The sequence below is a fragment of the Streptomyces sp. NPDC046881 genome, from assembly GCF_040645015.1.
In the GTDB taxonomy this organism is placed as follows: Bacteria; Actinomycetota; Actinomycetes; order Streptomycetales; family Streptomycetaceae; genus Streptomyces.
On sequence record NZ_JBEYXJ010000032.1, the window covers coordinates 1 to 53,843 of the forward strand.

The 53,843-nt window shown below is 74.3% G+C and carries 58 protein-coding genes (1 of these 58 running past the window's edge); 31 read left to right on the plus strand and 27 right to left on the minus strand.

The genetic code is table 11. The features are described 5' to 3' along the window. Positions 1-140 precede the first annotated feature (140 nt). From ABZ923_RS17655 to ABZ923_RS17670, 4 genes are all read right to left on the minus strand, one after another. The gene (locus tag ABZ923_RS17655) at positions 141-590 is read right to left on the minus strand and encodes a peptidoglycan-binding protein (RefSeq protein WP_361472040.1); all 450 of its coding nucleotides are present in this window, start codon (positions 588-590) and stop codon (positions 141-143) included. Positions 591-756: 166 nt separating this feature from the next. Next, positions 757-1,359, minus strand: coding sequence for a hypothetical protein (locus tag ABZ923_RS17660; RefSeq protein WP_361472043.1), 603 nt, complete (start codon positions 1,357-1,359; stop codon positions 757-759). 186 nt (positions 1,360-1,545) lie between these two features. Continuing rightward, on the minus strand, positions 1,546-2,283 hold the full coding sequence (locus tag ABZ923_RS17665) for a TIGR03943 family protein (RefSeq protein WP_361472046.1): 738 nt from the start codon (positions 2,281-2,283) through the stop codon (positions 1,546-1,548). Then, positions 2,280-3,305, minus strand: a complete 1,026-nt coding sequence (locus ABZ923_RS17670) for a permease (protein ID WP_361472049.1) — start codon at positions 3,303-3,305, stop codon at positions 2,280-2,282. The genes ABZ923_RS17665 and ABZ923_RS17670 overlap by 4 nt, the downstream gene beginning before the upstream one ends. 195 nt (positions 3,306-3,500) lie before the next feature. On the opposite strand from ABZ923_RS17670, the gene ABZ923_RS17675 reads away from it, so the two are divergent. From ABZ923_RS17675 to ABZ923_RS17690, 4 genes are all read left to right on the plus strand, one after another. Beyond that, positions 3,501-4,316 (plus strand): serine hydrolase, encoded by an 816-nt coding sequence (locus tag ABZ923_RS17675; RefSeq protein WP_361472052.1) that lies wholly within the window; start codon positions 3,501-3,503, stop codon positions 4,314-4,316. A gap of 179 nt (positions 4,317-4,495) precedes the next feature. After that, positions 4,496-4,726: a helix-turn-helix transcriptional regulator gene (locus ABZ923_RS17680; protein ID WP_361472055.1), complete on the plus strand. Its 231-nt coding sequence runs from the start codon at positions 4,496-4,498 to the stop codon at positions 4,724-4,726. Between the two features lie 76 nt (positions 4,727-4,802). Beyond that, on the plus strand, positions 4,803-5,216 hold the full coding sequence (locus tag ABZ923_RS17685; protein ID WP_361472058.1) for an SRPBCC family protein: 414 nt from the start codon (positions 4,803-4,805) through the stop codon (positions 5,214-5,216). A 1-nt stretch (position 5,217) separates the two neighbouring features. Next, positions 5,218-6,348 (plus strand): class I mannose-6-phosphate isomerase, encoded by a 1,131-nt coding sequence (locus ABZ923_RS17690; RefSeq protein WP_361472061.1) that lies wholly within the window; start codon positions 5,218-5,220, stop codon positions 6,346-6,348. Between the two features lie 34 nt (positions 6,349-6,382). Here the strand turns inward: ABZ923_RS17690 and ABZ923_RS17695 are convergent, their stop codons facing one another. Next, a complete protein-coding gene (locus tag ABZ923_RS17695) occupies positions 6,383-7,921 on the minus strand; it encodes a hypothetical protein (protein ID WP_361472231.1) in 1,539 nt (512 codons plus the stop codon). A gap of 261 nt (positions 7,922-8,182) precedes the next feature. Between ABZ923_RS17695 and ABZ923_RS17700 the strand changes: the two genes are divergently transcribed. The 11 genes from ABZ923_RS17700 to hypA all read left to right on the plus strand — a co-directional run bounded on the left by ABZ923_RS17700 (position 8,183) and on the right by hypA (position 17,719). Continuing rightward, positions 8,183-9,292 (plus strand): FUSC family protein, encoded by a 1,110-nt coding sequence (locus ABZ923_RS17700; RefSeq protein WP_361472064.1) that lies wholly within the window; start codon positions 8,183-8,185, stop codon positions 9,290-9,292. After that, positions 9,289-10,518, plus strand: a complete 1,230-nt coding sequence (locus ABZ923_RS17705) for a PP2C family protein-serine/threonine phosphatase (RefSeq protein WP_361472067.1) — start codon at positions 9,289-9,291, stop codon at positions 10,516-10,518. Before ABZ923_RS17700 ends, ABZ923_RS17705 begins: the two co-directional genes overlap by 4 nt. Positions 10,519-10,617: 99 nt before the next feature. Then, positions 10,618-11,196: a hypothetical protein gene (locus ABZ923_RS17710; protein WP_361472070.1), complete on the plus strand. Its 579-nt coding sequence runs from the start codon at positions 10,618-10,620 to the stop codon at positions 11,194-11,196. Positions 11,197-11,370: 174 nt separating this feature from the next. Continuing rightward, positions 11,371-12,837: a hypothetical protein gene (locus ABZ923_RS17715; RefSeq protein ID WP_361472073.1), complete on the plus strand. Its 1,467-nt coding sequence runs from the start codon at positions 11,371-11,373 to the stop codon at positions 12,835-12,837. Next, positions 12,834-13,922, plus strand: coding sequence for a hydrogenase expression protein HypE (locus ABZ923_RS17720; RefSeq protein WP_361472075.1), 1,089 nt, complete (start codon positions 12,834-12,836; stop codon positions 13,920-13,922). Before ABZ923_RS17715 ends, ABZ923_RS17720 begins: the two co-directional genes overlap by 4 nt. 63 nt (positions 13,923-13,985) lie before the next feature. Then, on the plus strand, positions 13,986-15,779 hold the full coding sequence (locus ABZ923_RS17725) for a nickel-dependent hydrogenase large subunit (RefSeq protein ID WP_361472077.1): 1,794 nt from the start codon (positions 13,986-13,988) through the stop codon (positions 15,777-15,779). Beyond that, positions 15,772-16,323 (plus strand): NifU family protein, encoded by a 552-nt coding sequence (locus tag ABZ923_RS17730; RefSeq protein ID WP_361472080.1) that lies wholly within the window; start codon positions 15,772-15,774, stop codon positions 16,321-16,323. Before ABZ923_RS17725 ends, ABZ923_RS17730 begins: the two co-directional genes overlap by 8 nt. Then, positions 16,320-16,916, plus strand: a complete 597-nt coding sequence (locus ABZ923_RS17735; RefSeq protein WP_361472083.1) for a DUF5947 family protein — start codon at positions 16,320-16,322, stop codon at positions 16,914-16,916. Before ABZ923_RS17730 ends, ABZ923_RS17735 begins: the two co-directional genes overlap by 4 nt. 20 nt (positions 16,917-16,936) lie before the next feature. Next, entirely contained in the window at positions 16,937-17,143 is a 207-nt protein-coding gene (locus tag ABZ923_RS17740) for a hypothetical protein (RefSeq protein WP_361472086.1), read from the plus strand. Positions 17,144-17,163: 20 nt separating this feature from the next. After that, positions 17,164-17,355 (plus strand): hypothetical protein, encoded by a 192-nt coding sequence (locus ABZ923_RS17745; RefSeq protein WP_361472233.1) that lies wholly within the window; start codon positions 17,164-17,166, stop codon positions 17,353-17,355. A 7-nt stretch (positions 17,356-17,362) separates the two neighbouring features. Next, positions 17,363-17,719, plus strand: coding sequence for a hydrogenase maturation nickel metallochaperone HypA (gene hypA, locus ABZ923_RS17750; protein WP_361472088.1), 357 nt, complete (start codon positions 17,363-17,365; stop codon positions 17,717-17,719). A 20-nt stretch (positions 17,720-17,739) separates the two neighbouring features. Here hypA and hypE read toward each other — a convergent pair whose 3' ends face one another. The 10 genes from hypE to ABZ923_RS17800 all read right to left on the minus strand — a co-directional run bounded on the left by hypE (position 17,740) and on the right by ABZ923_RS17800 (position 28,200). Beyond that, positions 17,740-18,822 carry a hydrogenase expression/formation protein HypE gene (gene hypE / locus ABZ923_RS17755; protein WP_361472091.1) on the minus strand — a complete coding sequence of 361 codons (1,083 nt, stop codon included), beginning with the start codon at positions 18,820-18,822 and terminating at the stop codon, positions 17,740-17,742. Continuing rightward, positions 18,815-19,960: a hydrogenase formation protein HypD gene (gene hypD, locus ABZ923_RS17760; protein WP_361472093.1), complete on the minus strand. Its 1,146-nt coding sequence runs from the start codon at positions 19,958-19,960 to the stop codon at positions 18,815-18,817. The genes hypE and hypD overlap by 8 nt, the downstream gene beginning before the upstream one ends. Then, positions 19,957-20,247, minus strand: coding sequence for a HypC/HybG/HupF family hydrogenase formation chaperone (locus tag ABZ923_RS17765; RefSeq protein WP_361472096.1), 291 nt, complete (start codon positions 20,245-20,247; stop codon positions 19,957-19,959). The genes hypD and ABZ923_RS17765 overlap by 4 nt, the downstream gene beginning before the upstream one ends. Before the next feature lie 3 nt (positions 20,248-20,250). After that, a complete protein-coding gene (gene hypF, locus ABZ923_RS17770) occupies positions 20,251-22,608 on the minus strand; it encodes a carbamoyltransferase HypF (RefSeq protein ID WP_361472099.1) in 2,358 nt (785 codons plus the stop codon). Beyond that, positions 22,605-23,330 carry a hydrogenase nickel incorporation protein HypB gene (gene hypB / locus ABZ923_RS17775; RefSeq protein WP_361472102.1) on the minus strand — a complete coding sequence of 242 codons (726 nt, stop codon included), beginning with the start codon at positions 23,328-23,330 and terminating at the stop codon, positions 22,605-22,607. The genes hypF and hypB overlap by 4 nt, the downstream gene beginning before the upstream one ends. 61 nt (positions 23,331-23,391) lie before the next feature. Then, positions 23,392-23,970, minus strand: a complete 579-nt coding sequence (locus ABZ923_RS17780) for a hydrogenase maturation protease (protein ID WP_361472105.1) — start codon at positions 23,968-23,970, stop codon at positions 23,392-23,394. Then, positions 23,967-25,676: a hydrogenase maturation protein gene (locus ABZ923_RS17785; protein WP_361472108.1), complete on the minus strand. Its 1,710-nt coding sequence runs from the start codon at positions 25,674-25,676 to the stop codon at positions 23,967-23,969. Before ABZ923_RS17785 ends, ABZ923_RS17780 begins: the two co-directional genes overlap by 4 nt. 66 nt (positions 25,677-25,742) lie before the next feature. Further along, positions 25,743-26,111, minus strand: a complete 369-nt coding sequence (locus tag ABZ923_RS17790; RefSeq protein ID WP_361472112.1) for a low affinity iron permease family protein — start codon at positions 26,109-26,111, stop codon at positions 25,743-25,745. A 149-nt stretch (positions 26,112-26,260) separates the two neighbouring features. After that, on the minus strand, positions 26,261-26,785 hold the full coding sequence (locus ABZ923_RS17795; RefSeq protein WP_361472115.1) for a hypothetical protein: 525 nt from the start codon (positions 26,783-26,785) through the stop codon (positions 26,261-26,263). An 89-nt stretch (positions 26,786-26,874) separates the two neighbouring features. Further along, positions 26,875-28,200: an FAD-dependent oxidoreductase gene (locus tag ABZ923_RS17800; RefSeq protein ID WP_361472118.1), complete on the minus strand. Its 1,326-nt coding sequence runs from the start codon at positions 28,198-28,200 to the stop codon at positions 26,875-26,877. A gap of 160 nt (positions 28,201-28,360) precedes the next feature. Here ABZ923_RS17800 and ABZ923_RS17805 point away from each other — a divergent pair, with 160 nt between their 5' ends. The 4 genes from ABZ923_RS17805 to ABZ923_RS17820 all read left to right on the plus strand — a co-directional run bounded on the left by ABZ923_RS17805 (position 28,361) and on the right by ABZ923_RS17820 (position 31,244). Then, on the plus strand, positions 28,361-28,852 hold the full coding sequence (locus ABZ923_RS17805) for a DUF1360 domain-containing protein (protein ID WP_361472121.1): 492 nt from the start codon (positions 28,361-28,363) through the stop codon (positions 28,850-28,852). Between the two features lie 103 nt (positions 28,853-28,955). Beyond that, positions 28,956-29,390: a DUF2267 domain-containing protein gene (locus ABZ923_RS17810; RefSeq protein ID WP_361472124.1), complete on the plus strand. Its 435-nt coding sequence runs from the start codon at positions 28,956-28,958 to the stop codon at positions 29,388-29,390. Positions 29,391-29,533: 143 nt separating this feature from the next. Continuing rightward, positions 29,534-29,920 (plus strand): ANTAR domain-containing protein, encoded by a 387-nt coding sequence (locus ABZ923_RS17815; RefSeq protein ID WP_361472127.1) that lies wholly within the window; start codon positions 29,534-29,536, stop codon positions 29,918-29,920. 151 nt (positions 29,921-30,071) lie between these two features. Continuing rightward, entirely contained in the window at positions 30,072-31,244 is a 1,173-nt protein-coding gene (locus tag ABZ923_RS17820; RefSeq protein ID WP_361472130.1) for an AI-2E family transporter, read from the plus strand. 27 nt (positions 31,245-31,271) lie between these two features. Here the strand turns inward: ABZ923_RS17820 and ABZ923_RS17825 are convergent, their stop codons facing one another. Beyond that, positions 31,272-31,829, minus strand: coding sequence for a TetR family transcriptional regulator C-terminal domain-containing protein (locus ABZ923_RS17825; protein WP_361472133.1), 558 nt, complete (start codon positions 31,827-31,829; stop codon positions 31,272-31,274). Between the two features lie 96 nt (positions 31,830-31,925). Here ABZ923_RS17825 and ABZ923_RS17830 point away from each other — a divergent pair, with 96 nt between their 5' ends. Continuing rightward, a complete protein-coding gene (locus ABZ923_RS17830; RefSeq protein WP_361472136.1) occupies positions 31,926-33,083 on the plus strand; it encodes an FAD-dependent monooxygenase in 1,158 nt (385 codons plus the stop codon). Positions 33,084-33,117: 34 nt separating this feature from the next. Here the strand turns inward: ABZ923_RS17830 and ABZ923_RS17835 are convergent, their stop codons facing one another. After that, entirely contained in the window at positions 33,118-33,510 is a 393-nt protein-coding gene (locus tag ABZ923_RS17835) for a metalloregulator ArsR/SmtB family transcription factor (protein WP_361472139.1), read from the minus strand. A 169-nt stretch (positions 33,511-33,679) separates the two neighbouring features. Here ABZ923_RS17835 and ABZ923_RS17840 point away from each other — a divergent pair, with 169 nt between their 5' ends. Further along, positions 33,680-34,786, plus strand: a complete 1,107-nt coding sequence (locus ABZ923_RS17840; RefSeq protein ID WP_361472235.1) for a hypothetical protein — start codon at positions 33,680-33,682, stop codon at positions 34,784-34,786. A gap of 25 nt (positions 34,787-34,811) precedes the next feature. On the opposite strand, the gene ABZ923_RS17845 is transcribed toward ABZ923_RS17840, so the two are convergent. Together ABZ923_RS17845 and ABZ923_RS17850 are read right to left on the minus strand one after the other, a co-directional pair. Beyond that, positions 34,812-35,327, minus strand: coding sequence for a molybdenum cofactor biosysynthesis protein (locus ABZ923_RS17845; RefSeq protein ID WP_361472142.1), 516 nt, complete (start codon positions 35,325-35,327; stop codon positions 34,812-34,814). A gap of 84 nt (positions 35,328-35,411) precedes the next feature. Further along, complete coding sequence (locus ABZ923_RS17850; protein ID WP_361472144.1) at positions 35,412-36,239, minus strand: alpha/beta fold hydrolase; 828 nt, start codon at positions 36,237-36,239, stop codon at positions 35,412-35,414. A gap of 57 nt (positions 36,240-36,296) precedes the next feature. Here ABZ923_RS17850 and ABZ923_RS17855 point away from each other — a divergent pair, with 57 nt between their 5' ends. Next, positions 36,297-36,791 (plus strand): MarR family transcriptional regulator, encoded by a 495-nt coding sequence (locus tag ABZ923_RS17855; RefSeq protein ID WP_361472147.1) that lies wholly within the window; start codon positions 36,297-36,299, stop codon positions 36,789-36,791. A gap of 13 nt (positions 36,792-36,804) precedes the next feature. Here the strand turns inward: ABZ923_RS17855 and ABZ923_RS17860 are convergent, their stop codons facing one another. From ABZ923_RS17860 to ABZ923_RS17870, 3 genes are all read right to left on the minus strand, one after another. Beyond that, on the minus strand, positions 36,805-37,644 hold the full coding sequence (locus ABZ923_RS17860; RefSeq protein ID WP_361472150.1) for a lysozyme: 840 nt from the start codon (positions 37,642-37,644) through the stop codon (positions 36,805-36,807). Positions 37,645-37,808: 164 nt separating this feature from the next. Next, positions 37,809-38,465 (minus strand): 1,4-alpha-glucan branching protein, encoded by a 657-nt coding sequence (locus ABZ923_RS17865; protein ID WP_361472153.1) that lies wholly within the window; start codon positions 38,463-38,465, stop codon positions 37,809-37,811. Positions 38,466-38,592: 127 nt separating this feature from the next. Then, entirely contained in the window at positions 38,593-40,200 is a 1,608-nt protein-coding gene (locus tag ABZ923_RS17870; RefSeq protein ID WP_361472156.1) for an adenosine deaminase, read from the minus strand. A 243-nt stretch (positions 40,201-40,443) separates the two neighbouring features. On the opposite strand from ABZ923_RS17870, the gene ABZ923_RS17875 reads away from it, so the two are divergent. Both ABZ923_RS17875 and ABZ923_RS17880 read left to right on the plus strand, forming a co-directional pair. Beyond that, a complete protein-coding gene (locus tag ABZ923_RS17875; protein ID WP_361472159.1) occupies positions 40,444-40,716 on the plus strand; it encodes a DUF5133 domain-containing protein in 273 nt (90 codons plus the stop codon). Between the two features lie 166 nt (positions 40,717-40,882). Continuing rightward, complete coding sequence (locus ABZ923_RS17880) at positions 40,883-41,800, plus strand: SGNH/GDSL hydrolase family protein (protein ID WP_361472162.1); 918 nt, start codon at positions 40,883-40,885, stop codon at positions 41,798-41,800. Between the two features lie 45 nt (positions 41,801-41,845). Here the strand turns inward: ABZ923_RS17880 and pgm are convergent, their stop codons facing one another. The 3 genes from pgm to proP form a co-directional block, all read right to left on the minus strand. Continuing rightward, on the minus strand, positions 41,846-43,486 hold the full coding sequence (gene pgm, locus ABZ923_RS17885) for a phosphoglucomutase (alpha-D-glucose-1,6-bisphosphate-dependent) (protein WP_361472165.1): 1,641 nt from the start codon (positions 43,484-43,486) through the stop codon (positions 41,846-41,848). A gap of 160 nt (positions 43,487-43,646) precedes the next feature. Further along, positions 43,647-44,486, minus strand: coding sequence for a chitosanase (locus ABZ923_RS17890; protein WP_361472168.1), 840 nt, complete (start codon positions 44,484-44,486; stop codon positions 43,647-43,649). A gap of 142 nt (positions 44,487-44,628) precedes the next feature. Further along, entirely contained in the window at positions 44,629-46,110 is a 1,482-nt protein-coding gene (gene proP / locus ABZ923_RS17895) for a glycine betaine/L-proline transporter ProP (protein ID WP_361472237.1), read from the minus strand. Positions 46,111-46,388: 278 nt separating this feature from the next. Between proP and mgrA the strand changes: the two genes are divergently transcribed. The 5 genes from mgrA to ABZ923_RS17920 all read left to right on the plus strand — a co-directional run bounded on the left by mgrA (position 46,389) and on the right by ABZ923_RS17920 (position 50,255). Then, complete coding sequence (gene mgrA / locus ABZ923_RS17900) at positions 46,389-47,432, plus strand: L-glyceraldehyde 3-phosphate reductase (RefSeq protein ID WP_361472171.1); 1,044 nt, start codon at positions 46,389-46,391, stop codon at positions 47,430-47,432. 158 nt (positions 47,433-47,590) lie between these two features. After that, positions 47,591-47,773, plus strand: a complete 183-nt coding sequence (locus ABZ923_RS17905; RefSeq protein ID WP_361472174.1) for a hypothetical protein — start codon at positions 47,591-47,593, stop codon at positions 47,771-47,773. Between the two features lie 110 nt (positions 47,774-47,883). After that, positions 47,884-48,369, plus strand: a complete 486-nt coding sequence (locus ABZ923_RS17910) for a TrkA C-terminal domain-containing protein (RefSeq protein WP_361472177.1) — start codon at positions 47,884-47,886, stop codon at positions 48,367-48,369. A 5-nt stretch (positions 48,370-48,374) separates the two neighbouring features. Then, positions 48,375-49,610: a cation:proton antiporter gene (locus ABZ923_RS17915; protein WP_361472180.1), complete on the plus strand. Its 1,236-nt coding sequence runs from the start codon at positions 48,375-48,377 to the stop codon at positions 49,608-49,610. 24 nt (positions 49,611-49,634) lie between these two features. Then, complete coding sequence (locus ABZ923_RS17920; RefSeq protein WP_361472183.1) at positions 49,635-50,255, plus strand: DedA family protein; 621 nt, start codon at positions 49,635-49,637, stop codon at positions 50,253-50,255. 69 nt (positions 50,256-50,324) lie between these two features. Here ABZ923_RS17920 and ABZ923_RS17925 read toward each other — a convergent pair whose 3' ends face one another. After that, positions 50,325-50,495: a hydrophobic protein gene (locus ABZ923_RS17925; protein ID WP_361472186.1), complete on the minus strand. Its 171-nt coding sequence runs from the start codon at positions 50,493-50,495 to the stop codon at positions 50,325-50,327. Positions 50,496-50,652: 157 nt separating this feature from the next. Between ABZ923_RS17925 and ABZ923_RS17930 the strand changes: the two genes are divergently transcribed. Both ABZ923_RS17930 and ABZ923_RS17935 read left to right on the plus strand, forming a co-directional pair. After that, positions 50,653-50,826 carry a CsbD family protein gene (locus ABZ923_RS17930; protein WP_361472189.1) on the plus strand — a complete coding sequence of 58 codons (174 nt, stop codon included), beginning with the start codon at positions 50,653-50,655 and terminating at the stop codon, positions 50,824-50,826. 283 nt (positions 50,827-51,109) lie between these two features. Continuing rightward, positions 51,110-51,559, plus strand: a complete 450-nt coding sequence (locus tag ABZ923_RS17935) for an ATP-binding protein (RefSeq protein WP_361472192.1) — start codon at positions 51,110-51,112, stop codon at positions 51,557-51,559. A gap of 19 nt (positions 51,560-51,578) precedes the next feature. On the opposite strand, the gene ABZ923_RS17940 is transcribed toward ABZ923_RS17935, so the two are convergent. Next, positions 51,579-53,843, minus strand: partial view of a SpoIIE family protein phosphatase gene (locus tag ABZ923_RS17940; protein WP_361472240.1) — the 3' portion only. It continues 117 nt past the right edge of the window; 2,265 of the gene's 2,382 nt are visible here — the last part of the coding sequence; the start codon falls outside the window, past its right edge — the gene reads right to left on this strand; the stop codon is at positions 51,579-51,581.

Sequence of the window (53,843 nt, forward strand, 5' to 3'; positions counted from 1 at the left end):
CGCGCCATCATCCGCCCCGCGGCGGCACCCGCCGTGGGGGGGGGGGGGGGGGCGGGCGGGCCGGGCCCGTCGCCACCGGCGCGCCCAGCCCCCCGCCCCGCCCGCCCCCCCCGGGGCCGGGCGGACCGGGGCGCCGTGCCTCAGTGGGCGTTGGCGAACCGCTTGAACGCGGCCTTGGTGCCGGGGCCGGCGATGCCGTCGATGCCGCCGCGGTAGCCGTAACCGTCCTTCAGGAGCCGCTGGAGCGCCTTGATCGTGCCCTTGCCGACGACGCCGTCGATCGGGCCGGTGTAGCCCCAGTACTTCTTCAGGCAGCGCTGGAAGGCCTTCCAGCTGTTGGTGCCGAGCTTGCCGTCGATGGAACCGCGGTAGTTCCAGTACGTCTTCAGCCAGCGCTGGACCTTCTTCGCCTGGGTGGCGTTCAGCCCGAGGTTGTTCACCGCCTGCGGGGTGACGGCCTCGCTGACCGCCGCCGGCTGGGCCGCCGCGGGCGCGGCGAAGCTGGTGCCCGCCGCGGCCAGGCTGCCCGCGGCCAGCGCCACGGTCGTCGTGGCGGCGAGGAGGGTCCTGGTGAAGATGTTCGTCTGCATGTGTTTCCCCCTGGTTGACGAGTGCCTCACGGCACGGCACACAAGTTATGTGCCGGGGCTCGGCCCGTCGCCAACCCGGGAGTTGATCCCTGGCTCCACCGGCCGCGGTACGCGGGGCCGGTGTACAACCTGCGCGGTAGGTCCAGGGGGCGCACACCGCCGGCGCTCAGCCCCTGCCTCCGCTCAGGTTCCCCCACCGGGGTCCGATCTGCTTCCACTCCTCGTCCCACTCGGCCATGCGCCGCCGGATGAGCCGGCCGCGGACCAGCCATCCGGCGCCCCAGACCAGCGCGCCGGCCGCCGGGGCGACGAGGGCGCCGGTGAGCGCCGACTGCAGGTCGGCCGCCGCGCCGGTGACGGGGGCGGGGACGACCCGGTCCGACCGGTTCGCCCACACGGTGATCCGGGTTCCGGCGGGGGCTCCCGGGAAGACCTTCGCCCGGTCGGTGTGCACCGAGCCGTCCGCGTCCGTCCAGCGCACCGCGGCCCACACCCGCCCGTCGTCGTATCCGCTGCCCGCTGCCGGGGTGCGCGCCGCGTCGTCGGTGAGGACGGCGGCCACGGGGTGCACCTGGGCCAGCCGCGCCGTGAACGCCGACTCGGAGGTGCGGGCGGCCACGACGCCCGCGAAGACCCCGGCGATCAGGGCCAGCAGCCAGCCGGCGAGGACGATCCAGGCCTCGACGACGTCGCTGTGCCGCTTGAGCGGGTTGCGCCGCCACCGCCACAGCCGCACCGGGGTGACCGTCGTGGGAGGTGTCCGTGTCATCGTCACCGCCTCCTCTCGCACCGGCGGCCCGCAGCCGGAGCGGCCCCCCGCGGTCTCCCGGACCCGGTGTCCCGCGCGGGGGGTCATGACACCATCCTGCACCTCTCCCGGCCCGTCGTCCGCTGCGGAGCGGGGCTCGGGCCCCCGGCCCTGCCGGGAGCGTGCGGGAGGCGCGGCCGCCCGGCCCTAGGAGGGCGTGAGCGGCAGGTCGTCGGTGTAGGCGTTGACGGGCTGGGCGACGGGTGTGGCGTCCCGGACGTCGAGCGCCGCCTCCGCGGTGCCGGTGCCGAGGGTGCCGTGCGGGTGCCAGGTGCCGGTCACCGCCAGCCAGGTGTCGGCGGGCGGCGCCTCGGTGCCGTACATGCGGACCTTGACCGTCTGCGAGTCCGCCGCGCAACAGGTGAAGATGATGCGGGTCAGGTACCAGCCGCCGTCCTCGCCGGCCGGGGTGACGAAGCCCGTCAGCCGCACGGTGCGGTTCCCGACGGCCCGGCTGCGGTCCTGCTGGACCCGCTTGGTGAAGTCGGTGAGGGTCAGCGGCAGCGGCGAGGTCGCGGGCAGCGGGGCGAACCCCTTGTGCTGCACGGCGACGGGCTTGCTGTGGGCGCGGGCCGCGGTGTACGCGCCGAGCGCGGGCGGGGCGTACAGCAGCAGGCTGAGCGCGGGCAGGAACAGCAGCCAGGCGATGCGCGGGGTGCCGGTGTGGTCGTGGCCGTGCTCGTGCCCGGTGTCCCCGGAGCCGTGGTGCCGGTCCCGGACGGCCGCTCCCGCCAGGCCGAGCAGCAGCAGGACCAGCCCGGACGCGATGAGCAGCGGACGCAGTCCGGCCTTGACGTAGCGCAGGTAGGTGTCGGTGAACAGGGACGCGTGCAGCAGCCCGGTGCCGGTCAGTGCCAGGAGCAGGGTCTGGACGGGGCGTTTCACAGCAGCGCCCCTCCGGTCAGGGCGCTCGCGGCGATCGCCACGGCCGTGGTCGCCGCGGAGAACCGCCAGGCGAAGGCGCGGCCGAAGGTGCCCGCCTGAAGGGCGATCAGCTTCAGGTCGACCATCGGGCCGACCACCAGGAAGGCGAGCCGGGCGGTGGGTGAGAAGCCGGTGAGGGAGGCCGCGACGAAGGCGTCCGCCTCCGAGCAGACGGCCAGCACCACGGCGAGGCCGGCCAGGAAGAGCACCGAGAGCCAGGGCGAGCCGGAGAAGGTGTCGAGGACGGAGCGCGGCACGGTGACGTTGAAGGTGGCGGCGGCCATGGCGCCGAGCACCAGGAAGCCGCCGGCGTGCAGGAAGTCGTGCTGGAAGCCGAGCCGGAACTCGGTCCAGCGGCTGTGGCCGTGGTGGTGGCCGGTGTGCCGGTGGCGCAGCAGCGGGCGCAGCCATTCCTCCTTGCCGAGCCAGAGCCACAGCCAGCCCATGACGGCCGCCGTGGTGAGGGAGGCGAGCAGCCGGGCGGCGACCATCGCGGGGTTGCCGGGGAAGGCGACGGCGGTGGCCGTGAGCACGACGGGGTTGATCGCCGGTGCGGAGAGCAGGAAGGCGAAGGCGGCGGCCGGGGTGACGCCCCGGCGGATGAGGCTGCCGGCGACGGGGACGGAGGCGCACTCGCAGCCCGGCAGGATCGCGCCGGCGGCCCCGGCGACCGGTACGGCGAGGGCCGCCCGCTTCGGCAGCACCCTGGCGAACAGGTCGGCCGGCACGAACGCGTTGATCGCGCCGGACAGGGCGGTGCCGAGGAGCAGGAAGGGGAGCGCCTGGACGGTGATGGCCAGGCAGACGGTGCGCCAGGCCTGGACGGCCGGATCGTCGAGCCACCGGGTGCCGGCCGGCAGGAGCACGGCGGTGGCTGCTGCCGTGAGCACGAGGGCGGCGCCGAGCGGCCGGGGCCGGATGCGACGCACGGCCGGACCGAGGGGCACGGCCGCCGCACCCACCAGTTCATCCGATTTTTCCATGGTCACTCCGGATGTCGGTGTCCGGCCGACGATAAGCGAGGAGGGCGGCCCGGCCGCGCGTACACGCCGCCCCGGGGGCGAGCCGGGCCCCGGAATGTGCTCCATCGGTGGGTTTTCTCACAATCCGGGTGAATCGGGCTCGAAGGTGACCGGGGCCACGTCGCCGGACGCGTGCGGTGGCTACGTTCGTGACCCATGTCCTCCCGCCCCTCCCGCACCGCACGGACCAAGGCCGGCGCCCTGCTGGCCTCGGCAGCGGCCCTGCTCTCCGCCGGCCTCCTGCACCCGGCCCCGGCCATGGCCGCCGGCACCGCACCCTCCGGACACTCCGCGCACGCCACGGCGGCCGTACTCGACCTGGACGGCGCCGGCGGCACCCCCGTGCTGCACGGCGAGGACCGGGCGTACGACACCGCCAGCATCGTCAAGGTCGACATCCTCGCGGCGCTGCTGCTCCGGGCGCAGGACGCGGGACGGCAGCTCACCGCACAGGAAAGGAAGCGCGCCGAGCCGATGATCCGGCGCAGCGACAACGCGGCGACGAACGCGCTGTGGCGGCAGATCGGCCGGGCCCCCGGGCTGGCGGCGGCCAACAAGCGGCTGGGGCTGACCTCGACGACGGGCGGCCCGGGCGGCAAGTGGGGCCTGACCCGGACCACCGCGAGCGACCAGATACGGCTGCTGCGGGCGGTGTTCGGCGCCGGGGGCGCGGTGCGTGCGGGCTCCGGCGGGCTCGACGCGCGGTCCCGCGCCTATATCCGCACCCTGATGGGCCAGGTCGTACCCGAGCAGCGCTGGGGCGTCTCCGCGGCCGGCACCGAGGACGCCGGGCAGGCCCTGAAGAACGGCTGGCTGGAGCGGAACACCACGGGCCTGTGGGACGTCAACAGCGTCGGCCGGGTCACGGTCAAGGGGCACCGGTACCTCGTGGCGGTCCTGTCGGACGGCAGCGCATCCATGGACGACGGCGTGTCCCTGGTGGAACGGACGGCCCGCGCGGCCGTGTCCTGAGGGAGGCGGCCCGGCCGGCGGGCCACCGGAGCCCACTGGTTCGAACCAGTCGCCGGTTCCCTGTGACACGCCTGTGACAGTCGGCGGACAGCTTCATGAAGTCCGGCGAGCAATCTGGTGGAACAAGGGCAAAGCGCCCCAAACGGACAGCCCCCAGCCGTTCCGCCGGAGGAATCACCATGAGCGCCATCCTCTCCCCGTCGCACGCCGAAGCCCCCGCCCCCGCGCTGGCTCCGCGCGAGCGGGAGACGCTCCGGCACATCGCCGCCGGCCGCACCTACCTGCAGACCGCCCGCCACATGGGACTGTCCACCCACACCGTGGACGCCTACCTGCGCCGCATCCGGGCCAAGTTCAACATCACCAACACCGCCGAGCTGACCCGCATGGCCATCGCCCTGGGCCTGTGACCGCCGCGGCTTTTCGGCCGCCGAGGAAGGGGCACGCGGTCGGGGTACGACTTCCGACCGGAGGAGCGGTACCGCGATGGCCGAGTACGAACGTTCCCGCACGATGCCCGCACAGCCCGAGCAGGTCTTCGACCAGGCGGCCAACACCGCCCAGCTCGACGCCTGGCTCCCGGGCGAACTGCACGTAGACGTCCAGGAGCCGCCCGCCGTGACCGTCCACGAGGACCGTTCCGGCGAGGACATGCCGGCCCTGCTGCGCTCGGAACCGGACCAGATGCGCCTGGAGTGGGGCACCCGCGAGCAGGGCAGTTACGCCGGCTGGCTCCAGGTGGCCGGCATCGGCAGCGGAGCCAGCGAGGTGACCGTGCACCTGTCCTTCTTCGAGGACAGCCACGATCCGGGCGAGCAGGCGGTGTGCGACGCCCTCGACGACAGCCTGAGCCGGCTGGAGGAACAGGTGCGGCTGCGGGTGGACAACCCGGCCGGCTGACATGGCTCACCCGGTGGACTGGTCCCCGCTGCGTCTGAGCACCCCCGTCAAACAGCACGTCTTCGGCGGCCGGGCCCTCGCCGACCGGCTGGGCCGGACCGGACTGCCGGACGGCCCCGTCGCCGAGACCTGGGAGGTCAGCGACGTCGACGGCGAGGGCGCCACGGTGACCGAGGGCCCGCTGGCCGGGCGGTCGCTGCGGGAGCTGATGACGGCGGACCCCGGCGGGCTGGTCGGGGACCGCCCGCACGGGGCGCGCTTCCCGCTGCTCACCAAGTTCATCGACGGCCACCGGGCCCTGCCCGTGCACCTGCACGCCGACGACGCCACCGCCCGCCGCCTGGAGGGCGAGCCCAACGGCAAGACCGAGGCATGGCACGTGCTGGACGCCGTACCCGGCGCCACCGCGCTGGTCGGGGTGCGGCCCGGCGTCGACCGGGAGCGACTGCGCCGGGCACTGCCGGCGCAGGACTTCGACGCGGTACTGCGCCGGCTGCCGGTGCGCGCCGGGCAGACGGTGTACGTGCCCGGCGGAACCCTGCACAGCTTCGGGCCCGGCACCCTGGTGTACGAGATCGAGCAGACCTCCGACATCCAGCAGCACGCCATGCCGTGGCGGATGGAGGACGGCGCGCCGCTGGACGAGCGGGAACGCGAGGCGGACATCGAGCGGCTGCTGGCCGAGTGGCGGCCGGAGCCGCGCCCGCAGTTCCAGCCCGGCCTGAGTGTCCCGGCCGGGGACACGGTGGTGCGCACGGTGCTGTGCGCGGGGCCCTACTTCGCCCTGGAACGGTGGACCGCCGGCGGCGGCGCCCGCATCACCCGCTCGTTCGCCACGGCGCAGGTGCTCAGCAACGCCGGCGGCCCGGTGACCGTCGACTGCGACGGCTGGACCGGCCGGCTCGACCGGGCCCGGACGCTGCTGCTGCCCGCCGCGCTCGGGGAGGTGCGGGTGACCGGGCCCGCGGATGTCCTGTTCGGCTACGTCCCCGGGCTGGAGGCCGACATCCGGGCCCCGCTCGCGGCCGCCGGGCACGGGCCGGCCGCGATCGCCGCGCTCGGCGAGGGGCTCCGGGCGCGCGGGTCCGCGCGGGACGGCAGGGGTTCGGACGCCGGTCGGCACCTGCGGTGACAGCTGCTTGAGACGCCTAGCGGGCGGCCGCCGGTCAGGAGCCGGAACCCAGCCGCTGGGTCGAGTAGGCGCACTCGGTGTAGAGGTAGCCGGACCTGAGCTTGGCGGTGTCCGAGGCCGGGGTCGCGGTGCTGTCGCCGTTCGGCTTGTGCACGAAGTAGGTGGTGCCGACGGGCAGGCTGATGGTGCGCTGCGGGTAGTGCCTGCTGCTGTCGCTGCAGGGCTTGAAGGTCTTGAACACCGTGTCCGCGAACGTGTACACCTTGCAGCCGCCGCAGCCCTTGAGGGTGAAGCTGCCGGTGACCGGGCCGGTGTACAGGACGGTGATGTCGTCCGGGCTGTCGTTCTTGACCGTGACGGAGATGCTCCCGCCGGAGGCCGTGGTGGGCAGTTTCCGGCCGGCCGCGGGAAGCGTCCGGGCGACCTCGGCGGCTATGGCGATCTTCTCGGCGCGGGCCCGGTTCCGGTCGTGCCGGTGGTCCGCGGCGAACTGCTCCATGGTCTTCTGTGCCGCCGCGAACTCGCCGTCCTTGTACTGGTCGACACCGCACGCGTACGTGCCCGAGTCGCCGCTGCTGCCGGCCCGGCTCGCGGTCCTCGCCAGCCCGCCGTCCGTGTCCCGGGCGGAACCGGCCAGGTCGCCGATCCGGGTGTCGAGGTCGCGCAACCGCTCGACGGCCGTGCAGGGGTCGTCGCCGTCGACGGCCTTCTCCTGCTTCCGCACCGCCGCGTCGACGGCGGGCGCCACCTTGGCCGCCGCCCCGGACCGCGGGAAGGTGTCCAGCAGGTCGCCGAAGCGGCTCACCCAGTCCACCTCGCCGGCCGCCAGGGACTGCTCCCCGCACCCGTACAGGGCGTTCGCGAGCCGGTCGTCGGGCCAGCCGGCCAGCGAGCCGAGCTGTTCCTCGGGCATCGTGTCCGGCAGGGTGCGCAGGTACTTCAGCGGCTCCACGGCGTCGCAGTACCGGCCGTGTCCGTAGGCCGCGCCGACGGTGGTGTAGTAGGTGCGCAAGCTGTCGGGGACCCTGCGTGCGGCGCGGGACCCGGAGTGGTGCACGGCGATGTCGCGGTAGACGTCCAGGGCGCTGCGGTAGTCCGGTGCGGCGGAGCCGAAGGACCGCCGGCCGCTCTCGGCCACCAGGTCGTCGGCGCGCTCCAGGCGGCCGAGCAGCGCCTGCTCCACGGCTTCCGCGTGGGCGTCCCGGTACCAGAGGGCACCGCCGGCGGGTACGGCGAGCAGCAGTACGCCCAGCAGGAGCGCGAGCGGCGCCCGGCCGGGCCAGGTGAGCCGGGTGCGCAGACCGGCGAGTCCGCCGTGGACGGCAGCCGCCAGCAGGAGTACGGCGTAGCCGGCGAGCGCGGCCCCCGGGACGCCGTCGGCGTCGGCGGGGAGCGCCGCGAGCAGCAGCGCGGCGGTCGCCGCCCAGCAGGCCGCGGCCGGCACCCAGCGGCGCAGGAGCACGTAGCCGAGGCCGAGACCGCTCAGGTTGAGCAGGGCGGTCGCGGCGGCCCGCCGGGCGTCCGGCGGCTCGGGCGGCGGGCCCGCGGGCCGGGGCGGCGCGCCCGCCGGCATGGGCGGCGGCGGTCCGCCGTACCCCTGGTTCGGACCGTACGGACCTCCGGACATGATGGCTCCCCCCGGTCAACTGCGGCCGCATGTCTGCGGATCCGCAGTGTACGGGCGCGGGCGTGAACCCGACAGAGGCCCGAAAGCGGGCCCTTTCCTACACGACCCTTATTTGCCTCATGCCCTATTTGTCTGATTATCCTGGGCGGCCTTGCCGGGCCGGCCGAGCGGCCCGCGGATCCCGACGAGGAAGGGGGCGAGCACGGCATGCGCGGCGCACGGTGGTCCGCTCTGCCGGCACGGACGAGATGCTTCGGCCGCACCCACTGCGCCGAGGCCGCCCGGGCGACCGTGGCAGCCGGGCTGACGTGGCAGACCTGCACGGCACTGCTGCACACACCCGACCCGTACGCGGGCGCCGTCGCCGCGCTGCTCATCGTCGAGACGACGGTGGTGCGCACGGTCTCCGCCGCCCTGCGGTACGGCGCGGGCTGTCTGCTCGGCGTTCTCATCGCCGTCCCCGGCGCCCTGTACGCCCGGCCCGGCATGGCGGGTCTGGTCCTGGTCGTCTTCGTCTCCGTGCTGTTCGCCCGGCGCGGGTTCCTCGGGCACCACGGCATCCACGTGCCGACGACCGCGCTGATCACGTTCGCCCTGGTCCGGGACCGGCACCCCGGCGAGCTGCTCTCCCACCTGGCGGAGATCGTGCTCGGCATCGCCTTCGGCCTGGCGTGCAGCGCTCTGCTGCTCCCCGCCGTGCGGGTGCGGTCCGCCGAGCGGGCGCTGGAGGAGCTGCGGGAGCTGGTGGCCCGGTACCTCGACGGTCTGGCCGACACGGTCGTGGGCCGCGGGCGGCCGCGGGACGTGCTCGGCCCCGCCTGGGAGCAGGACCTCGACCGGGCCCTGGAGCGCGCCCGCACGGCCGTGGACGAGGCGCACGAGAGCGTGCGGTGGAACCCGCGGCCGGCCGCCCGGCGGCGCCGCTGGCACCTGGACCGCCGGGTGCTGCGGACCCTGGCCGAGGTGGCACGCGAACTGACGGCCACGGGCCGGCTCCTCGACGCGCACCCGGAGGCGGCCGGTACCTCCGGTCCCGGCACCGCCTTCGCCCAGCCGTACGCCCGGCTGCTGCGCACCACCGCGCTGTGCGCCTACTCCTGCCGGGGCGGCCGACCGCACCCCGCCCTGCCCGCGACCCGGCGGGCCCTCACCCGGCTCGGCACCGCCCGCTGCACTCCCCCGGCCGCCGGCGCCGAGGCCGGCCGCCTGCTCCGGCACCTGGAGTCGGCCCTGTCCTGCCTGTCGGCACCGGCGCCCGCCCCGCCCGTCCGCACCCGCCGGGCACCCAGTCCGCTACGGCCCCCCTCGCGACGATGACCCACACCACTGCTCCGCACACCGCCCCCCGCCCCCGCACCCCCGCGCCCGCCGACCCCCGGCGCCCGGCCCGGACCCTGGTCCGCCGCCTGACCCGGTCCCGCGCTCTGCTCGCGGCGGCCCCCGTCGCCCTGATGACGGTCGTCGCCCTGACCGATCTGCTCACCCCCGACTGGCTGCACGTGTCACCGGTGATGGTCGCCGTGCCCGTGCTGGCCTCGGTGCTGCTCCCGCTGTGGGCCACGGCGTCCCTGGGCTGTGCCGCGCCGGCCGTGACCGCCCTGCTCCAGGCGGACGCCGGGCAGTACGGGCGTCCGGACTCGGACGTCGTGCTGTTCAGCCTGTTCGTGGTCGGCCTGACCTCGATGGCCGCCTGTGGCCTGCGCGGGCGGCGGGAACGCCAGTTGCAGCAGGTCCGCTCGGTGGCGGAGACGGCACAGCGGGCGCTGATGCACCCCCTCCCCCACCGGATCGGTTCGCTGGCCCTGCGCGGGGTGTACCTGCCGGCCGAGTCGGAGGCGAGGATCGGCGGCGACTTCTACGAGGCGCTGCCGACGCCGTACGGCACCCGGATCCTGGTCGGCGACGTCCGGGGCAAGGGGCTGCCGGCCGTCGGGGCCTCCGCCGCCCTGCTCGGCGCCTTCCGTGAACTCGCCTACCGTGAGCGGTCGTTGACGAGGGTCGCCGAGCGGCTGGACGAGCGGGCCCGGCGGCACATCGCCGCCGTCGACGGCATCCTGGAGGACGGCCGGACGGACGGCGCGCTGTTCGCGGAGCGGTTCGCGACCGCGCTGCTGGTGGAGTTCCCGCCCGGGGAGCCCGTGGCCCGCCTCGTGCACTGCGGGCACCCCGAGCCGTTCCTCGTGCACGCCGGGCGGGTGCGGGGCCTGCTTCTCGACCGGCCCGGAGCCCCGCTCGGACTCGGCGACCTGCTGGACACGGCACCGCCGGTCCAGACCCTGCCGTTCGGCCCGGGCGACCGGCTGCTGCTGTACACCGACGGGTTCATCGAGGCCCGGGACCGGCGCGGCCGATTCCTCGACCTGACCGCCCACGTCGAGGCGCACGCCGGCCGGCCCCTGGAGGCGATGGTGGCCGCCCTGCGCCGAGACCTCGTCCGCCATGTGCACGGCGACCTGGGCGACGACGCGGCGCTGGTGGCGCTGGAGCGGCTGCCCGGACACCCGGACTCCGCACGCCCCGAGCCCCGGCACCCCGGCCGGTGAACGGTCCCCTTTCGGCCCCCTTCTCCCGTCCGCGCCCGGGCCGGGCACCGGGTCGCCGATGATGGGCGGGACGCAGCCGGCGAGGGTGGGGAGGCGGCCGTGGGGTGGACGAGCGAGGAGTTCGGGGCGGCCCACGAGGGCATCGTGGGGGCCGTCCTGGCCGACGGCAGTGAGCCGGAGCCCGCGTACTTCGACCTCGGCAGCGGCACCGAGACGTACCGGACCAGCGAGTGGTGGGCGTACGACGGCGGCCTGAGCCGGCCGCGGGCGGCGGCCGTGCGGGCCGCGTGCAGCTGCGGCTGGCGCGGGCCGAGCACCCCCCTCCCCCGGAACGAGCCGGCCGACGACGGCCCGGACGAGCTGGACGTCTCCCGGCAGCGCCGGGACTGGAGCGAGCACATCCGCGCGGTCGAGCGGCGGACGGTGCCCCTGCCGGACGACCTGACCCAGCTGCTGGACGCCCTGGAGGACAAGCTGTTCGCGCTGGCCGAGGACGCGCCGGCCGCCGCGCTGCGGGCCGTCGCCGCGCTGGACCGGCTCATCCGGCGGGCCGGCCGGGAGGCGGCCGGCCTGATCGAGGAGGACGGCGTCCAGCGGTGGGACGACCTCGGCCGGGCCCTCGGCCTCGACGCCGGCCGGGCCCGGTCCCTGGTCACCCGGTACCTCCTGCTCCGCTGAGCCCTGCCGGCCACGGGACCGCGCCGGGCGCCCGGCGGACCGGCACCTCCGTACGCCCGAACCGTCGCACCGTTCCACTGTCCGGCCCAATGACGGTGCGTCTGAGGGGCGGGCGAGCGCTACCGGTGTGACCGTGGGGAGAGCACCCGCGGTCACGAGTGGCGAGGAGAGAGCATGGCGAACGGAGTCGGCGAGGGCTGTGCGCAGCTGAGTGCCGTGGCGGACGCCGTCCTCTACGAGGGGTACCTGCTGTATCCCTACCGCCGGTCCTCGGCGAAGAACCGGGTCCGCTGGCAGTTCGGGGTGCTGCTGCCCCGCGACTGGGTGGAGCGGGACGCACCGGTCACGCCCGGCGTCTCCGGCTCCGCCGACTCCTGGTACCAGCGGACCGAGTGCCTGCTGCGGGTGTGCCGCGCCGACGCCGCCGTACGCGTGCGGGTGCGGTACCTGCAGCTCCAGCGCAAGCAGGTGGAGGAAGCGGACGGGAACGGCGGGCACCGCCCGGTCGAGTCGCTGCGCACCGCCGACGGGGTCACCCACCTGTCGTTCGAGGAGGCGGTGCCCCGCGAGACCGAGCTGGTGCTGCCGCTGGCGGAGCTGCTGCGGGGAGGGCGGGCCGCCGCCGTGGGCGCGCCGGCCGGCACGGAGTACGAGCCGCTGCCCCAGGGCGCGGGGCGTACCGTGCGGCGGCGCGGCGAAGTGCGGGCGGAGACGACGGTCGTGGCCGAGCCGCTCGGGCCGGAGCTGTACCGGCTGCGGGTGCGCACCGAGAACACGGCCGGCGCGGCCGACCCGCGGGCCTCGCGCGGTGCGGTGCTCGGGCAGGCGCTCCTCGCCACGCACACCCTCCTCGCCGCCGACGGGGCCGAGTTCGTGTCGCTGATCGACCCGCCCGCCGGCCTCGCCGAACAGGCGCGCGGCTGCCGCAACGCGTTCACGTTCCCGGTGCTGGGCGGGCCACCGCCGCAGCCGGCGAGCGACGACGGCGCGACGGGTGCGTTCCTGCTCTCCGCGCCGATCATCCTCCCGGACCACCCGCAGGTGGCCCCGGAGAGCCCGGGCGACCTGCACGACGCGGCGGAGATCGACGAGATCCTCACGCTGCGCACGATGCTGCTGACCGACGAGGAGAAGGCCGAGGCCCGGGCCACCGACCCGCGGGCCGCGCGGATCCTCGACCGGGTGGACACCATGCCCCCGGAGGTCTTCTCCCGGCTGCACGGCGCCATCCGCTCCCTGACCCCGGCCCAGCGCCCGGCCGCCGGGCGGCCCGCCTGGTGGCGGGAGGGCGGGGACGACGGGCTCTCCCCGGCCACGGACACCGTCCTGGTGGACGGGGTGCCCGTGGGCGGCGGCAGCCGGGTGCGGCTGTGTCCGCGCGGCCGGGGCGCCGACGCCCAGGACATGTTCCTGGACGGGCGGACCGCACAGGTGGCCGCGGTCTTCCACGACGTGGACGGCAGCGTCCACCTGGCCGTCACCGTGGACGACGATCCCGCCGCCGAACTGCACGACTGGTACGGCCGGTTCCACTACTTCCGCCCCGACGAGGTGGCACCGCTCGACCGGGCCGAGTGCGCCGCGTCGGCCGCCGCCCACGACCCACTCCGAGACCGGCTGCAACGGAGGCCGCAGACATGACCACACAGAGCGGTACCACGGAAGTCCAGGGTGAGCCCAGCAGGGCCGAGGCCCGGGAGGGCTTCGACGAGATCACCATCCTGTGGATCTCGGAGGGCATGAGCTGCGACGGCGACACCGTCTCCCTCACCGCGGCCGGCCAGCCCTCCATCGAGGACGTCGTGCTCGGTCTGATCCCGGGCCTGCCGAGGGTGAACCTGGTCAACAAGGTGCTGTCGCCGAGCCTCGGCGGGGAGGACTTCCTGGCCCCGTACCGGGCGGCGGCCCGCGGTGAGCTGGAGCCGTTCATCCTGGTCATCGAGGGCTCGATCCCGAACCAGAACATCATCGAGGGCGACGGCTACTGGACGTCGTTCGGCAACCACCCGGACACCGGTGAGCCGCAGACACTGAACGAGTGGATCGACGACCTCGCGCCCCGTGCCTGGGCGGTGGTCGCGGCCGGTACCTGCGCGACGTTCGGCGGCATCCACGCCATGGCCGGCAACCCGACCGGCTGCATGGGCCTGGCGGACTACCTCGGCTGGGACTTCAAGGCCCGTTCGGGGCTGCCGGTCGTCAACGTGCCGGGCTGTCCGATCCAGCCGGAGAACTTCATGGAGACCCTGGTCTGGGTGCTCCAGCACGCGGCCGGTGCCGCTCCCCCGCCGCCGCTGGACCACATGCTGCGTCCGCAGTGGCTGTTCGGGAAGACCGTCCACGAGGGCTGCGACCGGGCCGCGTACTACGAGCAGGCCGACTTCGCGCGGGACTACAACTCCCCCAAGTGCCAGGTCAAGGTGGGCTGCTGGGGCCCGGTCGTCAACTGCAACGTGCCCAAGCGCGGCTGGATGGCCGGCATCGGCGGCTGCCCGAACGTCGGCGGCATCTGCATCGGCTGCACGATGCCGAGCTTCCCGGACGCCTTCATGCCGTTCATGGACGAACCCCCGGGCGGCACGCTGTCGTCGATGGTGATCCGGCCGTACGGGGCGGTCATGCGCCGGCTGCGCGGTCTGACCAACGACATGGTGAACCACGAGCCCAAGTGGCGCCACAACAAGCGCAAGCTGACCAGCGGTTACAACCCGCACTGGCGTGCCTGACGCCGTCCGTCCCCATCCCGCCACCGATCCGATCGACCCGAACAGCGAGGGGCAGCACCGCAGATGACCACCACCGAGTCCCGGCCCACAGAACGCAAACCCGCCCAGCTCGTCGACATGTCCTGGGACCCCATCACCCGGATCATCGGCAACCTGGGCATCTACACGAAGATCGACTTCGCCAACCGGGAAGTCGTGGAGTGCCACAGCACCTCGTCGCTGTTCCGCGGCTACTCGGTGTTCATGAAGGGCAAGGACCCGCGGGACGCCGGGTTCATCACCTCGCGGATCTGCGGCATCTGCGGCGACAACCACACCACCTGCTCCAACTACGCCCAGCAGATGGCCTACGGCGTCAAGCCGCCGAAGCTGGCCGAGCACATCACCAACCTCGGCGAGGCGGCGGAGTACATCTTCGACCACACGATCTTCCAGGACAACCTGGTCTTCGTGGACTTCTGCGAGGCGATGGTCAAGGCCACCAACCCGGGTGTCCTGGCCCGCGCCGAGCGCACCGACGCACCCCGCGGGGACATCCACGGCTACCGGACCATCGCCGAGATCATGAAGGCCTTCAACCCCTTCGAGGGCGAGGTCTACAAGGAGGCGCTGAAGGTCAGCCGGATCACCCGGGAGATGTTCTGCCTGATGGAGGGGCGGCACGTGCACCCCTCCACGCTGTACCCGGGCGGGGTCGGCACGATGCCGCAGCCGAACACCTTCACCGACTACCTCAGCCGCCTGCTGCGCGTCATCGACTTCATCAAGAAGGCGGTGGCGATGAACGACGACGTCTTCGACTTCTTCTACGACGCCCTGCCCGGCTACGAGGAGGTCGGCAAGCGCCGCATCCTGCTGGGCTGCTGGGGCGCCTTCCAGAACCCGGACGTCGTCGACTACCGCTACGCGACGATGAACGAGTGGGGCCGGGCGATGTACGTCACGCCGGGCATCATCGTGGACGGGCAGCTCGTCACCAACAACCTCGTCGACATCAACCTCGGCCTGCGCATCATGCTGGGCAGCTCGTTCTACGAGGACTGGGTCAACGAGGAGCCGTTCGTCACCCACGACCCGCTCGGCAACCCCGTCGACATGCGGCACCCGTGGAACCAGACCACCGTGCCGGTGCCGCAGAAGCGGGACTTCGAGGGCAACTACAGCTGGGTGATGAGCCCCCGCTGGCACCACCCGGGGACGGGTGAGTACCTCGCCCTGGACACCGGCGGCGGCCCCCTGGCCCGGCTCTGGTCGACCGCGCTGAGCGGCCTCGTCGACACGCCGTACGTCAAGGCCACCGGCGGCGGCATCCGCATCACCCTCCCGAGGGGCGAGAAGCTGCCGGAGACGACCCTGGAGTGGCGCATCCCGAAGTGGAGCAACACCCTCGAACGGGACCGCGCCCGGCCGTACTTCATCGCCTACGCCGCCGCCATGGCGCTGCAGTTCCTGGACGAGGCGATGGGGATGCTGCGCAACGGCGACACCAAGGTGTACGAGAACTTCGAGGTGCCCGACGAGTCGATCGGCTGCGGCTTCCACGAGGCGGTGCGCGGTGTCCTCTCGCACCACCTGGTGATCCGGGACAAGAAGATCGCCAACTACCACCCGTACCCGCCCACCCCGTGGAACGCCAGCCCCCGTGACATCTACGGCACCCCGGGCCCGTACGAGGACGCCGTGCAGGGCCAGCCGATCTTCGAGGAGAACGGGCCCGACGACTTCAAGGGCGTCGACATCATGCGCACCGTCCGCAGCTTCGACCCCTGTCTGCCGTGCGGCGTCCACATGTACATGGGCAAGGGCAAGACCCTGACCACCGTGCACTCGCCGACGTACGGAGCCAACCATGGCTGACACCGCCGTACGGCTGCCGGACCCGGCGGTGGAGGCGCGCCTGGCCCGGCTCGACGAGGTGCTGGCCGGCCTGGAGACCACGCCCGGCCCGGCGCTGGAGGCGGTGCGGCTGCTGACCGAGGTCTACGGCGAGGCCCTCGCCCGCGTGCTGGACCTCGCCGAGCAGCCCCTGCGGGAGCGGCTGGCCGAGGACGAGCTGCTCGGGCATCTGCTGGTCCTGCACGACATCCATCCGGAGCCGCCCGAGCGCCGGGCCGCCCGCGCGGTGGAGAAGCTGCGGCCCGCGGTGCGCGAGCGCGGCGGCGACCTGGAATGGGCCGGCGTCGACGGGCGGGTGGCCCGGGTGCGGCTGAGCACCGGCGGCGGCTGCGGTTCGGGCTGCGGCGGTGGTTCGGCCGACCCGCTGGAGGCCGTGCGGGCCGCGGTCCTGGCGGTGGCGCCGGAGCTGGAGTCGGTCGAGCCGGTCGCCGCGGAGCGCCGGCCGGCCCCCGCGTTCGTACCGCTCAGCACGATCAAGCGCCGCCTGCCCCAGGAGGCGCGGTGACCGTGCACGGCGCGCTCGCCCGGGTGATCCGCTCCGCCGCCGACCGGGCGGTGCGCGACGAGGCCGAGGTGTGCGAGCTGTGCGCCGCCCGCGTGGCCGCGGAACACGCCCATCTGTACGACACCAGGGCCGCCGAGGTGCGGTGCGTGTGCGGGCCGTGCTCGGTGCTGTTCGCCGACGGCGGGGCGGGCGAGGCCCGGTACCGGCTCGTGCCCCGGCGCCGGCTGCGGCTGCCGCCCGTCGACACCGGCGTGCTGGGCGTCCCGGTGGGGCTGGTGTTCTTCGTGCCGCGCTCCGACGGCACGGTGACCGCGCAGGGCCCGAGCCCGGCCGGGGCCATGCGGTGGGAGGTGGACGCGGCGGCCTGGCAGCGGCTGGCCGCCGCCGTTCCGCAGCTCGCCGCCATGACCCCCGACGTCGAGGCGCTGCTGGTGAACACCGTGCGCGGACTCGACGCACACTGGATCGTGCCGGTCGACGACTGCTACCGGATGATCGCCCTGGTCCGCCGCGAGTGGCGGGGCCTGTCCGGTGGCGGCCGGGTCTGGCCGGCCGTAGAACAGTTCTTCGAGGAGCTGACCGAGCGGTCGTGAGGACCGGAAGGAGACCTCAGATGGGCAGCATCCGAGTGGGCCGCCCCCAGGCGAAGCCCGACACGCCGAGCCACGTGCGCGGACTGCACCAGGGCAACAGGGGCCCCTACAAGCAGCAGCAAGGACACCACCCGGACGGCAGCTCCGACGCGCGCCGCTCCACCGGTATCCACTGGAAACGGCATGACGCCCTGGTGAAGGACATGCCGAACATCTCGCCGGGATGAGGGAGCAGAAAGTGACCGTCATGAACATGGGCATGAGGAGACGAAGGACCGTACGGCAGGGGATCTCGGGACGGCAGCTGCTCGCGGCCCAGGCCGCGGTGGTCGGCAGCCTGGCCGCGGCCCTGTTCGTCAAGGAACTTCCGGGCATCGTGCGCGAGTTGCGGATCTACCGGATGACCGGGGGCCTGCGCGCGGGCCACCGGTACCCGTGAGGCCGGCGTGCACGAGCTGTCGATCGCGACCGCGATCGTGGAGCAGGCCGCGGAGATCGCCCGCGCGGACGGCGCGGACGGCGTGTCGTCGGTGACGGTCCGGGTCGGCGAGCTGGCCGGTGTCGTCCCGGACGCGCTGCACTTCGCCTTCGAGGTGGCCCGCGACGGCACGGCCCTCGCCGGGGCCCGGCTGATCGTGGAGCAGGTGCCGGCGCGGGCCTGGTGCGGCGGGTGTGCCGAGGAGTTCGCGGTCGGCATGCCGCCGTTCTTCTGGTGCCCCGGCTGCGACCGGCCGTCGCAGGAGCTGCGCGGCGGCAGGGAGTTGGAGATCACGGGGGTGGCGCCGGCCCCGGCCCCGGCCTGACGGCGGGGCCGGGGGGCGGTTCAGCAGATCCGGGGCAGCTGCTCGCCGAGCGGCAGGTCCAGCACCCGGGTGCCGCCGAGTCCGGTGGCGACGACCACCATGCCCGGGTGGTCGGCCACGCACTCGCCGATGCGGGCCGCTCCGGCGCCCTGCGGGTGAGCGCGCATCGCCGCCAGGACGGCCTCGGCGTGCTCCGGGGGCACGAAGGCGACGAGCCGGCCCTCGTTGGCCACGTACAGCGGGTCGAGACCGAGGAAGCCGCAGGCGTTCGCGACCTCGTCGGGCACCGGGATCGCCCGCTCCCGCAGCAGGACGCCGGTGCCGGAGGCGCGGGCGATCTCGTTGAGGGAGGCGCCGAGGCCGCCCCGGGTGGGGTCGCGCAGCACGTGGAGGTCCGGGGTGACCGCCAGCATCGCCGCGACCAGGTCCGCGAGCGGCGCGGTGTCGGAGGTGATCTCCACGCCGAACTCCAGGCCCTCCCGCACGCTCATGACGGCCACGCCGTGCAGGCCGATCGGACCGCTGACGATGACGGCGTCGCCGGGCCGGGCGCGCTGCGGGCGGATGTCGACGCCCTCGGGGACGAGGCCGACGCCGGCGGTGGTGACGTAGACGCCGTCGCCGTGTCCGGACTCGACCACCTTGGTGTCGCCGGTGGCGATGGTGACGCCGGCCGCCTCGGCCGCCGCGCCGACGGCGCGCGCCACGCGCTCCACGACGGCAAGTTCCACGCCCTCCTCCAGGATGAAGGCGGTGGACAGGTACGCGGGCCGGGCGCCGCTCATCGCCAGGTCGTTGACGGTGCCGTTGACGGCGAGGTCGCCGACGCTGCCGCCGGGGAAGAACAGCGGCCGTACGACGTAGGAGTCGGTGGAGAAGGCCAGCCGGGCACCGCCGAGGCCGAGGACGGCCGAGTCGGTGAGGGCGGCCAGGGTGGGGTTGCCGTAGGCGGGGGTGAAGACCTGCTGGATCAGCTCCGCCGACAGGGCGCCGCCTCCGCCGTGGCCCATGACGACGACCGGCTGGTCGCGCAGGGGGGCGGGGCAGGTCCAGTTCGCGGGGTCGACGACCGCCTCGGGGGATTCGGTGGCGAGGTCAGCCAACGGGGTTCATCTCCTCGCGCGGGATCCGGGATCCCTGGGGTGCCGGGGTGTCGGTCATCCTGCGGTACAGGTAGTAGGCCGCGCAGGCGCCCTCGCTGGAGACCATGGTGGCGCCGAGCGGGGTGCGCGGGGTGCAGGTGGTGCCGAACGCCGCGCACTCGGTGGGTTTGATCAGGCCCTGCAGGACCTCGCCCGCGCGGCACTCGGCGGGTTCCTCGGTGCGGATGCCGGTGACGTCGAAGCGGTGCTCGGCGTCGTAGGCGCGGAAGGCGTCGGCGAGCCGCCAGCCGCTGCCCGGGATGCGGCCGATGCCGCGCCAGTTGCGGTCGGTGACCTCGAAGACCTCCTCGATCATGCGGACGGCCGCCAGGTTGCCCTCCTCCCGCACCGCGCGGGGGTAGGCGTTCTCCACCCGGTGCTCCCCGCGTTCCAGCTGGTGGACGGCGCGGCGGATGCCTTCGAGGATGTCCAGCGGTTCGAAGCCGGTGACGACGAGCGGGACGCGGTGCTTCTCGGCGAGGTCCGGGTACTCGGCGGTGCCCATCACGCTGCACACGTGCCCGGCGGCGAGGAAGCCCTGCACCCGGCAGGCGGGGGCGGTCATGATGGCCTCGATCGCCGGGGGGACCCGGACGTGGGAGACCAGCAGGCTGAAGTTGGCCAGGCCCAGCCGGCGGGCCTGGTGCACGGCCATGGCGTTGGCGGGGGCGGTCGTCTCGAAGCCGATGGCGAAGAACACCACCTGCCGGTCGGGGTGCTTGCGGGCCAGGTCCACGGCGTCCAGCGGCGAGTAGACCACCCGGACGTCACCGCCCTCGCCCTTGACCCGGAACAGGTCCCGGCCGGTGCCGGGCACCCGCAGCATGTCCCCGAAGGAACAGAAGATCACCTCGGGGCGCGCGGCGATCGCCAGGGCCTTGTCGATGACGTCGAGCGGGGTCACGCAGACCGGGCAGCCCGGGCCGTGGATCAACTCCACCTCTTCCGGGAGGAGTTGGTCGATGCCGTGACGGATGATGGAGTGGGTCTGGCCGCCGCAGACCTCCATCAGGGCCCAGGGCCGGGTGGCCGTGGCCCGGATCTCGTCCAGCAGCCGGCGCGCCAGTTCCGGGTCGTTGAACTCGTCGAGGTACTTCACCGGGCCTCACTTCCGCTCTCCTGCCGTGCCGCCTGCTGCCAGGCGTCGCCGAACTCCTCCTCCAGCAGCCCGAGTTGCCCGAACAGCTCCAGGGAGGCCCGGGCCGACTCCTCGTCCAGGCGCTGCAGCGCGAAGCCGACGTGGACGATGACGTACTCGCCCACCTGGATGTCGGGGAGGTACTCCAGGCAGGCCTGTTTGCGTACGCCGCCGAAGTCGATCAGGCCGGTGAGCGGGTCGGCGCGGTGGTCGATGGACACCACCTTGCCGGGCACTGCCAGACACATGGGTCACTCCGTCTCGTGGTTGACTGCTGTTCCCGCGACCATCAGCTGGCCGAGCGCCAGACCGCCGTCGTTCGGGGGGACTTCGCCGTGCCGGAGGACCGTGAAGCCGGCCGTGGTGAGCAGCCGGGCGGCCTCCTCCTCCAGCAGGGCGTTGGCGAAGACACCGCCGGTGAGGGCGACGGTGGTGCGGCCGGTGTCCGCGCGGGCCCGGCAGCAGACGTCCGCGACCGCCCGCGCGACGCCCCGGTGGAAGCGGGCGGCCAGGACGGGTACGGGGGTGCGGCGGGCCCGGTCGTCCAGCAGCGCGAGGAGAGCGGGGGCGGGGTTCATCTCCCACGGCAGTCGCCCGGCGGTGATCCCGAAGGGGTAGGCCCCCGTGTCCGCGTCCTTCGCCTCCAGCGCCGCCGCCTCCAGTTCCAGCGCCGCCTGCGCCTCGTAGCCTGCGCGGTGGCACAGTCCCGCCAGGGACGACACGGCGTCGAAGAGCCGGCCCATGCTGGAGGTCGGCACGCAGGCCAGCTGCCGGGTCAACTGCCGGTGCAGGAGGACGCGTTCGGGCTCGGTGCACGCCTCGACGCTGGGCAGGCCCGGGGTCCACGGCAGTCCCGCCGCCCACAGCCGGGCCAGGGCCAGGCGGCAGGGGTTGGCCACGCCGGCGTCGCCGCCGGGCAGCGGGGCGGGGGTCAGGCGGGCGAGGCGCCGGTAGCCGGTGTAGTCGGCGAGCAGGATCTCGCCGCCCCACACCGTGCCGTCGTCGCCGTACCCGGTGCCGTCGAAGGCGACGCCGAGCACGGGCTCGCTGCCGTCGAGGCCGTGTTCGGCCATCGCGGCGGCGATGTGGGCGTGGTGGTGCTGGACCGACACCGGTCCGCGCAGTCCGAGCTGGGTGGCGCGGCTGCGGCCCCGGCGGGCCGAGTGGTAGCCGGGGTGGCGGTCGGCGGCCACCCGCCGGGGGGTGACGCCGGTGAGGCGGGCGAGGTGCCGTTCGGCCCGCTCGGCGGCCTGCAGGGTGGCGAGGTCGGCCATGTCGCCGATGTGCGGACCGAACCAGGCCTGGTCGGACTCGCCCAGGCAGAGGGCGTTCTTCAGGTCGCCGCCGACGGCGAGGGTCGGCCGGACGGGGAGCGGGAGGCGCAGGGGGCGGGGGACGTAGCCGCGGGAGCGGCGCAGGACCTGTTCGGTGCCGTCGGCGCGGACGCGCAGCAGGGAGTCGTCGCAGGGGCACGCGATGGGCCGGTCGTGGGTGAGCCAGGCGTCGGCGATGCCGGCCAGCCGGGTCAGCGCCTCGGTGTCGTCGGTGACGATGGGCTCACCGGAGCGGTTGCCGCTGGTCATGACGAGCAGCCGGGGTCCCGGCGGGTCGCCGGGCAGCCCGAACAACAGGGTGTGCACGGGGGTGTAGGGCAGCAGCAGGCCGACGTGCGGGCTGCCCGGGCAGACCTCGGCGGCCAGGCGGGGCCCCTCCCCGTGGGTGCGTCCGCGCAGCAGGACGATGGGGCGGCGGGCGCCGGTGAGCGCGGCGCGTTCGGCGCTGGACAGCACCGCGACGCGCTCCGCCGTGCCGAGGTCGGCGCACATCACCGCGAAGGCCTTGCCGCCCCGCTCCTTGCGGGCGCGCAGCGTGGCGACGGCCCGGGCGTCGGTCGCGTCGCAGGCCAGGTGGTAGCCGCCGATGCCCTTGACGGCGACGATCCGCCCGGTGGCGAGCAGCGCGCGTGCGGTGGCGAGGGCCTCCGCGTCCCGGGCCGCGCGGACGCCGAGGCCCGTGGCCGGGACGAGGGCGAGGCGCGGGCCGCAGTCGGGGCAGGCGACGGGCTGGGCGTGGAAGCGGCGGTCGGCGGGGTCGCCGTACTCGCGGGCGCAGGCGGGGCACATCGGGAAGCCGGCCATGGTGGTGGCCGGCCGGTCGTACGGCATGCCGGTGGCGATGGTGAACCGGGGGCCGCAGTGGGTGCAGGTGACGAAGGGGTGGCGGTGCCGGCGGTCGCCGGGGTCGGCGAGTTCGCGCAGGCAGTCGGCACAGGTCGCGCTGTCGGGCGGGAGCTGGGTGCGGCCCGGGGACCGGTCGGTGGGGCGGATGGTGAAGGGGCCGGTGGCGCCGGTGGCGGGGACGTCCTCGCGGCCGACGCCGGTCACGGCCGCCAGCGGGGGCGGCTGCTCGGTCAGCAGGTCGGCGAACCGGTCCACGTCGTCCGGCGGGCCCTCGACCTCGATGAGCACGCCGTCGGCGGTGTTGCTGACGAACCCGGCCAGTGCGAGACCGGCGGCCAGGCGGTGCACGTAGGGCCGGAAGCCGACGCCCTGCACCGTGCCGCGCACGGTGATCCGGCGGCGGACCGAGCCGGTGGCGGGCGCGGTCACGAGACGGGGGCGGACGCCGGGTGGTGGTGGGAGTGCGGGTGTGGGGCGAGCGGCGGGCGGTGCGCCGGGGCCCCGTCGCGGGCGGCGAGGGCGTGGTCGAGGAGCGTGCCGACGCCGGTGCCGGTGCGGGCGCACGACCGTACGATCTCCACGCCCGGGTTGACCTGGTGCACGTTCTCGTGGAAGAGGCTCTCGTCGAAGCCGGCCGGTCCGGCCAGGTCGGTCTTGGTGATGACGACGAGGTGGGCGGAGCCGAACGCGGTGGGGTACTTCAGCGGCTTGTCCTCTCCCTCGGTGACCGCCATCAGCACGATCCGCAGGGTCTCGCCGAGGTCGTAGGAGGCCGGGCAGACCAGGTTGCCGACGTTCTCCACGAAGAGCACGGAGGTGTCCTGCGGCAGCCAGTCCGCCAGGCGGGCGCGGACCTGACCGGCCTCCAGGTGGCACAGTCCGTCGGTGAGCAGCTGCCGGACGGGCGCGCCGGACCGGGCGAGCCGGACGGCGTCGTTCTCGGTGGCCAGGTCGGCGGTGAGCGCGGCCACCGGCACGCCCCGCTCCCCCGCCCGGGCCAGCACCCGGGCGAGGAGTTCGGTCTTGCCGCTGCCCGGGCTGGACAGCAGGTTGACCAGGGTCGCGCCCTGCCGGGCGAGGTCGTCGCGCAGGCTCGCGGCCAGCCCGTCGTTCTTGGCGAGGACGGCCTGTCTGAGGTCGGACCGGCACATGGGCGCTGCTCCTCGGGTGCGGTGACGGGGGCCCGGGCCGCTTCCGGCGCGGCCCGGGGTCTCACCGATCTTCGGCCCAGCGGGGTGCCGTACCGGGCAGCGCAGCCGAGTGCGCGGTCCCGGATTCCATCGGGCGGCCCAACGGGGGCAGTGGCCCGGCGGGGTCGGCGAGCAGGGCGGGGACGAGCGTGTGCAGCGCGTCCACGGCCCGGTCGACGGCTTCCCGCACCGGGGCGCTCAGTCCGGGCAGGAGGTCGTCGTCGCTCGGCAGCACACCGGGTTCGCAGGCCAGGACGAGGACCCGGGGCAGGGGTTCGTCGCCCAGGTGGGTGGCCAGGGCCAGCACCTTCGCCGGGTCCATGCCGTGGGCTTCGGGCGGGACGGTGCCGTCGGGGGGGTCGGCCTCGATCAGCGAGAGGGTGCCGGGGCGGTGGCCGCGCGGGGCCGCGTCGACCAGGACCGCGGCGGCGTACCCGGACAGCAGGTCGTAGGCGAGGTCCAGGCCGCGGATGCCGTAGTCGCGCACCCGCACCCCGGGCGGCAGGGGGCGGGGTTCGAGGGCGCGGATCACCTCGGGGCCGAAGGCGTCGTCGGCGAGGAAGATGTTGCCGACGCCGGCCACCAGGAGCCGGGGCGTCACCGGAGGTCTCCGGCCGGCGCGGCGAGGGGCCGGGGTGAGCCGCCCGGGGTCTTGCGGACGAAGGCCGCGCGCAGGGCGTGGTAGGGGGCCTCGGGGTCGAAGAAGACGGCGTGCATGCGGGCCAGCTCGTCCTCGCGGTAGCGGGCGAGGGGCCGCCGCCGCTCGTCCGCGGCGCGGGCCGCCGCCTTGGCGGCGAGCCGCCGGTCCAGGTCCGGGGCGGCGGCGAGTCCGGCCGCCAGCAGCTCCACCTCGGCCGCGAAGTCGCCGGGTGCGGCCGGTACGAGGCGGTCGACGAGACCGAGCCGCTCGGCGCGGGCGGCGCTGACCGGCAGTGCCTCGGTGGTGAGCCGCTCGGCCTGGTCCGGGCCGACGCGGCGCGGCAGGGTGTACGTCCAGAACTCGGAGCCGTACAGGCCCATGCGCCGGTAGTGCGGGTTGAGGACGACGCCCGTGCGGCACCAGACCTGGTCGGCGGCGAGGGCCAGCATGGCGCCGCCGGCCGCCGCGTTGCCGGCGAGCGCGGCCACCACCAGCCGGTCGGTGGTGCGCAGCACGGCCTCCACCAGGTCGTCGATGGCGTTGAGGTTGGTCCAGGACTCCTGGGCGGGGTCGGGGGCGGCCTCGACGACGTTGAGGTGGATGCCGTTGGAGAAGAAGTCGCGGGTGCCGCCGAGGACGAGGACGCGGGTGGGGCGGGTGAGGGCCTCGGTGTAGGCGGCGAGGAGTCTGCGGCACTGGTCGGTGCTCATCGCGCCGCCCGGGAAGGAGAAGCCGAGGAAGCCGACGTCGCCGCGCTGCCGGTAGCGGATGTCGCTCCAGGTGCGCCGGCCGGGCGGGAGGTCCGGCGGGGCGGGGACCTCCGGGAGCGCGAGGTCCGGCTGGTACGCGGCGAGGACCGCGGCGGCCGGCCGGCGGAAGGGCGCCGGGTCGCCGGAGTTCCTGCGGGGGCGCAGTTCCGGGATCCAGACGGCGCCGTCGCGGGTGGCCCGGCAGACGGCGCCCGCGCGCTGGGCCAGCAGGGTGCCGGGGCGGCCGCGCAGCCGGTCCTCGGGGTGCCCGCCGTGCAGGAACACCTCGTGGCCGAGGAGTTCGTCGAGGACGCCCGGCTGGGAGTCGGCGCCGCGCAGTGTGCGCAGGACCGTCTCGGTGTCGTCCCGCTCCCAGTCGATGCGGCGCCGCTCCTGGCGGTAGAAGTCGCGCCAGACGACGGTGACCGACTCGTCGGTCTGCGCGAGCGGCTTGTGGTCGCCGGCCGCGTAGCGCCGTACGGCCGTCAGGACGGCGGTGACGGCGGCGTCGGAGGCCTCGTTGCGGTAGAGGTCGCTCTTGCCGACGGGCGGTACGGGGAACGGCTCGGCCGCCCAGACCGGGCCCGCGTCCATCCCGGCCTCGGCCTGGAGGACGGTCACGCCCCACTGCTCCGCCCGGCCCTCGATGGCCCAGTCCAGCGAGGACGGGCCGCGGTCGCCGGGCGGGCCGGGGTGCACGATCAGGCAGGTGTGCTCCCGCCAGACGTCCTCGGGCAGGGCCGTCCGGAGCATCGGCGCGACGATCAGGTCCGGGCGCAGCTCGCGCACGGCGGCCCGGACCGGGTCGGGGCCGTGCGCGGCGAGGACGACGTCCACCTGGTGCCCGTGGTCCGAGAGTTCGGCGTACAGACGCTGGGAGAGGCTGTTGAACGCGCTGGCGACGAGCAGAATGTCCATGACACGGCATGGTCGTCGCTCGGCGGGGTGCCGTGAAGAACCGCCGCGGCGTTTCGCCGCCCCGGGTCAGGTCTCTTCCTCCATCCGGATCGCATTCCGCAGATCCTCGTACGCCTGGCTCCGGTCGTCCCGGTGCGCGTCCAGCAGGGCCCCGGCGATCGCGTCGAGCTTGCGCTGGATCGCGTGCTCGGCGCGCACCTCGGCGTTCTTCAGCAGCGCCAGGAGCAGCAGGGTCACCGCCGTCATGGACTCGCCCGCGAGCAGTTGCAGCTCGGTCGGCAGGTGGGCGATGTGGGAGGCGGCGAAGAAGGCGACGAGCAGCAGGCAGAACAGGAAGAACAGCGGTGAGCTGGTGAAGTTCGAGGCGTACTCGGCGAACTGGTCGAACCGGCCGCGGCGCGGGCCGCCGCGGTGGACGGGTTTCTTGAAGGCCATGGCCGAGCCTTTCCCCGCGGTGAGCGCACCTCGGCCGCCGGCCCCCGTCCGGGTGGCGTACGGCCGCCCGCACGGCGGTGCCGCCGCCGCGGCGGCCGGCCCCCGCGTCGGGTCCGAGGTACCCGTGCGGGGGTGTACGGCACCGGGCTTCAGGCCGCCAGGGAGCGTCCCGGGGCGAGGCGGAGGAGGAGCTGGTCGTGGTGGAGTCCGGCCACGGGGGCCAGCAGGTCGGGGTGGCGGAGCAGGGCGGCGGCGCGGTGGTCGCCGTCGTCGGGGGTGAGCAGCCGGCGGAACTCGGCCGGTCCCGCGGAGTGCTCGCCCTCGGCCAGGGCGGCGACTGCCAGTCCGGCCAGCTCGGCGTCGGTGAGCAGCGTGGCGGCCCAGCTGGCCACGACCTCGTCCACCCAGGTGCGCCAGGCCCAGTCCTCGGCCGGCTGGTCACCGGCCGGCTCGGCGCCGGTGACCCAGTCCAGGCGGTCCGCGCCGCCGGGGCCCGCCAGGGTCACCAGGCCGGCGTCGATCTCGGTGGGGTAGCGCAGCCAGGCGGCGACCGTCACCGCCTGCCGGGCCTGCACCTCGCACAGCGCCGAGGCCAGCGCACCGCCGCACGGCGGGTAGGCCGCCGTCAGCCAGCGTGCCGTGGCGGCTATCAGGGGGGACAGGTCAGTGAGCACAGCCGGGCCGTCCGAGGTGCGAGGGGTACAGGGGCTCGACGCAACGGTAGCCGGGCACCGGGCACGGCCGGGAGGCTGTGCGAACCAGGTCATATGTGACCTGACCCACGCCCCGCCGGGCCCGCGGGACCGGGTCGGCCGTCGCGCCGGGAGCCGGCCGCGCGCGGTGCCCGGTCCGCCGGCCGGCGCACCGCCGCCTCGGGCGGGCGTTCGCGCAGGGCGCCGTAGGCGATGAAGTACGCGGGGAGGCGGCGCAGCAGGGGCGAGCCGGTGACCAGGCCGGCGAGGCGCCGGGCCCGGTCGGCGTCGCCCAGGGGCGGCCGGCCGCTCAGGACGGGGGCGATGAAGCGGGCGTGGGCGGCCCGCTGCAGGGCCTGGGTGGCGACCGTGGTGGGCCGGCGGCGGCGCTGTACCGCGCGGACGTCCTCCAGGCGCACGGTCCCGCGGCGCAGCGGCTCGGTCAGGTGGCGGGCCGTGGCCACGGCGTCCTGCACGGCGAGGTTGATCCCGATGCCGAAGACCGGGGACATGGCGTGCGCGGCGTCGCCGATGCACAGCAGACCGGGGCGGTGCCAGCGGCGCAGCCGGTCCAGGTGGACGTCGAGCAGCTTGACGTCGTCCCAGGAGCGCAGGGTGTGCGTCCGGTCGGCGATCCAGGGGACGGCCTCGGCGAAGGAGGCCAGGAAGCGGTCCAGGCCCGCGGCGCGGCGCTCGGCGTCGGTGCCCTTGGGGATGAGCGCGGCGCACTGCCAGTAGTCGCCCCGGTCGATCATCGCGGTGAGGAAGCCCGCGCCGGCACCGCCGACCAGTCCGCTGGGGTCGCCGTCCCGGCGCGGCAGGCGCAACCACCAGGCGTCCATCGGGCAGGGGAAGCGGCGCAGTCCCAGTTCGGGGAGGGCGCGGGCCAGCGAGCCGCGGCCGTCGCAGGCGACGGTGAGGACGGCGCGCAGCTCGCCGGTGCGGCCGTCGGAGGTGCGGTAGCGCACCCCGGTCACCCGGCCGGACTCGACGAGGAAGGAGGTCGCCTCGGTGTTCATCCGCAGCTCGAAGGACGGCTCGCGCCGGGCCTCGTCGGCGAGCAGGTCCAGCAGGTCCCACTGGGGCACCATCGCCACGTAGTTGTGGGGGCCGCGCAGGACCGAGAGGTCGCCGACCGTGACCGGCGAGCGGCCGGGCCCCACGGGCAGCTGAACGGTGCGCACCCGGCGCTGCGGCAGCCGGGCGAAGGCCTCCGTCAGCCCGAGGTCGTCGAGCAGGGCCAGGGTCGACGGGTGCACGGTGTCGCCCCGGAAGTCGCGCAGGAAGTCGGCGTGTTTCTCCAGGACGGTCACCGCGATCCCGGCGCGCGCCAGCAGCAGGGCGAGCACCATGCCGGCCGGGCCGCCCCCCACGACGCAGCACGTGGTCTTTTCCATTGCGGTCCTGCCCTTCGTCGGAGCAGCGCGTCAATAATTCATCAGTCGGTGAATACTATACCCCGGACACCCCGGGAGGTCACGTGTCGGCGGCGCCCCGGCGGGCACTCGTTGCGCTCGTGAAGGGCCGCACGCGCAGCCGGGAGGTCGAGGAGGTCTCATGACCGCGGACGACGCACGCTACGACGACCAGGGCGAAGTCCCGCTGGGCGGTTACGCCGCCCTCGCCTCCGTGTTCGCGGCGGGCGTCGGCACCTTCGCGCTGGTGGCCCGGCGCCGGGGAGTGCGGCTGCCGCAGCAGGTGCCGCCCTGGGACGTGGTGCTCCTCGGCGCGGCGGCGTACAAGGCGTCGCGGCTGCTGGCCAAGGACAAGGTCACCAGCTTCCTCCGGGCGCCGTTCACCCGCCGCACGGGCGAGGGACAGGGCAACGAGGTCCTCGAGGAGGGCCGGGGCAGCGGGCTGCGCCGGGCCACCGGCGATCTGCTGTCCTGCCCGTTCTGCACCGCCGCCTGGGCCACCGGCGCCCTGGTGTGCTCCTACGCGGCGGCGCCCCGGCTCACCCGGCTGGTGTGCGGCGGCCTGGGCGCGCTGACCGTGTCGGACTGGCTCCAGTACGCCTGGACGTGGACCCAGCAGACGGTCGAGGACTGAGCCGTCGCCGGTGACCGGGAGCGGGCGCGGGGTACTCGGCGACTGCCGCTGCGCCCGGGGAACGGGCGTACCGTCGGCACTCCGTGCGGAAGGGACCGGTCTCATGCGGCACGACGAGATGATCGGAAAGGTGCAGGCGCTGGCCCAGCTGCCCGACCGGGGGACGGCCGAGCGGGCCGCGCACGCGGTGGTGAGCACGCTGTCGGAGCGGCTGCCGTCGGGGCTGGCCCGGCACGTGGCCGCCCAGCTGCCGCCGGACATGGCGGCGGCCATGCGGGAGGCGGCCGACGCCTCCGCGGCCCACGACTCCGGCAAGGCGGGCGAGCGGTTCGGGCTGACCGCGTTCGCCGGGCGCATCGCGGTGCGGGCCGGCACGGACGAGGACACGGCGCTGCGGGAGGCCGCCGCCGTCATGGAGGTCCTGGACGCCGCCCTGGCCCCGGAACTGACCGAGCGGATGGCCCACGCGCTGCCCGCGGACATCCGCGAGCTGCTGCCGGTGGAACGCGCGGTCCAGGACACCGGGGGTTACGGCTAGTGGACACCGGGAGACGGGCGCACGGAGGTGAACGGCGGCGCGCACCGCGTGACCGGAACCGGCGATGCTGGTTGGATTCGTGTGCAAGCGCCCGCTGGGGGCAGGCGTATCAGTGACGCCCCCCCACCCGGAAAAGGTGCTCCATGGCCTTCTTCGCCCTCTCCCGGCATCAGCCGCTCGTCCTGCTCTCCGCCACCGATCTCTCGACCGAGTACGACCGGCTGCAGGAGGAGAACCGGCAGCTGCAGCGCGCGGTGACCTCCCACGCCGTGATCGACCAGGCCATCGGGGCCGTCGTCGTCCTCGGGCGGATGGCACCGGAGGAGGCCTGGCGGACGCTGCGGGACGTCTCCCAGCGCACGAACGTCAAGCTGCGGACGGTGGCCGAGCACATCCTGGACTACGCGCAGGGCGGGACGCTTCCCGAGACCGAGCGCCTCGAACTCGGCAGGGCGATCACCCGTTACCGCCGGTGCGCCCAGCACGCCCAGGCGCACGGCCTGCCCGCGTCGGCCGGCGACGTCGGCTGACCGGGCCGCGGGACCGCACCGTGCCGGTTCCGCCACGCGCTCTGCCACGCGGGGTGCTCTCCGCGCGCCGCTTCCGCGCCCTGTGCTTACGGTGCTGTGGAGGTGACCGGCCGTCAGCCGGGCGGAGCGGGGCGGAGAGGAGGCGGCAGCGGTGGGCGATGCGCGCCGGCGGGTGGCCGGGCAGGACGGTCCGCACCGGGCCGGTGGCACGGTGCTGGGCAGCCGGCCGGCGTACTCCGTACGGCTGCCCGCCCCGCCCCGAGCCGAGCCGCGGGTGCCGCCGGCCGAGTGGACGGTGCCGTGGCTGCGGATCGCCGCCGCCTACGCCTGGCGGCTGATCCTCGTCGGCGTCGCCGTCTACGGCGTGTTCATCGTCCTGGGCAACTTCCAGCTCATCGCCGTCGCACTGTTCCTCGCGCTGGTCGTGACGTCCGTGCTGCGCCCGCCGACCGACCTGCTCGCGCGGTTCCTGCCGAGGCCGCTGAGCGTGGCGGTGGCGCTGGTGGGCAGCCTGGCCCTGCTGCTGGGCCTGCTCGCGCTGGTGGGCAGCTCGGTGGCCGGCGAGACGGACCGGCTGACCGGCGAGTTCCGCGGCGGTGTGCACCGCATCGAGGAGTGGCTGCAACGGCCGCCGTTCCGGCTCGGGCCCGGCGCGCTCTCCGCGCTGCAACGCCAGGTGACCCACTATGTCTCCGAGCACCGGGCGTCGCTGCTCAGCAGCGCGGTCAACGAGCTGGGCCGGGTGGTGGAACTGGTCACGGGCGGCGCGCTGGCGCTGTTCGCCTCGGTCTTCTTCCTGCACTCCGGCGAGCGCCTGTGGGGCTGGGCCCGTGAGCAGTTGCTGCCGAGCAGTGCCCGCCCGGTGTGGGACCGGGCGGGGCGGGCGGCCTGGCGTACCTTCGCCGGGTACACGCGCGGCATCATCATCGTGGCCGCCACCAACGCCGTGCTCGTGGGTGTGGGCCTGCTGGTGCTGCGGGTGCCGCTCGCGCTGCCGCTGACGCTGCTGGAGTTCTTCGCCGCGTTCGTGCCGCTGGTGGGCTCACCGGTCGCGCTCGGGGTGGCCACGATCGTCGCGCTGGCCGGGCGTGGTCCGCTGACGGCGGTGGGCGTGCTGGTGCTGATCGTGGTGATCGGCCAGTTGGAGGGGCACGTGCTGCATCCGCTCGTGATGAGCTGGGCGGTACGGCTGCATCCGCTGGTCGTGGCCGTGTCGGTCATCGCGGGCAGCATCGTCGCGGGCGTGATCGGCGCCGTCGTCGCGGTCCCGCTGGTCTCGGTCGTCTGGGCGGTGCTGAGCGCGCTGCGCGCGGTGCCACCCTGACGTACGGCGCCGCCGTCGCCGTACGGGTCAGCGCAGCGCGGCGGCGACGAGGCCGCGGATCTCCTCCTCCTGCACGCTCCCGCCGTTCACCAGGCGGTCGAAGACCAGCCCGTCCACGCAGGTCAGCAGGGTCACCGTACGGTCCTCCGGGTCCGCCACGCCCCGCGCGGCGAGGAAGTCGCGGACGAGGCGCCGGCCCTGGTTCTCGCGCGGTACGAGGATCTCGCGCAGCTCGGGGTGGTGCGCGCTCTCGACCGCGCAGGCGTAGCGCGCGAGGGACCGCCGCCGGCCCTCCCCGGTGAGCCGCGCCCCGACCAGCGCGGCGATGCCCGCGGTCAGCTCGTCGGCGCTGCGCGGCACCGGGGTGCGGGCTCCCCTCTCCTCCAGTTCCGCCTGGTCGAGCGCCACCAGGCGGCGGACCAGTGCGGTGAGGAGGGCCTGCCGGGTGCGGAAGTAGGCGGACGTGGTGCCGGGCGGCAGTGCGGCCGCCCGGTCCACGGCGCGGTGCGTCAGCCCGCGCATGCCGGTGTCGGCGAGCACGGAGATCGCCGTGTCGGCGAGCAGGGTACGTCGGTCTGGGGCCACCCCCTCTTTCTACACCCCGCCTTCTACATCCGTAGAAGACCGCGTTAGTGTGCGCTTCTACAGGTGTAGAAACGCCGACGTTCGGTGGGGGTCCGCATGGGTGGTACGGCGGTGGTGGTCGGGGGCGGGATCGGCGGGCTGGCCACGGCCCTGGGCCTGCGCCGGATCGGCTGGGAGGTCCGGGTCGTGGAGCGGGCCGCCGTCCTCGCCGACGCGGGGGCGGGCATCTCCCTGCACGCCAACGGGCTGCGCGCGCTGGACGCCCTGGGCGTGGGCGCCGCGGTCCGGGCGGCGGCACGGCCGCAGTACACCGGAGGGACCCGCACCCCCGCGGGCCGGTGGCTCTCGCGCATGGACGGCACCCTGCTGGAACGCGAGCTGGGCGCGCCCATCGTCGGCATCCCGCGCGCGGTCCTGCACCGTCTGCTGCGTGCCGCGCTGCCCGCGGAGTGCCTGCTCGTCGGCGCCACGGTGCCCACGCTCGACCTGTCGGCCCCGGACCGGGTGGGCGTGCCGGTCGGGGACGGCGTGCTGGAGGCGGACCTGGTGGTCGCGGCGGACGGCGTGCACAGCCGGCTGCGCGGGCTGCTGTTCCCGGACCGTCCCGGCCCGGTGTACGCCGGTTCGACGGTCCTGCGGGCCGTGACGGAAGGCCCGTTCGAGGCGCCCACCGACTTCGAGCTGACCTGGGGTGCGGGGGCGGAGTTCGGGCACATCCGGTTCGCCGACGGCCGCGCCGAGTGGCACGCGGTGCTCAACGCGCCGCCCGGCGTCCGGCACACCGACCCGCTCGGCGTGCTGCGCGAGCGCTTCCGCGGCTGGCACGACCCGGTCCCGGCACTGCTGGCCGCCACCCGCCCCGAGGCCGTGCTGCACCACGACATCCACGAACTGGTCACGCCCCTGCCGTCGTTCACGGCGGGGCGGGTGGCGCTCCTGGGCGACGCGGCGCACGCCATGACCCCGCACCTCGGTCAGGGTGCCTGCCAGGCCCTGGAGGACGCCGTCACACTGGCCGCCGCGCTCGCCACGGAGCCCTCGGTCGACACGGCACTCGCACGGTACGACACCGAGCGCCGCCCCCGCGCCCAGTCGGTCGCCCGCGCCGCCCACCAGGCCGGCCGCCTGGGCCAGCAGCTGACCCACCCCCTGGCGATCGCTCTGCGCGACACCGCGCTGCGGCTCGCCCCTTCCCGCGTGACGACCCGCGCGATCCTGCGCCACGCCGACTGGACACCACCGAGCCTGCCGTGAGGCGGCTTCGGCCCGCCGCCGGGGCGGGTGCCCCTCAGTCGGCGAGCGGCGTCCGCCCCGGCAGGCCGGTGTCCGCGCCGTCGCTCAGGCCGAGGCGCAGGTGTTCGACGTGGTAGACGGCCTGGTCGAGGAGTTCGGCGACGTGGCCGTCGTACAGGGCGTAGATCACCGAACGGCCCTGGCGGCGGCCGACGACCAGGCCGAGGTTGCGCAGCAGCCGCAACTGGTGCGAGCAGGCGGACTGTTCCATGCCGACCTCGGCGGCGAGCTCGGTGGCCGCGCACGGGCCCTCGCGCAGCCGGGACAGGATCAGGAGCCGGGACGGGGTGGCGAGGGCCTGGAGGGTGGTCGCCACACGGGTGGCGCTGTCCGCGTCGAGGCGTGTGCGGGGAACCGCTGTCCGCGCGGGAGTTGCTCCATGGCCCATGCCGGTCATCATACAGACGACACTTGAAAAGATATTCATATGTGCCGACTGGCAAGGATGGCGCGCCACCTGACCTTTCCGGCCTCCGGCGGGCATGGACGCGGCCTGAGGTGGCACCCGGGGCGCCGTGCGTGGAATACGACTGACCTGGCAGAACGTGCGCCGTGACCTGTCCTCCGCGGGAGACACGGTACGGCGGGCCTGGGCGGGACCGGGCCGGGAGCGGGACCTGGCCGTCCAGGCGGGGAAGGCGGCGCTGGCCGCGTGGGTGGCCTGGGCGGTGGCCGGCTGGTGGCTGCGGGCGCCGGTGGCGTTCGTCGCGCCGTGGGTGGCGGTCGTCCTGGTGGAGTCGACCGTGTACCGGTCGATCGCCCGCGGCCTGCAGCAGCTCGGGGCCATCGCGGCCGGCACGGTCGTGGCCACCGCGGTCGGGCTGCTGCTGCACGGCACGGTGGGCGCGATGGCGGTGGTCCTGCCCCTCGCGATGCTGCTGGGCCAGTGGCGGCGCCTGGGCAGTCAGGGCATCTACGCGGCCACCGGCGCCCTGTTCGTCCTCACGGGCGGGTCCGTCAGCATCGCCACCTCCGCGGCCCGGCTCGCCGAGGCGCTGTTCGGGGCGGTGGTCGGGATCGCCGTGAACGCGCTGGTCCGGCCGCCGCTGTACCTGCGCGACACCCGTGCCGTGCTGCGCGACGCGACCGAGGAGGCCCACGACATCCTGCGGGACGTCGCGGACGGGCTGGCCGCGGGACGCTGGGACGCCGAGGAGGCCGGCGCCTGGCACGAGCGCGCGCTGCGGCTGCAGGGTCTGGTGGAGCAGGCCCGCTCCTCCGTCGAGTGGAGCCGGGAGAGCCTGCGCGGCAACCTGCGCCGCCGCCGTACCGGTGCCGTGCCGCCGGACGACAAGGGGTACGACGACGCCATCGTGGTCCTGGACTACGCGGCCGTGCACACGGCGGGGGTGACCCGCACGGTACTGGAGGCCGCCAACGAGGACGGCCGGGCGCCCCGGCCGCATCCGGGACCGGCCCGGCGGTACGCGGAGTTCCTGTGCCAGACCGCCCGCGCGCTGCGCCTGTACAGCCACAGCCGGTTCGGAGACGAGTGCGAGGACCGGCTGCGCGAGGCGGTGGCCGAACTGCGCGGCACGCTCGGGGAGCTGCGCCGGGACCTGGTCCGTTCCACGACGGACGACCCCGACGAGGTCGCCACCTACGGCGCGCTGCTCACCCAGGCCCACCGGCTGGCCGACCAGCTGGCCGCCTCGACCGCCTGAGCGCGGCCGCACCCGTACCCGGCGCTCACCCGCGCGGCGCCGGCTCCCCCGGTGCACCCACCCCGAACAGCGCGGGACCCACGGTGAGGACGCCGTCGGTCAGCGGGCGGCAGCGCACTCCCCCGCCGCCCCGCAGGGCGCGCTGGGCGCCGGGGCCGAGGGTGGTGTCCATCCAGGCGCAGGGCCGGGCGGCGCTGCGGACCTCCAGGTAGACCGGTCCCGTGCCGCAGTCGAGGAAGACGGTCGTGCCGACGCAGGCGTCGATGTCCACCCCGCGCAGCAGGACGTTGCGCCGGGTGCGCAGCAGGTCGGCCGGGTACGGTCCCGGCTGCGGCAGCCGCTCGGCCGCCATGAGGGTGAGCGAGGCGTTGCGGTGGGCGGGGTGGTTGAAGTACCGGTCCCCGACGATGCCGAGGCCCGCGCGCACCTCGGCCGTCGTCACCAGTTCGCCGGGCGGCAGCTCGGGAAGGCCGTCGCCCGGCCGGCCGGCGAGCCGGTGCACCGGGGAGACGAGCAGCTGGAGTATCTCGACGTGCGGCACGCGTCGAGCCTAACCGCCCCGTCGCCTCCTCGGCGGTCCTCCGGTACGGCCGCACGGGTCAGGCGCCCCCGCCATCCTCCGGTGTTACGACAACTCTTCGAGGAAGGCGGTCAGTTCGGCGTTGAAGCGGGCCGGGTCCTCCATGTTCGGGTAGTGGCCGGCGCCCGGGACACTGACGGTGCGGGCTCCCGGCACCAGGTCCACGAGGCGGGCGGCCATGGCGAGGTGGTCCGGGGAGTCCAGGGCGCCGTTGAGGGCGAGCAGGGGGACCTTGATGCCGGGCACGCGCTCCCAGGTTCCGGTGACGGGGACGTGGTGGTCGGGCTCGCCGGGGCTGTGCTTGGCCAGGGTGGCCAGGCCCATCTCCCGTACCAGGCGCGTGACGCGGGGGTCGACGTCGGACAGGTCCCGGTGCGGTCCGACCGCCCAGCGCACGAACGCGTCGGCCCAGCCGTCCAGGTCGACGGCGGCCAGGGCCCGCTGCTGCTCGGCCACCACCTCCAGGACCCAGGGGTCCTCGAAGACGGGTTCACTGGTGCCGACCCCGCTGACGACGACCGCGCGGACCAGCTCGGGGTACTCCAGGGCGCAGTCGACCGCGATGCCCCCGCCCATGCACAGGCCGACGAGGACCGCGGGAGCGGCGTCGAGCCCCCGGAGCAGTGCGGCGAGGTCGTCGACCTGCCGGAAGGGCCGGGTGGCGTTGTCGGAGGCACCGTGGCCCCGGGTGTCCCAGGCGATGACCCGGTGGCTCGCGGCGAGGACCGGTATCTGCTCCTCCCACATGCGGTGGTCGGTGAAGCCGCCGTGCAGCAGGACGAGGGGCTGTCCGGAGCCGGCCTCGCGGTAGGCGAGGCGGCCGTCGGCGGTCTGGAGGGTGCGGACGGGCGTGGATGCCAGATCGACAGTCATGACAACCAAGGTGTCATTCTTTGGCGATGTTGGCAACCAAGGTGTCATCCTGGTCTCATGAGTGACGACCGCACCGCCCCCGTCCCCGCCTCCGCCGACCCGGCACGCGACGAGCTGGGCGAACGCCTCACCGAGGTCTTCGACCTGGTCGGGCCGCTCTACCGGCGGGTGCAGCGCAAGGTGGAGGAGGCGGCCCCGATCGAGGGCCTGTCCGTCGGCGTCCGCGCGGTGCTGGATCTGCTGCGCGCGCGGGGGCCCATGACGGTTCCGCAGATGGGCCGGGCCCAGGCGCTCAGCCGGCAGTTCGTGCAGCGCATGGTGAACGACGCGGCCCGGCAGGACCTGGTGGAGAGCGTGCCGAACCCCGCGCACCGCCGGTCCCCGCTCATCCGCCTCACCGAACCGGGCCGGGCGGCGATCGAGGCCGTACGGGCCCGCGAGCACGAGCTGCTGCGCCGGGTGGGCGGTGATCTGACCATGGCGGACGTCGACGCCTGCCTGCGGGTGCTCGGCGCCATGCACACGCTCTTCGCCGACGTGGACGTGGACTGACCCCGTCCGGCGCTCACCCGGTGGCGAACTCCCGCAGCTTGTCCTGGGTGCCGTTGAAGCTGTCGTGGTCGCCGACCGTCATACCGCTGGAGGTGTACTGCCACATCGTGTACGACGTCCAGCCCGCCGGCAGCGGCCCCACCGTGGAGGCGTAGCGCGCGATCCACAGCGGGTTGGTGGCACCGAAGCCGTCGTGGCCGCCGGTGCACTGCGTCCACCAGTTGGTGGCGGTGTAGATGACCGCCTCCCGGCCGGTGCGGGACTTGTAGCGGCTCAGGAAGTCGCGGATCCAGCCGACCATGCCGCTCGGGGACTTGCCGTAGCAGGCGTCGCCGTACGGGTTCCACTCGATGTCCAGGGCGCCCGGCAGGGTCCTGGCGTCGTTCGACCAGCCGCCGCCGTGCTCCACGAACCAGTCGGCCTGGGCGGCGCCGCCGGAGGTGTCCGGGGTGGCGAAGTGGTAGGCGCCGCGGACCATCCCGGTGTCGTACGAACCGTTGTACTGCTGGGTGAAGAAGGGATTGGTGTAGGAGGTCCCCTCCGTGGCCTTCGTGTACGCCCATCTGGTGCCGCTGTTCCACAGCGTCTGCCAGTCGACGTCGCCCTGGTGGCTGGAGACGTCCACGCCCTCGGTCTGGGAGGCGCGGGCCGTCGGGGGCAGGATGCCGGAGTCGCCGTCGTGGGCGAGGACGCCGATGCCCATGTAGGCGCTGCCGCGCGGGGGTGCGCCCCCGACCGGCACGGGCACGGCCGGGGGGCTGGACAGGAACACGAGGAGACCGGTCAGGGCGCCGGTGAGGCACAGGCGGGACCGGCCGCGGAAACGGGCTATGGGGTTTCGCACACAGTCCATCTGACCCGGGACCGGATCGTCCCGCACCCCGGGTACCGCCCAACGAAGGCCGCCACGGCCGGTGTTTGACCCGTCCGGGTGTCTTCCAGCCCTCGATGCGGTGCTGCGCCCGGAAGGAGTCGGGTCCGGGCTCGGGGCGGCGGAGAAGGGCGGGCGGCTTCCGGTCAGGCGGTGCGCAGCGTCATGAAGACCGCCTGCAGGCGGGTGCCGTCGGGGCCCGGCCAGCCGGTCGCGACATGGCCGAGGGCGTCCTGCGGCGGCCGGGGCGGGTTCTCGGCGACGGGGGTGAGGACCCGGTGGACGTGCAGGACCGCGCCCCGGGGCACGGGGACGCGGGTGCCGTCCTCGTCGTCGGCCGGCTCGGGCGTGAACCCGGCCGCCCCGAGCGGGGCGCCGGTGCAGGAGCGGAGCACGTCGTGGTCGGGAGTGTCGGAGATGCTCTGGGCCATCGCCTGCGCCCTGCCCTCGATCAGCGCCAGCAGTTCGGTGACCAGCACCGGGTCGTGGCAGCCGTCGTAGACCCAGCGCTTGCCCAGCACCCCGTGCTCCATCGTGCCGACGAGGGCGTCCTCGGCCCCCTCCAGGGGCGCCCCGCGGTAGGTGAGCGCCGCCAGGTAGGCCGTCCGCTCGGGGCTCGCCGTGTCGGTGGCCACCATGAACTCGATGCCCACCTCGCCCTCGGGGTCGTCCAGCCGGAACCCGCCGGACTTCGCCAGCACGGGTGCGTCCGGGCCGCCGCGGTACCAGGGGCGGGTGGGCAGCCAGTCGGTGAGCAGTTCGAGTTTGGTGGGCTTGAGGGTGGTTTGGTGGATGACGGCCATGCCGGTGCGTGCCTCCCGTGTACGGATGCGGACCCTGCCGAGCCTTCCACATCGTCCCGGCGGGCCGGCGCCTGGCTCGCCCCGGCCCGAGGCCCGGGCGGACGCCCGGGCCGTCGGGCGGGCGGGGTCAGCCGCCCTGGGCCTGTTCGAAGGCGGTGAAGGCGGCCTCCTGACGCCATTCCAGGCGGGCCTTGGCGCTCTGCGCGAGCAGGTGCCGGCAGGACGCGCCGCGCACCGGCAGGCCGGGGTGTTCGCTCCGGCAGGCCGCGACCGGCCGGTAGCCCGTGGTGGTGGGGTGGTCCTGCCACAGGCTCGCGCCGGGCAGGAAGGCGTACTCCAGGGAGGCGCGGGCCAGGTCCTTCAGTTCGGGGTAGCGCAGGCCGTAGGTGGCGGCCGCGTACCGGTACTCGTGGCTGATGTCGATCCGGGAGACCCCGGGGTCGTCGGTGGACAGGACGACCGGGACGCCGTGGCGGCGGTAGGTGGTGAAGGGGTGGTCCGCGCCCTTGACGCCGAGGATCTGGGCGTTGCTGGAGAAGGGCACCTCCACGGCCACCTCGCGGTCCGCCATGGTGCGGGCGGTGCGCCGCCAGTCGTCCTCGTGGACGAGGTCGACGCCGTGCCCCACGCGCTCGGTCCGGGCGACGTCCACGGCCTGCCCGATGTGGAACCTCAGGTCCTCGGGCTTGACCAGACCGGGCCACAGCTCGCCCGCGTGCAGGCTGACATGGGCCTTCGGGTACTGGGTGCGCAGGTAGCCGACCATGCGCATCTGCAGGGTGTAGTTGCGCAGGGAGCTGTCCCAGTCCTCGGGCTGGACCAGGTTGACGGCGACGAACCGCGGGTCGGCCTCGGCCAGCCGCATGCCGAGGGCCAGCTGGGTGAAGACCCGCTCCGGCGAACTGCCCCGGGAGGCCTGGGAGATCCAGCGGACGGCGAGGCCGCAGCCGGGCCGGGCCTGCGGGGTGCCGCAGTGCTCGGCGGCGCGGAACTCGGCGTCGCCGTCGTCGGCCTCCCGGCGGGCCTCGGCGACCAGCTCGTCGAGCTTGCCGTCCGCGACCAGTCTGCGGTGCAGCACGGCGAGGTCGTCGTCCCAGCCCACCTGGGCGGCGAGGTTCTTCGCGCCCTCGGAGGCGGGGCTGACCATCGTCTCCAGGTAGAACTGGTTGTCGCGTACGGCGGTGTCGGCGACCTCGGCGAGCAGTTTGCCCCGGTGCCGCCAGGTGACCTCGCCGAACTTGCCGAAGGTGTCGAAGAAGTGGTCGTGGCCGTTCCCGCCGGGCGGGAAGTCCTGCATGGACCAGGCGCGGACCAGCGCGTCGTGGAACGCGCGGTCGGTGCGGGCGTCGGCGGCGGGCCGGGTGCCGGCGCCGCAGGGCGGGGCGAGGGCGGTCAGCGTCGCGGTGTCGACGCACAGCCCGTCCTCGGCGGCCAGCTCGATCAGGTACTCCGTGGACACCGCGCCGGAGAGGTGGTTGTGCAGGTCGCCGCCCTTGGGCAGCTGCCGGAAGAACGCCCGCAGGGCCGCGGGCCGGTCGCGCAGGGAGCGCAGACGGGCGTCCGTGCGCGCCTCCGCCGCCGTGACCTGCCGGGGCGGCGGGACGGCGGGCCGGTGCTCCGCCGGCGCCGGCTGGGCGGCGGCGGGCAGGGCGGACAGCAGGGACAGGACACCCAGGGTGCCGAGCGCGGCCGGAACGACACGGCGGCGCAGCGCATTGCGACGTTGCAGACTCACACGGGCATGATCACGGAGAGTTCACGGCGGCGGACCCCGATCCGGCGGAACTCCACCCGGAGAGCACCCGACCGGGTGATCCGCCGGCACTCCGCCGCGCGCCTGCGTTCCCCGGGGCGCGTCCGGCCTGCCGGTCACCCTCGTCTGCGCGATGTGACGCAAGAGGCCGACGCATGCGGATCGGAAGGGCGGGTATCCGCGCTGCGAATTACTGCATCGGCGATCATCAGGGAGGCGGAACGCATGCTCATGGCACACCCCGCGGTGCTGCAGGACCTCATTGCCCAGTACGAGGCTCTGACCCTGCTCGGGGCCGAAGAGAGCACGCCGCAGGCCCGGCAGCGGCTCGCTGACATCACCTACACGCTGTGCGTGGCCACCGGCACCCGGGACATCGACATGGCGCTGATCGCCGCCCGCCACCGCCTCTCCGGAGCCCGGCCGGAGGACGACTCGTTGCTCCAGGCGCCGGAGCACCGGGCGTCCGCACCGGCGGAGCAGGTGCCCGCGGTCTGAAACGACCGCTTTTCGGGGGCTGTTGCCCACCCCTCCCCCTCAACTCGTCGCCTCCCGCTTCTGGTCGGCGTGACCTACCGGGCGGTATACAGGCCCGGTCGACCGCGCGAGGGCCGCTCTCCGGTGCCGCCGCCGCGCGTTGCCACGGAGTCGAGGGGGAGGCTGCATGACGAAGGACACGCGTCCGGCGGGCGCGGCGGGAGGCCGCCGGCGGGCCGCCGTGCTCGGGGCGGCACTGGGCGGCTTCGCCCTCGTCGCCGCCGGTACGGCACCGGCCACGGCGCACCCCGCCGGACAGGGCCGCGAGGTCGCCTACGTCGCACTCGGCGACTCCTACACCTCGGGGCCCGGCATTCCGCGGCAGGTGGACACCGCCTGCGGACGCTCGGACCACAACTACCCCTCGCTCGTGGCCGTCCGGCGGCAGCCGGCCGCGTTCACGGACGTGAGCTGCGGCGGGGCCACGACCGCCGAGATGTGGCGGGCCCAGGGCGCCAACCCGCCGCAGCTCGACGCGCTGGACCGGCACACGGACCTGGTGACGCTGCAGATCGGCGGGAACGACGTCGGCTTCGGCACCATCATCGGCACCTGCGCCCGCCTCGCCGCCCAGGACCCGGCGGGCAACCCCTGCGAGCGCTCCTACCGCGCCTCCGGGCACGACCAGCTGGCCCTCACGATCGCGCGGACCGCGCCGAAGGTCGACCGGGTGCTGCGGGCCGTGCACGCCCGGGCGCCGCACGCCCGGGTGGTCGTGGTCGGCTACCCGGACCTGCTGCCCGACGACGGCAGCGGCTGCTTCCCCCAAGTACCGTTCGCCAAGGGGGACTTCCCCTATCTGCGCGACACCGGGAAGCGGCTGAACCTGATGCTGCGGCTGGTGGCCGCCGTCAACCGCGCCGCGTACGTGGACACCTACGGCCCCACGGTCGGCCACGACATGTGCAAGGCACCGGCGGACCGCTGGATCGAACCGCTGCAGCCGTCCTCCCCCGCCGCCCCCGCGCACCCCAACGCCAAGGGCGAAGCCGCCATGGCCGAAGCGGTACTGGCCCGGCTGGACGCGGGACGCGGACGGCACTGAGCCGAGGGCGGCCGCCCGGTCCCGGGAGGCCGCCCCGCCGCCCGGTCAGCCGCCGAGCGCCCCCAGCACCACCGCCTGGGCCTCCTCCTGCACCCGGGCGAGGTGCTCGGCGCCGAGGAAGGACTCGGCGTACACCTTGTAGACGTCCTCGGTGCCCGAGGGCCGGGCGGCGAACCAGGCGTTCTCGGTGGTGACCTTGATGCCGCCGATCGCCGCACCGTTGCCGGGCGCCTCGGTGAGGACGGCCGTGACCGCCTCCCCGGCCAGCGTGTCCGCGGTGACCTGCGCCGGTGACAACTTGCCGAGCAGCGCCTTCTGTTCGCGGGTCGCCGGGGCGTCGATGCGCGCGTAGGCGGGCTCGCCGAAGCGGGCGGTCAGGTCGGCGTAGTGCTCCGAGGGGGTCTTGCCGGTGACGGCCGTGATCTCGGAGGCGAGCAGGGCGAGGATGATGCCGTCCTTGTCGGTGGTCCACACCGAGCCGTCCCGGCGCAGGAAGGACGCGCCGGCCGACTCCTCGCCGCCGAAGCCGAGTTCGCCGCCGACCAGTCCGTCCACGAACCACTTGAACCCGACCGGCACCTCGACCAGGCGGCGGCCGAGGTCGGCGGCGACCCGGTCGATCATGGTGGAGGACACCAGCGTCTTGCCGACGCCCGCGGCGGCCGGCCACCGGTCGCGGTGCCGGTAGAGGTAGGAGATGGCGACGGCGAGGTAGTGGTTGGGGTTCATCAGCCCCGCGTCCGGGGTGACGATGCCGTGCCGGTCGGCGTCGGCGTCGTTGCCCGTGGCGATGTGGAAGCGGTCGCGCTGCTCGATCAGGGAGGCCATCGCGTACGGCGAGGAGCAGTCCATGCGGATCTGGCCGTCCCAGTCCAGCGTCATGAACCGCCAGGTGGGGTCGGTGTGCGGGTTGACCACGGTCAGGTCGATGCCGTGCTGCTCGGCGATCCGGCCCCAGTAGGCGACGGAGGCGCCGCCGAGCGGGTCGGCGCCGATGCGCACACCGGCCGCGCGGACGGCGTCCAGGTCCAGCACGCCGGGCAGGTCGCCGACGTACGTGCCGAGGAAGTCGTACCGCCCGGTGGTGTCCGCGGCGAGCGCCCGGGTGTAGGGCAGCCGGCGTACGTCCTTCAGGCCGCCGGTGATGATCTGGTTGGCGCGGTCCTGGATCCAGGAGGTGGCGTCGGAGGCCGCCGGGCCGCCGCTCGGCGGGTTGTACTTGAAGCCGCCGTCGGCGGGCGGGTTGTGCGACGGGGTGACGACCACGCCGTCGGCGAGGCCGGTGGTGCGGCCCCGGTTGTGCGTCAGGATGGCGTGCGAGACGGCGGGTGTGGGCGTGTAGCCGTCCGCGCTGTCGATGAGCACGGTCACGCCGTTGGCGGCGAACACCTCCAGCGCGGTGGCCCGCGCGGGCTCGGACAGCGCGTGGGTGTCGGCGCCCAGGAAGAGGGGCCCGTCGGTGCCCCGGACGGCCCGGTACTCGCAGATGGCCTGGCTGGTGGCGGCGATGTGGTCCTCGTTGAAGGCGCTCGCCAGGGACGAACCGCGGTGCCCCGAGGTGCCGAACGCCACCCGCTGTCCCGGGTCGGCCGGGTCGGGGTGCAGCGTGTAGTACGCCGTGACCAGCCGGGCCACGTCGACAAGGTCCTCGGGACCGGCCGGCCGGCCGGCGCGCTCGTGCGCCATGAGTCCGTTCCTCCGCATCAGTGGTTTCGTTCGCTCACCGCCCATCTTTCCTCCCGGCGGCGGGCCATGCGAGTGCGCCACCAGCCGGAACGCGCCGGGCCGGCGATGTGGCCCCGCCACGCCCGCCGGCCCCTGCTCCCACTGTTCCGCGGGGCGGCGGTCAGCCGATGTGGTAGCTGTCCCCGTAGACCTTCCAGTCCAGCGGGGTGTTCAGGTCGAGGTTGCCCTTGCGCAGGAAGACCCGCTGCTCGGTGTCGACGCGACTGGTGTCGCTGTGCGCCTCCTCCTGCTTCATGGCCCACACCCGGGCGTCCAGGAAGGCGTTGAGGTACGTCGTCTCGTTGCCGCCCTGGGCCGGCGGCTGGGCGCTGCGCAGGGCCCGCTTGCGGATGTTCCGGAAGCTGGTCGGGTCGTCGCCGTCGCCGTGCATGACGAGGGCGTCGTAGTAGATGAACTGGCCCAGCGCGCGCAGCCCGTCCGTCCTGCCCCGGGCGACGGCGGGGTTGAAGTAGACGCGGTCGCGTTCGTCGTTCTGGGCCTGCTGGAAGGCGGTGTCCTGGGCGGCCTTGCGCCAGTCGCCGGGGTAGTTCGGGTCGAGGCCCTCGTGCGAGTCGGTGCCGTCGACCCTGCGCAGGGCGGGCAGGTACCTGGCGAGGACGTTGCCGGGCTTGCGGTCGGTGTAGAGCTGGACGAGGTCGAGCATGTCGCCGGTGCCGGAGCAGAAGCCGATGATGCCGGCGGTGTAGCCGCGGCCGTCGCCGATGTCCTCGATGTACTTGTACTGGGCCTTCCAGTCGAGCGAGGAGTTCTCCGCGCTCGACACCAGCTTCATGGCGATCTCCTTCTTCGCCGGGTCGTCCAGACCCGGGGCGGCGGCCGAGGCCGTGCCGGTCCGGGAGACGCCGAGCAGGACGCCGGAGCCGACGGCGCCGAGCGCGGCGACGACGGCCCGGCGGGAGAGGCGGGCGGGGGCTGCTGTCTCGCGGTCTGCGTACACCACAGGTGCTCCAAAAGGCAGTGGGGGGTGGGAAGTTGGTCCGTGCCAGATACTGGTAGGAAAGTTTCCTATCAAATGCGGGACGGACCGGTAACCCGGCAGGCGAGAAGTTCGTACGATCGAACAAGCCCCGGTGCGGCCCGGCTCAGCCGCGCCGCACCCGCTCGCGTTCCTCCGTGAAGGCGTACAGCTCCTTGGACGTGGAGATCAGCTCGCGCATCTCCTCCCGCGAACCGACCATCGGCTGCGAGCCCTTGAGCGGGACCTGGGCGCTCTCGGGCAGGAACCGCACGGTGAGCAGGCCGATGGCACCGGCCAGCATCAGGTAGTACGCGGGCATGAGGTCGTCGCCTGTGGCCTCGACGAGCGCGGCGGTGACCAGCGGGGTGGTGCCCCCGAACGCGGCGACGGCGACGTTGAAGCCGATGCCCATGGCCGCGTAGCGCACGGCGGTCGGGAAGAGGGCGGGCAGGGTGGCCGCGCTGGGCGCGGCGAAGCAGGCCAGCAGGGTGGCCAGGAGCAGCACCCCGAGGATCGGCGGCCAGGTACCGTCCGCCTTGATCAGCAGGAAGGCGGGGACGGCGAGCACGATCATCGCCACGGCGGCGACGGCGTAGAGCGGCCGCCGGCCCACGCGGTCGCTCAGCCGGCCGAGGAAGGTGATCAGGACGACGATCCACAGCATGCCGACGAGCACCAGCAGGTCCGCGGAGCCGCTGGAGCGGTGCAGGGTCTCGGTCTGATAGGTCGGCAGATAGCCGGTGACCATGTAGTTGGTGACGTTGTAGAGCAGCACCAGGCCCATGCAGACGAGCAGGGCCGGCCAGTGGTTGCGGACGATGTCCTTGAACTCGCTGCCCGCCGACTCCTGCGCCAGCGCCTTCTCGTGGTCGTCCAGCTGCTGCTGGAAGGCCGGGGACTCCTCCAGCTTCATCCGCATGTACAGGCCGATCACGCCCAGCGGTCCGGCGATCAGGAACGGCACACGCCAGCCCCAGGAGAGCATCTGGTCGTCCGTCAGGGCCAGGTTCAGCGCGGTGACCAGCGCGGAACCGAGGGCGTAGCCGACGAAGGTGCCGAAGTCGAGCCAGCTGGAGAGGAAGCCGCGCCGGCGGTCCGGGGAGTACTCGGCGACGAAGGTGGTCGCCCCGCCGTACTCGCCGCCGGTGGAGAAGCCCTGGACCATGCGGGCCAGCAGGAGCAGCACCGGGGCGGCGATGCCGATGGTGGCGTAGCCGGGGATGACACCGATGGCGAAGGTGCCCAGCGCCATCATGATCATGGTGGTGGCGAGCACCTTCTGCCGGCCGATCCGGTCGCCGAGCGGCCCGAACACCAGGCCGCCGAGGGGCCGTACGACGAAGGCGGCGGCGAAGGTCGCGAACGAGGAGATGACCTGGGCGGCCGGCGAGGCGCCGGGGAAGAACACCTTGCCGATGGTGGCGGCGAGGTAGCTGTAGACGCCGAAGTCGAACCACTCCATGCAGTTGCCGAGCGCGGAGGCGCCGACGGCGCGCCGCAGCAGCGGAGGCTCGACGACCTGGACGTCGTCCGCGCGGAAGGCCCGCCGGTTGCGGCGGAGCCTGCGGGTCAGCTCCTCCCGGACCTGCCGCGGCAGCCCTGCCACCCTCTTGGGCGCCCGTGGCCTGCTCCTGGCCGGCTGCTGCGCCCGCCCTCCGGCCCGCTCTTCTCCTCCGGGGCTCGGCACGCTCACGAGCGCCTCCTTCTCTCGCTCCGTTGATCACCGCCTGCTGATCACCGCCTGCCCCGGGGGCCGATTGAGAAACGGAACTGCTCAATCCCATCCGGGACGGCGGTTGGACTTGCGGGGCGGCGGGGAGCAGGGTGGACGGGCCCGTGCGCACCCGCAGGGCACCCCCTACGGCACCACCCGGAGAACACCCGATGACGTACGCCGCCGACCCCGCTCGCTACGACGGCACCATGCGCTACCGGCGCACCGGCCGTTCCGGACTGGACCTGCCGGTCCTGTCCCTGGGCTACTGGCACAACTTCGGCGACGACCGCCCCTTCGAGACGCAGCGCGAGATCGCGCTGCGCGCCTTCGACCTCGGGATCACCCACCACGACCTGGCCAACAACTACGGCCCGCCGTACGGCGCGGCGGAGCTGAACTTCGGACGGCTGCTGAAGCAGGACCTGGCGCCGTACCGGGACGAGCTGGTGATCTCCACCAAGGCCGGCTGGGACATGTGGCCCGGCCCCTACGGGCAGGGCGGCGGCTCCCGGAAGTACCTGCTGGCCTCGCTGGACCAGTCGCTCGCCCGGACCGGCCTGGACTACGTCGACATCTTCTACTCCCACCGGCTGGACGCGAGCACGCCGCTGGAGGAGACCATGGGCGCGCTGGACACCGCCGTCCGCCAGGGCAAGGCCCTGTACGTCGGCATCTCCTCCTACGACGCCGAGCGCACCCGGCAGGCCGCCGCGATCCTGCGCGAGCTCGGCACCCCGCTGCTGATCCACCAGCCGTCGTACAGCATGCTCAACCGCTGGATCGAGACCGACGGCCTGCTGGACGCGGCCCAGGAGGAGGGCTTCGGGATCATCGGCTTCACCGCGCTCGCCCAGGGGCTGCTCACCGGGCGCTATCTGGACGGCGTCCCGCAGGACTCGCGGGCCGCGCGGGGAACCTCCCTGGACGCCTCCTGGCTGACGGACGACCTGCGGGACCGGCTGCGCGCCCTGAACGGCATCGCGGCCCGGCGCGGACAGACCCTGGCCCAGCTGGCGCTGGCCTGGGCGCTGCGCGACCGGCGGGTGACCTCGCTCGTCATCGGCGCCTCCCGGGTCGAGCAGCTGGAACAGAACGTCGCCGCACTGGAGAACCCGGACTTCACCGACGAGGAGCTGGCCGAGATCGACCGGTACGCGACCGAGGGCGGCGTGGACCTCTGGCGGGACGCCCGGCTGGGGAAGCTCGACTAGCCGCGGCGAGAGACGCAGGGAAAAACGCGGAGAAAGGCGCGGGAATGTGACCCAGGTCACAGACGCAGGGAAAAAGTAGGACATAATGGAAGTCGTTCGGACACCGTTGTCATCCTCCCCCCGCGACACCTGCGCACTCCCAAGGAGCCGCTCACCGCATGACGTACGGAGCCCACCGCAGCCCCCTGCTGCCTCCCCACCCCGACCTGGGCCTCGCCCGCGACTGCGAGCAGTGCCTCGGCTGGGGCACCGTCGTCACCCGCGACGGGGATCACGAGCTGTGCCACGCCTGCCAGCCCGACTCCGCCGACGGCGAGGGTCCGGCCGCCTCCGGCTCATAGCACCGCACCCCCTGCCCACCCCGGCCCCACCCTCGGACGATCATCCGGCGGGGTAGGGTTCGGATAAAGGTTTCGCCAAGAAACGGTCAAGCCCGGGCAGGGGGGCAGCCATGAGCGCCGCACGCACCAGCAGGACACCGTTGCCGGGCATCGGTGTCCGGTACGACCTGACGACCCGCGAACAGCGCCACCTGTCGGTGGTGGCCCACCGGGACGGCTCACGCACGTTCAGCGCCTACCGGCGCGACGATCCGGACGCCTGCGCGCTGTCGGTCCACCTCACCGGGCCGGAGGCGGAAGCGCTGGTGGACGCCCTGAAGCCGACCCACCACAGCCCCACCCTGCTGTCCACGACGGAGCTGGGCCTGGTGGCCGAGCGGATCGAGCTGTCCGCGGCCTCGCACTGGAACGGACGGCTGCTCGGCGACACCCGGATGCGCACCGAGACCGGCGTGTCCATCGTGGCCGTGCTGCGCCGCGCCGAGGCGATCCCCTCCCCCGGCCCCGGCTTCCGGCTGGCCGGCGGGGACACGCTGATCGTCATCGGCACCCGCGAGGGTGTCGACGCCGCCGCCGCGATACTCGGCCGGGAGTGATCCGGATGCACTCCTCCGCGGTCTTCCTGATCGAGTTCGGCGCGATCATCCTGGCCCTCGGCCTGCTGGGCCGGCTCGCCGCCCGCCTGCGCTTCTCCCCCATCCCGCTCTACCTGCTGGCCGGACTGGCCTTCGGCGAGGGCGGGCTGCTGCCGCTCGGCACCAGCGAGGAGTTCGTGGCCGTCGGCGCCGAGATCGGCGTGGTCCTGCTGCTGCTCATGCTGGGCCTCGAGTACACGGCCGGCGACCTGGTCTCCAACCTGAAGACCCAGTACCCGGCCGGCCTCGTGGACGCCACCCTCAACGCCCTGCCCGGCGCCGCCATGGCCCTGCTGCTGGGCTGGGGGCCGATCGCAGCCGTCGTACTGGCCGGCATCACCTGGATCTCCTCCTCCGGCGTCATCGCCAAGGTCCTCGGCGACCTGGGCCGGATCGGCAACCGGGAGACGCCGGTCATCCTCAGCATCCTGGTGCTGGAGGACCTGTCCATGGCCGTCTACCTGCCCGTGGTCACGGCCCTGCTGGCCGGGACCGGCTTCGCCGCCGGCAGCGTCACACTGGCCATCGCGCTCGGGGTGGCGGGCCTGGTGCTGCTGGCGGCGGTGCGCTACGGCCGGCACATCTCCCGGTTCGTCTCCACCGACGACCCCGAGAAGCTGCTGCTGGTGGTGCTCGGGCTGACGCTGGTGGTGGCCGGTGTCGCCCAGCAGCTCCAGGTCTCGGCCGCGGTCGGCGCGTTCCTGGTGGGCATCGCCCTGTCCGGGGAGGTCGCCGAGGGCGCCCACCACCTCCTCGCCCCGCTGCGCGACCTGTTCGCGGCGGTGTTCTTCGTCTTCTTCGGCCTGCACACCGATCCCGCCAGCATCCCGCCGGTGCTGCTGCCCGCGCTCGCCCTGGCCGTCGTCACCACCCTCACGAAGATCGCCACCGGCTACTGGGCGGCCCGCCGCGCGGGCATCTCGGCCCGCGGCCGGTGGCGGGCCGGCGGCACCCTGGTCGCCCGCGGCGAGTTCTCCATCGTCATCGCGGGGCTCGCCGTCACCTCCGGGATCGACTCCGACCTCGGCCCGCTGGCCACCGCCTACGTGCTGCTCCTGGTCGTGCTCGGCCCGCTGACCGCCCGGTACACCGAGCCGCTCGTCCGGCGGCTGACCGGCGGCCGGGACCGCCGTACGGCACCGGAGACCGAGCCCGGACCGGACGACGTCGCACCCGACCAGACCCCCGCCACCCGCCGCTGACCGCCGCCGACGTACCGTGGGGGCATGTCCCCACCCCTTCCGGGACCGCTGGCGCACCTGGCGCCGCTGCTCGGCCACTACGGCTACTGGGCCGTGGGGGCCGTGATCTTCGTGGAGGACTTCGGCGTCCCCGCACCCGGCGAGACCATCCTCCTCGCCGCGGGGGTGTACGCCGGGGCCGGCCGGCTGAACGTCGTGGCCGTGGCCTTCATCGCCTTCGTCGCGGCCGTCGCCGGGGACAACGTCGGCTACCTGATCGGCCGGGCCGGCGGACGCGCCTTCGTACACCGCTGGGGCCGGTACGTCTTCCTGACCCCGAAGCGGTTCGAGGCCGCCGAGCAGTTCTTCGCCCGGCACGGCGGCAAGATCGTCACGGTGGCCCGGTTCGTCGAGGGCCTGCGCCAGGCCAACGGCATCATCGCGGGCACGACCGGGATGCGCTGGCGCCGCTTCCTCGCCTACAACGCCCTCGGCGCCGCCCTGTGGGTCGGCCTGTGGACCACCCTGGCCTACCTGGCGGGCAGCCACATCACCGCGGTCTACGACGGGATCGGCCGCTACCAGCCGTACGTCCTGCTCACCGTCGGCCTCGCCGTCGCGGCGTTCACCGCACGGCACCTCGTGCGACGGCGCCGCCGCCGCTGACGGACACCCGCGCACAGCGGCGGGCCCCGGCCGGAGCCGGGGCCCGTTCCGCCTGACCGGGTGCCGCGCCTACCAGCGGTACCAGCGGCCGCGCCGGCCTCCGGTGCCTGCCGGGCGGACGAAGAAGCCCACGAGCCACAGCACGAGCACGATGACCGCGATCCACCACAGCGCCTTCAGGGCGAAGCCCGCGCCGAAAAGAATCAGGGCCAGCAGGAGAACCAACAGCAAAGGAACCATGTTCATGCACCTCCGCGACGGCGGGTTCCCTGGAATTCCGCGGACAGCCCTCAGGATGTCCGCCGGGCACCGAATCCGGATTCCGGGTTTGGACCACGGCGGAGCGGCAATCCGGATGTCGACCACAGACCGCTTCGACGTGGGGATGTGACACGCAATGGCTGGCAGCAAGAAGGCCAAGGGCAAGGCCGAGCAGGCCAAGGGCAAGCTCAAGGAAGCCGCGGGCCGCGCCGTCGGGAACGAGCGCCTGGAGGCCGAGGGCCGTATGGAGGGCGCGGCCGGAGACGCCCGGCAGGCCAAGGAGAAGGCCAAGGACGTCTTCAAGCACTGAAACGTCCGCACGCACTGAGGCGTTGCGCCGATTCGGCTGCGGAACGGGCCCGGAAATCCAGCGGAAGCTGATTTCCGGGCCCGTTCCGCTGTGTGTCCGGGGCTCCGGGCACCGCCGCCCCACGGCCACCGCCGACCGCCCTTCAGCAGGCGTTCGTGCGCATCCGGAGGATTCCTCGCGAACCTCCCCTTGACCCGCGGGCCAGCGGGTAGCCGAGCAGGGACGGTACGACCCCCTGTGCACAGGAAGGGCCCCTCACCCCAGAGGAAAAGGGCAACCAGGTATGGACATCCCGCTCAGGACCCACGCGACGACGCAGGACCGCCCCGCGTCCCTGCGGTACAGCCGCACCTGGGCCGCCGGCGTCTCGGCCATCTCCGAGGCCAGAGACGCCGTCGCCGCCCTGCTGGACCGCGCTCGGCCGCTGCCCGGGCGACGGCCGGTGCAGGATGCCCAGCTCGTCGTGAGCGAACTGGTCACCAACGCGGCCAAGCACGCGCCCGGCCCGTGCGCCCTGCGCCTGGAGCTGCTGCCCGACGCAACCGCGCTGCGCATCACCGTCACGGACACCTCCCCGGAGCCGCCACAGCGCCGCCCGCCGGACCCCCGGCGGGTCGGCGGCCACGGCCTGCACCTCGTGGCGATGCTCTCGCGCGGCCTGGAGGTGACCTGGCTGTCCCGCGGCAAGCGGGTCAGCGCGATCGTGCCGCTCGCCCCCGCGGCGGCCGCCTGACCCGGTCGGGCCAGGCGGCTCAGACCACCCGGATGCCGACGATGCACGTGTCGTCGTCGGTGTCCGACCTGCTGTAGGTGAGCAGCCGGTCCAGCTGCTGGTCCAGCGTGTTGGGCGCCGCCCGCGCCGTGTCCAGCAGATGGGACAGGGACTCCTCCACCGAACGGTCCCGGCGCTCGATCAGGCCGTCGGTGTACATCAGCAGGGTGTCCCCCGCGGCCAGCTGCAGCTCCGTCTCCTCGTAGCGCGCCTCCGGCACGGCGCCCAGCAGCAGCCCCTTGACCGGGGGCAGCGCGGTCGCGTCCGCCTCCCGCACCAGGACCGGCGGCAGATGGCCCGCCCGCGCCCAGCGCAGGGTGCGCCGCTCGCCGTCGTACAGGCCGCACACCGCGGTCGCGGTGACGGCGCCCGTCAGATGGTGGGCGACGATGTTCAGCCAGGACAGCAGCTGTGCCGGGCCGGCGCCGGTCACCGCGAGGCCGCGCAGCGCGTTGCGCAGGACGACCATGCTGGTCGCCGCCTCTATCCCGTGCCCGGCGACGTCGCCGACGCACAGCAGGACCAGTCCGGAGGGCAGCACCACGGCGTCGTACCAGTCGCCGCCGACCAGGTGCTCCGTCTCGGCGGGCCGGTAACGCACCGCCACCTGGAGGTCCGGGACCCGCAGCGGGGCCTGGGCCGGGGGCATGATGGCGTGCTGGAGCTGGAGCGCGAGCCGGTTGCGTTCCACCGCCTGCTGCTCGGTGTGGGCGAGCTGGTCGCGGGTGGCGGCGAGGGCGACCTCGGTCCAGTGCTGGGCGGAGATGTCCTGGTAGGCGCCGCGCACCCCGAAGAGCTGCCCGTCGGTGTCGAGGACGGGTTCGGCGACCACCCGGGTGTGCCGGGTCACCCCGTCCGGGCGCAGCAGCCGGAAGGCGGCCGAGGCGGGCCGGCGGTGGTGCAGCAGGGTGCGCAGGAAGCGCCGCAGGGTGACGGAGTCGTCGGGGTGGGCATGGGCCGGCAGGTCCTGCAGGGCCACCGGGGGGCTGGTGGGCGGGCGGCCGTACAGGCTGAACAGCTGGCCGTTCCAGGTGATCTCGCCGGTGAGCAGGTTCTCCTCGAAGCCGCCGATCCGGCCGAGCCGCTGGGCGTGCTGGAGCAGGCTGGCCAGGCGTGCCGTCTCGTCCTCGATGCGCCAGATCAGCAGCACGCTGGAGCCGTGCCGGCTGATGCTGATGTCGGCGACGGCGGACAGCGGCACCTGGTCGACCAGGGCGGTCAGCCGCATCCGGCGGGCGCGGAACGGCTCGCCGGTGGCGTAGACCCGCTCCACACGCTGGAACAGCTCGCTGTCGCCGGCGGCCATCGGGTAGGCCTCCAGCAGCAGGGCGCCGCCCACGACGGCCCGCGGCCGGCCCGCCGGATCCAGGAAGCGGCTGTTGACGTGCTGGATGCGGAAGTCGACCAGCTGTCCGGTGTCGTCGAGGTGCGGCACGAGCACCAGGGCCGGGTCGTGCAGTCCGTCCGCGAGGTCCATCAGCTCGACCACGTCGGGCAGCAGCCCGGGCTCCGGTGCCGTGCCGGACGGCGGCACGAAGGTCTCCAGGGTGTGCGCGCACAGCTCGGCGAGAGCCTCCACCTGCCGGAGGACCGGGCGTGGCAGCGGAGCCTCCGGCTTGGGCCAGGCGATCTCCAGCACACCGTGGATCCGGCCGCCCGTCCCGGCGGGTAGGGCGATCCGCGCGCCGTCGGCGTACTCGCGGCGGCCGAGCGTGGGCAGCCCGGACTCGGCGAGCGAGGGCAGCCACTGGCCGTCGGGTTCGGTCAGTCCGCGCCGGGCCACCGTGGCGACGTCGGGCGGCACGTAGCGCCAGCGGGCCGCCTCGCCCGGCGGGAAACCGGCGCTGCCCGCGAGGGACAGCGAGCCGTCCGGGGCGGCCGCCCAGATGGCCACGGCGACCGCGCCCAGCGGGCGCAGGGCGTGTTCCAGGAGCGAGTCGGCCATGGCCTGGGTGTCCTGCGCCGCGGCCAGCACACCGCTCTCGGCGGCGCGCAGGCGTACGGCGGCGGACTCCGTGACGGTCCCGGTCGGGTCCGCCGCGGCGGACAGGAACGCCTGGGTGACTTCCGCGACGCGGTCCCGGGCCGCCTGGTTGATGACCTCGACCGCGAACTCCAGCGGGGTCATCTGCGCCTGTTCGGTCAGTTCGGCGAGCTGGCGGGCGGCCTGGGCGGGGCCGCAGCCGAGGCGTTCGACCAGGATGCCCTTGGCCAGTTCGACGAGCGCCCGGCCCTCCGCCTCGGC

Excerpts from the sequence above, each read along its gene's own strand:
- ABZ923_RS17655 (WP_361472040.1), bottom strand. The coding sequence starts at position 590 with ATGCAGACGAACATCTTCACCAGGACCCTCCTCGCCGCCACGACGACC.
- ABZ923_RS17660 (WP_361472043.1), bottom strand. The coding sequence starts at position 1,359 with ATGACACGGACACCTCCCACGACGGTCACCCCGGTGCGGCTGTGGCGG.
- ABZ923_RS17670 (WP_361472049.1), bottom strand. The coding sequence starts at position 3,305 with ATGGAAAAATCGGATGAACTGGTGGGTGCGGCGGCCGTGCCCCTCGGT.
- ABZ923_RS17675 (WP_361472052.1), top strand. The coding sequence starts at position 3,501 with ATGTCCTCCCGCCCCTCCCGCACCGCACGGACCAAGGCCGGCGCCCTG.
- ABZ923_RS17680 (WP_361472055.1), top strand. The coding sequence starts at position 4,496 with ATGAGCGCCATCCTCTCCCCGTCGCACGCCGAAGCCCCCGCCCCCGCG.
- ABZ923_RS17685 (WP_361472058.1), top strand. The coding sequence starts at position 4,803 with ATGGCCGAGTACGAACGTTCCCGCACGATGCCCGCACAGCCCGAGCAG.
- ABZ923_RS17690 (WP_361472061.1), top strand. The coding sequence starts at position 5,218 with ATGGCTCACCCGGTGGACTGGTCCCCGCTGCGTCTGAGCACCCCCGTC.
- ABZ923_RS17695 (WP_361472231.1), bottom strand. The coding sequence starts at position 7,921 with ATGCCGGCGGGCGCGCCGCCCCGGCCCGCGGGCCCGCCGCCCGAGCCG.
- ABZ923_RS17700 (WP_361472064.1), top strand. The coding sequence starts at position 8,183 with ATGCGCGGCGCACGGTGGTCCGCTCTGCCGGCACGGACGAGATGCTTC.
- ABZ923_RS17705 (WP_361472067.1), top strand. The coding sequence starts at position 9,289 with ATGACCCACACCACTGCTCCGCACACCGCCCCCCGCCCCCGCACCCCC.
- ABZ923_RS17715 (WP_361472073.1), top strand. The coding sequence starts at position 11,371 with ATGGCGAACGGAGTCGGCGAGGGCTGTGCGCAGCTGAGTGCCGTGGCG.
- ABZ923_RS17720 (WP_361472075.1), top strand. The coding sequence starts at position 12,834 with ATGACCACACAGAGCGGTACCACGGAAGTCCAGGGTGAGCCCAGCAGG.
- ABZ923_RS17725 (WP_361472077.1), top strand. The coding sequence starts at position 13,986 with ATGACCACCACCGAGTCCCGGCCCACAGAACGCAAACCCGCCCAGCTC.
- ABZ923_RS17730 (WP_361472080.1), top strand. The coding sequence starts at position 15,772 with ATGGCTGACACCGCCGTACGGCTGCCGGACCCGGCGGTGGAGGCGCGC.
- ABZ923_RS17740 (WP_361472086.1), top strand. The coding sequence starts at position 16,937 with ATGGGCAGCATCCGAGTGGGCCGCCCCCAGGCGAAGCCCGACACGCCG.
- ABZ923_RS17745 (WP_361472233.1), top strand. The coding sequence starts at position 17,164 with ATGAACATGGGCATGAGGAGACGAAGGACCGTACGGCAGGGGATCTCG.
- ABZ923_RS17765 (WP_361472096.1), bottom strand. The coding sequence starts at position 20,247 with ATGTGTCTGGCAGTGCCCGGCAAGGTGGTGTCCATCGACCACCGCGCC.
- hypB (WP_361472102.1), bottom strand. The coding sequence starts at position 23,330 with ATGTGCCGGTCCGACCTCAGACAGGCCGTCCTCGCCAAGAACGACGGG.
- ABZ923_RS17785 (WP_361472108.1), bottom strand. The coding sequence starts at position 25,676 with ATGGACATTCTGCTCGTCGCCAGCGCGTTCAACAGCCTCTCCCAGCGT.
- ABZ923_RS17790 (WP_361472112.1), bottom strand. The coding sequence starts at position 26,111 with ATGGCCTTCAAGAAACCCGTCCACCGCGGCGGCCCGCGCCGCGGCCGG.
- ABZ923_RS17800 (WP_361472118.1), bottom strand. The coding sequence starts at position 28,200 with ATGGAAAAGACCACGTGCTGCGTCGTGGGGGGCGGCCCGGCCGGCATG.
- ABZ923_RS17805 (WP_361472121.1), top strand. The coding sequence starts at position 28,361 with ATGACCGCGGACGACGCACGCTACGACGACCAGGGCGAAGTCCCGCTG.
- ABZ923_RS17810 (WP_361472124.1), top strand. The coding sequence starts at position 28,956 with ATGCGGCACGACGAGATGATCGGAAAGGTGCAGGCGCTGGCCCAGCTG.
- ABZ923_RS17815 (WP_361472127.1), top strand. The coding sequence starts at position 29,534 with ATGGCCTTCTTCGCCCTCTCCCGGCATCAGCCGCTCGTCCTGCTCTCC.
- ABZ923_RS17830 (WP_361472136.1), top strand. The coding sequence starts at position 31,926 with ATGGGTGGTACGGCGGTGGTGGTCGGGGGCGGGATCGGCGGGCTGGCC.
- ABZ923_RS17835 (WP_361472139.1), bottom strand. The coding sequence starts at position 33,510 with ATGGGCCATGGAGCAACTCCCGCGCGGACAGCGGTTCCCCGCACACGC.
- ABZ923_RS17850 (WP_361472144.1), bottom strand. The coding sequence starts at position 36,239 with ATGACTGTCGATCTGGCATCCACGCCCGTCCGCACCCTCCAGACCGCC.
- ABZ923_RS17855 (WP_361472147.1), top strand. The coding sequence starts at position 36,297 with ATGAGTGACGACCGCACCGCCCCCGTCCCCGCCTCCGCCGACCCGGCA.
- ABZ923_RS17860 (WP_361472150.1), bottom strand. The coding sequence starts at position 37,644 with ATGGACTGTGTGCGAAACCCCATAGCCCGTTTCCGCGGCCGGTCCCGC.
- ABZ923_RS17865 (WP_361472153.1), bottom strand. The coding sequence starts at position 38,465 with ATGGCCGTCATCCACCAAACCACCCTCAAGCCCACCAAACTCGAACTG.
- ABZ923_RS17875 (WP_361472159.1), top strand. The coding sequence starts at position 40,444 with ATGCTCATGGCACACCCCGCGGTGCTGCAGGACCTCATTGCCCAGTAC.
- ABZ923_RS17880 (WP_361472162.1), top strand. The coding sequence starts at position 40,883 with ATGACGAAGGACACGCGTCCGGCGGGCGCGGCGGGAGGCCGCCGGCGG.
- pgm (WP_361472165.1), bottom strand. The coding sequence starts at position 43,486 with ATGGCGCACGAGCGCGCCGGCCGGCCGGCCGGTCCCGAGGACCTTGTC.
- mgrA (WP_361472171.1), top strand. The coding sequence starts at position 46,389 with ATGACGTACGCCGCCGACCCCGCTCGCTACGACGGCACCATGCGCTAC.
- ABZ923_RS17905 (WP_361472174.1), top strand. The coding sequence starts at position 47,591 with ATGACGTACGGAGCCCACCGCAGCCCCCTGCTGCCTCCCCACCCCGAC.
- ABZ923_RS17910 (WP_361472177.1), top strand. The coding sequence starts at position 47,884 with ATGAGCGCCGCACGCACCAGCAGGACACCGTTGCCGGGCATCGGTGTC.
- ABZ923_RS17915 (WP_361472180.1), top strand. The coding sequence starts at position 48,375 with ATGCACTCCTCCGCGGTCTTCCTGATCGAGTTCGGCGCGATCATCCTG.
- ABZ923_RS17920 (WP_361472183.1), top strand. The coding sequence starts at position 49,635 with ATGTCCCCACCCCTTCCGGGACCGCTGGCGCACCTGGCGCCGCTGCTC.
- ABZ923_RS17925 (WP_361472186.1), bottom strand. The coding sequence starts at position 50,495 with ATGGTTCCTTTGCTGTTGGTTCTCCTGCTGGCCCTGATTCTTTTCGGC.
- ABZ923_RS17930 (WP_361472189.1), top strand. The coding sequence starts at position 50,653 with ATGGCTGGCAGCAAGAAGGCCAAGGGCAAGGCCGAGCAGGCCAAGGGC.
- ABZ923_RS17935 (WP_361472192.1), top strand. The coding sequence starts at position 51,110 with ATGGACATCCCGCTCAGGACCCACGCGACGACGCAGGACCGCCCCGCG.